The 41,283-nt window shown below is 66.0% G+C and carries 29 protein-coding genes and 1 tRNA gene (1 of these 30 cut by a window edge); 14 read left to right on the forward strand and 16 right to left on the reverse strand.

The features are described from left to right. The 6 genes in view from V9L20_RS09535 to V9L20_RS09560 are tightly spaced (at most 47 nt apart) and all read right to left on the reverse strand, a layout consistent with a single transcriptional unit that may run on beyond the window. Positions 1-83, reverse strand: the 5' end (the start) of a protein-coding gene (locus tag V9L20_RS09535) for a polysaccharide biosynthesis/export family protein (RefSeq protein ID WP_337296405.1). It extends 1,108 nt beyond the left edge of the window; the window shows 83 of its 1,191 coding nt (coding positions 1-83); its start codon is at positions 81-83; its stop codon lies beyond the left edge, outside the window. A 47-nt stretch (positions 84-130) separates the two neighbouring features. Then, a complete protein-coding gene (locus tag V9L20_RS09540) occupies positions 131-1,057 on the reverse strand; it encodes a hypothetical protein (protein WP_337296406.1) in 927 nt (308 codons plus the stop codon). Then, entirely contained in the window at positions 1,050-1,868 is an 819-nt protein-coding gene (locus V9L20_RS09545) for an alpha/beta fold hydrolase (RefSeq protein WP_258507301.1), read from the reverse strand. Before V9L20_RS09545 ends, V9L20_RS09540 begins: the two co-directional genes overlap by 8 nt. Continuing rightward, the gene (locus V9L20_RS09550; RefSeq protein ID WP_258507299.1) at positions 1,865-2,581 is read right to left on the reverse strand and encodes a 4'-phosphopantetheinyl transferase family protein; all 717 of its coding nucleotides are present in this window, start codon (positions 2,579-2,581) and stop codon (positions 1,865-1,867) included. Before V9L20_RS09550 ends, V9L20_RS09545 begins: the two co-directional genes overlap by 4 nt. Positions 2,582-2,586: 5 nt before the next feature. After that, entirely contained in the window at positions 2,587-7,596 is a 5,010-nt protein-coding gene (locus V9L20_RS09555) for an amino acid adenylation domain-containing protein (RefSeq protein ID WP_337296407.1), read from the reverse strand. Next, a complete protein-coding gene (locus V9L20_RS09560) occupies positions 7,593-15,032 on the reverse strand; it encodes an amino acid adenylation domain-containing protein (RefSeq protein WP_443098558.1) in 7,440 nt (2,479 codons plus the stop codon). Before V9L20_RS09560 ends, V9L20_RS09555 begins: the two co-directional genes overlap by 4 nt. Before the next feature lie 711 nt (positions 15,033-15,743). On the opposite strand from V9L20_RS09560, the gene V9L20_RS09565 reads away from it, so the two are divergent. Together V9L20_RS09565 and V9L20_RS09570 are read left to right on the forward strand one after the other, a co-directional pair. Further along, positions 15,744-16,631 (forward strand): class I SAM-dependent methyltransferase, encoded by an 888-nt coding sequence (locus V9L20_RS09565; RefSeq protein ID WP_337296409.1) that lies wholly within the window; start codon positions 15,744-15,746, stop codon positions 16,629-16,631. 35 nt (positions 16,632-16,666) lie between these two features. Then, entirely contained in the window at positions 16,667-17,434 is a 768-nt protein-coding gene (locus tag V9L20_RS09570) for a TIGR04325 family methyltransferase (protein ID WP_337296410.1), read from the forward strand. 39 nt (positions 17,435-17,473) lie between these two features. Here the strand turns inward: V9L20_RS09570 and V9L20_RS09575 are convergent, their stop codons facing one another. From V9L20_RS09575 to V9L20_RS09590, 4 genes are all read right to left on the reverse strand, one after another. After that, positions 17,474-18,706: an acyl-CoA dehydrogenase family protein gene (locus V9L20_RS09575; protein WP_337296411.1), complete on the reverse strand. Its 1,233-nt coding sequence runs from the start codon at positions 18,704-18,706 to the stop codon at positions 17,474-17,476. 289 nt (positions 18,707-18,995) lie between these two features. Beyond that, positions 18,996-19,069, reverse strand: a tRNA-Gly gene (locus tag V9L20_RS09580). 74 nt (positions 19,070-19,143) lie between these two features. Next, positions 19,144-19,392: a hypothetical protein gene (locus V9L20_RS09585; RefSeq protein ID WP_258507139.1), complete on the reverse strand. Its 249-nt coding sequence runs from the start codon at positions 19,390-19,392 to the stop codon at positions 19,144-19,146. Between the two features lie 186 nt (positions 19,393-19,578). Beyond that, on the reverse strand, positions 19,579-20,100 hold the full coding sequence (locus tag V9L20_RS09590) for a DUF1579 family protein (protein WP_337296412.1): 522 nt from the start codon (positions 20,098-20,100) through the stop codon (positions 19,579-19,581). 177 nt (positions 20,101-20,277) lie between these two features. On the opposite strand from V9L20_RS09590, the gene V9L20_RS09595 reads away from it, so the two are divergent. Beyond that, positions 20,278-20,643: a hypothetical protein gene (locus V9L20_RS09595; protein WP_337296413.1), complete on the forward strand. Its 366-nt coding sequence runs from the start codon at positions 20,278-20,280 to the stop codon at positions 20,641-20,643. A 99-nt stretch (positions 20,644-20,742) separates the two neighbouring features. Further along, the gene (locus V9L20_RS09600) at positions 20,743-21,042 is read left to right on the forward strand and encodes a hypothetical protein (protein WP_258507135.1); all 300 of its coding nucleotides are present in this window, start codon (positions 20,743-20,745) and stop codon (positions 21,040-21,042) included. Between the two features lie 21 nt (positions 21,043-21,063). On the opposite strand, the gene V9L20_RS09605 is transcribed toward V9L20_RS09600, so the two are convergent. Beyond that, positions 21,064-21,462, reverse strand: a complete 399-nt coding sequence (locus tag V9L20_RS09605; protein WP_258507134.1) for a hypothetical protein — start codon at positions 21,460-21,462, stop codon at positions 21,064-21,066. A 93-nt stretch (positions 21,463-21,555) separates the two neighbouring features. Further along, positions 21,556-22,377 (reverse strand): ferritin-like domain-containing protein, encoded by an 822-nt coding sequence (locus V9L20_RS09610; protein ID WP_337296414.1) that lies wholly within the window; start codon positions 22,375-22,377, stop codon positions 21,556-21,558. Between the two features lie 257 nt (positions 22,378-22,634). On the opposite strand from V9L20_RS09610, the gene alaS reads away from it, so the two are divergent. From alaS to V9L20_RS09635, 5 genes are all read left to right on the forward strand, one after another. Beyond that, a complete protein-coding gene (gene alaS / locus V9L20_RS09615) occupies positions 22,635-25,259 on the forward strand; it encodes an alanine--tRNA ligase (protein WP_337296415.1) in 2,625 nt (874 codons plus the stop codon). Continuing rightward, the gene (locus V9L20_RS09620; protein ID WP_337296416.1) at positions 25,259-26,290 is read left to right on the forward strand and encodes a 2-dehydropantoate 2-reductase; all 1,032 of its coding nucleotides are present in this window, start codon (positions 25,259-25,261) and stop codon (positions 26,288-26,290) included. The genes alaS and V9L20_RS09620 overlap by 1 nt, the downstream gene beginning before the upstream one ends. Positions 26,291-26,535: 245 nt before the next feature. Then, positions 26,536-26,682, forward strand: a complete 147-nt coding sequence (locus tag V9L20_RS09625; protein WP_337296417.1) for a hypothetical protein — start codon at positions 26,536-26,538, stop codon at positions 26,680-26,682. Between the two features lie 295 nt (positions 26,683-26,977). Further along, a complete protein-coding gene (locus tag V9L20_RS09630; RefSeq protein ID WP_258507125.1) occupies positions 26,978-29,197 on the forward strand; it encodes a M1 family metallopeptidase in 2,220 nt (739 codons plus the stop codon). A gap of 11 nt (positions 29,198-29,208) precedes the next feature. Next, positions 29,209-29,619, forward strand: coding sequence for a hypothetical protein (locus V9L20_RS09635; RefSeq protein WP_337296418.1), 411 nt, complete (start codon positions 29,209-29,211; stop codon positions 29,617-29,619). Positions 29,620-29,941: 322 nt separating this feature from the next. On the opposite strand, the gene V9L20_RS09640 is transcribed toward V9L20_RS09635, so the two are convergent. Together V9L20_RS09640 and V9L20_RS09645 are read right to left on the reverse strand one after the other, a co-directional pair. Beyond that, on the reverse strand, positions 29,942-30,706 hold the full coding sequence (locus V9L20_RS09640) for a transporter substrate-binding domain-containing protein (RefSeq protein WP_258507122.1): 765 nt from the start codon (positions 30,704-30,706) through the stop codon (positions 29,942-29,944). 57 nt (positions 30,707-30,763) lie between these two features. After that, a complete protein-coding gene (locus V9L20_RS09645; protein WP_258507121.1) occupies positions 30,764-31,582 on the reverse strand; it encodes a substrate-binding domain-containing protein in 819 nt (272 codons plus the stop codon). A 203-nt stretch (positions 31,583-31,785) separates the two neighbouring features. On the opposite strand from V9L20_RS09645, the gene V9L20_RS09650 reads away from it, so the two are divergent. Further along, positions 31,786-32,241, forward strand: coding sequence for a hypothetical protein (locus tag V9L20_RS09650; protein WP_258507120.1), 456 nt, complete (start codon positions 31,786-31,788; stop codon positions 32,239-32,241). Positions 32,242-32,288: 47 nt separating this feature from the next. On the opposite strand, the gene V9L20_RS09655 is transcribed toward V9L20_RS09650, so the two are convergent. Together V9L20_RS09655 and V9L20_RS09660 are read right to left on the reverse strand one after the other, a co-directional pair. Next, positions 32,289-33,194: a response regulator transcription factor gene (locus V9L20_RS09655; protein ID WP_337296419.1), complete on the reverse strand. Its 906-nt coding sequence runs from the start codon at positions 33,192-33,194 to the stop codon at positions 32,289-32,291. Next, positions 33,172-36,564, reverse strand: a complete 3,393-nt coding sequence (locus V9L20_RS09660) for a hybrid sensor histidine kinase/response regulator (RefSeq protein ID WP_337296420.1) — start codon at positions 36,562-36,564, stop codon at positions 33,172-33,174. Before V9L20_RS09660 ends, V9L20_RS09655 begins: the two co-directional genes overlap by 23 nt. Before the next feature lie 252 nt (positions 36,565-36,816). Between V9L20_RS09660 and urtA the strand changes: the two genes are divergently transcribed. From urtA to urtD, 4 genes are all read left to right on the forward strand, one after another. Beyond that, positions 36,817-38,082, forward strand: a complete 1,266-nt coding sequence (urtA, locus tag V9L20_RS09665; RefSeq protein WP_337296421.1) for an urea ABC transporter substrate-binding protein — start codon at positions 36,817-36,819, stop codon at positions 38,080-38,082. Positions 38,083-38,222: 140 nt separating this feature from the next. Further along, positions 38,223-39,137: an urea ABC transporter permease subunit UrtB gene (urtB, locus tag V9L20_RS09670; RefSeq protein ID WP_126746926.1), complete on the forward strand. Its 915-nt coding sequence runs from the start codon at positions 38,223-38,225 to the stop codon at positions 39,135-39,137. Between the two features lie 34 nt (positions 39,138-39,171). Continuing rightward, positions 39,172-40,362 (forward strand): urea ABC transporter permease subunit UrtC, encoded by a 1,191-nt coding sequence (gene urtC, locus V9L20_RS09675; RefSeq protein ID WP_337296426.1) that lies wholly within the window; start codon positions 39,172-39,174, stop codon positions 40,360-40,362. 14 nt (positions 40,363-40,376) lie between these two features. Continuing rightward, complete coding sequence (gene urtD, locus V9L20_RS09680) at positions 40,377-41,120, forward strand: urea ABC transporter ATP-binding protein UrtD (RefSeq protein WP_157614443.1); 744 nt, start codon at positions 40,377-40,379, stop codon at positions 41,118-41,120. Positions 41,121-41,283: the final 163 nt, after the last annotated feature.

The following is a 41,283-nucleotide window of genomic DNA, read 5'->3' on the forward strand; positions in this document are numbered from 1 at the left end:
ACGCGCTCGCGGGCGGAAGCTTGGACGGACGCGGGGGCAACGGGTGCGCCGCGCGAAGAACTGGCTGGGTCAAGGTGTGCCATGGGATGGTCCTTTGCTCGTGGGGGATCCTGAAAGTCCTGGAATGGGTTCACTGCGGCGCGTAGGCGCCATGCAGCGGGGGCTCGGCAACGGCCGGCGTGGGGCTCACGGTGCGGCGCTCGGCGCCGGCGCCCGAGGCGCATGCGGTCACCCAGTCGCCGACCGACTGGAGAAAGAGCTGCTGGCCCTTTGCCGTGCAGAAGGTGTGGTCGAGCTCGCGCATGAACTCGTACTGGAGGGCCTGCGCGAAGGGCTCGCGCCGGAAGGGCCCGAGCTGGTCGCGGCCGCGGTCCGACACATGCAGGGAGCCCGAGTACAGCAGTTGCACCGCCACCTTCCGTTCGACCAGGCGCTTCATGGCCGCGCCGAACCACAGGGCGTTGACCTGCGGCGGCTTTCTTTCCGTGAAGAAGCCGGGCAGCGCCTTTGTCGAATGGCTGCGCAGAAAGTGCCGCTGGAGCCAGCGCTTGGCCTTGCCGGCGAACGCCGGGTGCGCGGGGGCTGCAATGGCGCGCCGCACCGTGCGCTCCCAGCGTGAGCGCCATTCCGGAAACGCGAAGCCGTCGAACAGCGAAATTGCGACCACGCGCGGGTCTGCTTCGGCCACCGCCATGGCGTGCTCCACGCCCGAGCACATGGCCACGATCACGAACTGCCGGATGCCCATCGTTTTCTCGAGCAGGTCCATGCCGGCCTGCAGGTCGTGCATGGCGCGGGTCTGCAGGTCGTGCGAAAAGTCGGACGCCTCGCTGTCTCCCACGCCGCCCAGGTCGAAGCGCAGGCTGCTCACGCCGCGCGCGGCCAGCACATGCGCCAGCTTCACGTTGATGCGGCGCGGGCCGATGCGATGGTTGGCGCCCATGTTGAACATCAGGCATGCGGCGGTGGCCGGCACTTGCCGCGCGGGCATCGTGACGGTGCCGACCAGCGAGTTGCCGGCGCCGAACCGCACCGGGGTTTGCGTCATGTCATTCATGAAGGGCCCCCTGCAGGCGGTTGAGCGCGTCGGCCGGAACCATGGCGCTGTTGGGGTAGGGGTCTGAAGTCCAGTCGAGCCGGTGCTGGAAGTACGCAAGGCGTACCGGCATGTAGCGCGACTGCTGCTCGGCCGCCCACTGCGCCGTCTCTTCGTCGTCCGGCCCTGTGAGCACCAGCGTGTCGTGCAGGGCCGTGAGCGGGAGCGATTCAGGCGTGAGCGTGGCCAGCTGCGTGCGCAGCGTGGGCGAAAGCGAGGTGCCCAGTGCCTCCTCGGGCATGGCGCCGGGCTCGCGCGAAAGGCTGCGGCGCCACGCCAGGTCGGGAATGCAGAAGGTCGTGTCGAGGGCCGCCACATGCTCTTCGCGCAGCAGGCGCGCATAGCGGCGCCCGTCGATCACCGGCTCCCACAGCACCAGCCGCGCCGGGTCGCAGCGCCCGTTGCGCGCCGCCAGCACGGCCAGGGTGGCGCCGAGCCGCGCGCCCACCCAGACGATGCGGCTCCCCGGTGCGCGCCGGCGCAGCTCTTCATGCGCAGAGCACAGGTCGCGCCGCCAGCCGTCGAGCTCGCCGTCGTCCTCGTCGCCCGGTGAATCGCCGGTGCCGTAGAAGTCGAAGCGCAAGGTTGCGATGCCGGAGCGCGCCAGGCGTTCGGCCAGCACCTTGAAGAAGCGGTGCGTGCGCATGCCCTCCTGCCCGAAAGGCGGACAGATGAGCACCGCAGTGTTTCCGGGCAGAGCTTCCTCGGCGGCGTGGAACAGGCCGAAGATCTGCCGCGATGCGGGGCCGAAAAGGAATGGATAGGGGGTCATGCAAAGCTCTCCGTTGCCCCGCGCGGCACGCTGGCGCGGGTGTGGGTCTGCCGCCACTCGGCGATCGATCCCACGCTGTCCATGCGCGAAGGCGCGGGCTGCAGCACAAGCCACAGGATTCGGCCGGCGACCGGCACCTCGACGCTGCGGCAGTCCGCGTCCACACCCACTTCAAAGCGCTCCGGAGGCACGATCAGCCCCAGCCCGATGGCCTTGAGGCAGGCCTCCTTGCGCGTCCAGCAGGTGAGAAAGGCCTGGTCGCGCTCGTTGGCGGGCAGGGCGCGCAGCGCTTCGTTCTCCAGCCGCGTGAAATGCGTGGCGGCAAGTGCCAATGCGTCGGGCACCGGGCGAAGCTGCTCCACGTCCACGCCCAGCGGGCCGCGCTCGCCGATGGCGATCAGGCCCAGCCCCTGGCTGTGGCTCAGCGAGAAATGAACACGCGGCCAGCCCAGCAGCGACGGCTTGCCGAAGGCGCTGTGCGTGAAGCGCAGCGCATCGGCGCGTGCGCCGGTCTGCTCGGCCAGCGCGTAGCGCAGCGCGGCGTGCGCCGCCACGTAGCGTTGCCGCTCCTGGGGAAAGCGGAACTGTCCGGCGCGTGTGCGTTCCTCCTTGGAGAGGATCAGCGCGGCGCCGGGACCGGCGCAGTCATCCAGGTCGAAATACCGGCAAAGCGGTGCGTCGACAGAAGAAAGGGCGAAGGCCGCGTGTCCCATGATCGTTACTCCTTGCGCAGCCAGCCGCCGAAGGTGCGGCTCAGCAGGCCCTCGCCGCGCGCACCGGCCTTGAGGTTGCCCATGGCCAGCGGCGCGAGCTCCGAGAGATCGGCGCTGTCATGCGCTTCGCGGGCGGAGGCTGCGATCTGGCCGAGGTTCTCGAACAGGTAGCGGCGCGACTGCACGCGATAGCCCAGCGTCTGCTCGGTCTGCTGCAGCGCCCGCAGCACGAGCAGCGAATCTCCGCCGAGGTCGAAGAAGTTGTCCGTCGGGCGGATGTCGTTCACGTCGATGCCGATCACCGAGGCCCAGATCTGCGCGAGGCGGGCGTGCTCCGGGTTCAGGAGCGTTTCGTCCGCCTTCGGGGCCACGGCCGTGCCGTTGACCGGTGCCGCGGCCGTGGCCTTGAGCGGATCGACCGCCGCGAGCTTGCGCAGGTACACGGCGCTGGCCGAGCCTTCTTCGGTGGACAGTTCGTCCAGCGTGGCTTCGGGATGCTCGGCGGCCCGTTGCAGCAACTCCAGGTAGCGGTCGCGCAGGTGCGCGCCGGTTTCGCGCAGGTAGATGTCGGCGTTGTAGTTCAGCGCGCCCTCCAGCCCGTGCGGCTTGTCCATCAGCCACATGCCGATGTCGTCGGTGGCGCCGTGCTGCATCAGGTGCAGCTGGCGGGTTTGCAGGCTGCCCAGGCGCCGTGCGCGGTCGCGCGCGTCCTGGAACGAGAACATCGTCTGGTAAGGGCCGACCGCGCGGATGCGGGCGCCCAGGGCGGGCTCCGCCATGAGCCGCTCGAACGGCACCTGCTGGTAGTTCATGATCGACAGCAGCTCACGCTTCACGTAGCGCATGAACTCGGCGAGCGGCTGGTCCAGCTTGACCTGCAGCGACACCGGCAGCACGTTGTTGAAGAAGCCCATCACGTCTTCGGTCTCGGGCTGCTGGCGGCCGCGCACCGGGTTGGCGATGACGATCGACTCCGAGCCGATGACCCGGCTCATGGTGAGCGCATAGATGCCGAAGGTCAGCATGCTCAGCGTCACGTCCACGTCGCGGGCCACCTTGCGCAACTGCTGCGTGGTCGCAAGGTCGACGCGGATCCACTGCGCGCCGCCCTGGCCGCTCTTGCCCGAGCGCCGCGGCATGTCGGTGTTGGGCAGGCGCGGCATCGGCGCCTCGGCGAAGCGCTTCAGCCAGAAGTCCAGCTGCTCCTGGAAGCCGGGCTCGTTCATCCAGTTGGCCTGCCATTCGGCATAGTCGCCATGCGTGGTGGCAAGCGCGGGCAGGCCGTGCGGGCGACCGCGTTCCGCCGCGTCGTAGATGGCGGAGAGCTCGCGCTGGAGCAGATCGAATGACCAGCCGTCCCAGATCAGGTGGTGCGGCACGAACACGAACACATGCTCATGCGCATCGAGCTGGAACACCGCCGCATGCATCATGGGCGCGCGGTGAATGTCGATCGGCCGGTCGGCAAGCTCCTGCATGCGATCGGCCAGCTCGGCTTCGCGCTGATCGGCCGGCAGGTTGCGCAGGTCGATGAACGGCAGTTCGAAGTCCACCGCCTCCGACATCGCCTGCACCGGCTGCCCGGTGTGCGGGTCGGTCGCCATGCGGGTGCGCAGGGCGGGCTGGCGGCGAATGATTTCCCTGAACGCGGCCTCGAAGCGCTGCATATCGAAGTTGCCGGTCAGGCGCTGGGCGGCGGGCGCGTTGTAGACCGAGCGGCCGGGATGCAGGTCCTCCATGAACCGGATGCGTTCCTGCGACGGCGTCAGCGGCGCCGTCTTGCGATTGATGCGGCAGGGCAGCGGCGCCTGTGCCCGGGAGCCCGCGCTTTGCAGGCCTTCGACCACGGCGGCCAGCTTTTCGGCCGTGGGCGCTTCGAACAGCGAGCGCAGCGGCAGCGTGATCTTGAACTCGCGGCTCAGCAGCGTGGTCAGGCGCGAAGCCAGCAGCGAATGGCCGCCCATGGCGAAGAAGTCGTCCCGCATGTCGAGGCCGGGCAGGCTCAGCACCTTTTCCATGGTTTCGAGCACCTTGCGTTCGCAATCGGTGCGGGGGGCCGCGCCGCGCCGCGCCTCGTCGCGCGAGACGGCCTGCGGCGGCGGCAGCGAAACCCGGTCGACCTTGCCGTTGGGCAGCGTGGGCAGCGTCTTCAGCGCCACCACGTGCTGCGGCAGCATGAAGGCGGGCAGGTGCTCGCGCAGGTGCGCCATCAGCACGTCCTGGTCGAACTCGACACCGGGCGTGAGCGCAAGGTAGGCCACCAGGCGCACGTCGCCCGGGCTGTCTTCGCGCGCCACGACCACGCAGCGCGAAACGCCGGCCACCTCGCGGCAGCGCGCCTCGATCTCGCCCGGCTCGATGCGGTAGCCGCGCACCTTGAGCTGGAAGTCCAGCCGGCCCAGATGCTGGATCAGCCCGTCGTTGCGCCAGCGGCCGCGGTCGCCGGTGCGGTACAGCCGCTTGGCCGTTCCGAAGATGCGGGCGGTGACGAAGCGCTCGGCCGTGAGCTCGGGCCGGTCGATGTAGCCTTGCGACAGCCCGTCGCCGGCAATGCAGATTTCTCCCGGCACGCCGATGGGGCAGGGCTGCAGGTCGGCGTCGAGAATCCAGATCTCGGTGTTGTCCACCGGGTGGCCGATGGACACGCCGCGCGATGCCACGGCCTTGGGGTCGACCAGCCATGCGGTCGAATACACCGTGGTTTCGGTCGGGCCATAGCCGTTCCAGAGCTCCGAAAGACGCTCGCACAGCGCAAGCGCAAAGCTCGGGCGCAGCGGCTCGCCGCCGATCCAGCCGCGAAAGCCCGGTGCGCCCGGCCATTGGGCGTCGAGCAGCAGCTGCCACATGCCGGGCGTGGCCTGCAGGAAATTGATCTGCTCTTCCTGAAGCAGCGTGCTCAGGCGCACGCCGTCCATGGCCAGTTCGCGCTGCACCATCACGATCTCGGCGCCCACGGCCAGCGGCAGCAGCAGGTCGGGCACCGCCATGTCGAACGACAGCGTGGTCACCGCGGCAATGCGGTCGCTGGCGTTCATGCCGGACTTCCTCTGCATCCACTGCAGCAGGTTGGCCACCGATGCGTGCCGCGCGGAGACGCCCTTGGGCAGGCCGGTGGAGCCGGAGGTGTAGATCACATAGGCAGGGTCGTCCGGGCCGGCGTCGTCTTCGCTCGGGGGCAGGGGATCGCCGGAGGCCTGTTGCCAGGCGCTGTCGCGGTCGATCTCGAACACCTGTTCGCCCGCGCCCTCGCGCCAGCTGCGCGGCGCCGCGGCAATGTCCGACGAGGTCAGCAGCAGGCTGAGGCCGGCATCCTTGGCGTAGTGGTCGAGGCGCGCCTGCGGAAAGGCGGGGTCGAGCGGCACGTAGGCGGCGCCCGCCTTGAGCACGGCGACCATTGCAAGCACCATCTCGAGGCTGCGCTCCAGGCACAGGCCCACATGGTGGCCGCGCCGCACGCCGCGCTCGCGCAATGCACGCGCGAGCCGGTTGGACTGCGCGTCTAGTTCGGCATAGGTGAAGATTCGCGCGCCGTCGCGCACGGCAGGGCGGTCAGGCTGCAGAGGCACGCGGGCCAGGAAACGTGCGAGCGCATGCGGCGCGCCTTCCAGCGGGGTGGGCGGCGGCTGCAACGCGATGAGTTCTTGCGCGCCTTCCGGTGAAAGCACCTCGAGCCGGCCGACGGTTTCGCCCGGATTGCGCGCGGCCGAGCGGAGCACGCACTCGAACATGTCGAGCCAGCGCTGCACGCTGGCCTCGTCGAACAGGTCGGCGTTGTATTGCGCCTCCATCTGCAGCCCGCCGTCGAGCGGGCGCAGGTTCAGGAAGAGCTCGAAGTTCTCGTACTGGCGGGGGATGGTGTCCTGCGTGACATCCAGGCCGGTGAAGGCCTGCGTGCTGCTGGCCACGTCGGGGTCGACGTTGAACACCACGCTCACCAGCGGCAGGCGGCTCGGGTCGCGCTGCAGCGCAAGCTTGCCCAGCAGCGCGCCGTAGGTGAGCGCCTGGTGGTCGAAGGCATCGAGCACGGCGGTGCTGCATTCGCCCAGCAATGCGTCGAAGCGCATCTGGCCGTGCGCGGCAAGGCGCAGCGGCAGCAGGTTGACGCAGTGGCCCACCAGGTCGGGCATGTCGCGCGCGATCTGGCCCGACGCCGGAATGCCGACCACGATGTCGTCCTGCCCGGTAAGGCGGTGCAACGTGGCGACAAAGCCGGTGAGCAGGCCCGCGAACAGGCTGGCGCCGGTCTTAGCGCTCATCGAGCGCAGCGTGGTCACCAGGCGGCGGTCGAGCAGCCGCTCGGCGCGGCGCGAGCTGAAGGTGCGCGTGGCGGGGCGCAGGTGGTCGAGCGGCAGCTCGATCACGGGCAGGGTTCCGCCGGGAAAGCGCTCCAGCCAGTAGTCCACATGCACCTGCATGTCGGGATGCGCGGCTTCGGCGGCTTCTTCCGCGGCAAAGGCCGCATAGGTCGGCGCCGGCTTGAGCCGCAGGCCGTTGCCGGTTTGCTCGGCATACAGATGGCCGAGCTGCTCGGTAATGACCACCCACGACCAGCCGTCGCAGACCACATGGTGCGCCGACATGACGAGTTCATGCTCGGCATCGCCAAGCCGGTACAGCACGGCGCGGAACAGCGGGCCTTGCTCCAGCGAGAAAGGCGTGCACACCGCGGTGTCGTGGGCCGTCTTCAACGCCTGTGCCCGGGCTTCGGGCGAGAGGCCGCTCAGGTCCTTTTGCTCCATCGGGTCTTCGGGCGGCTGGCCGACCAGCATGCAGGTGCCGTCGGGCGAGACCGTGGCGCGCAGCGACTGGTGGCGCGCGACGAGGCGTGCCACGGCACGCGCCATGGCATCGCGGTCGAGCGGCCCGCGAAAGCGCAGCAGCACCGATTCGTTGTACGAGAGCGAGGCTTCGGTGCTCATCGTTGCGCCGAGCCAGACTTCGCGCTGCGATTCAGTCGTCGGAATGACGCATTCGATAAGGCCCGCGGCGGCGGGGGGGCGAAGAACGGCGTTCATGCTGTGGCCTTTCCATTGATCAGATGGCTGGGGGAAGAGGTGGTGTCGGGCACGTACCAGAAGGGCTGGCCATCGATGTCGCGGGCGAGAACGGAGCCGTCTTCTTCCTCGGCCTTGCGGTAGTCGAAGCCGGTGATGACCGTTGCGCGGCGCGGCAGGAATCCGGATTCCTGCATCTCGGCCACGGACTCCTTGAATGCGCGCTGGATGGTCTCGATGTCCTCGGCGCTGTGCGCGCTCGTGAGGAAGCACGGGAAGTTGTCCAGGATGTGCACGCCGCGGCTGCGCATCATTGCGAACAGCAGGTCCTGCAGCGGATGGTCTTCGAGCCAGCTCACGCGCCAGAGCGAAGCGAAGTGCCTGATGGCGATGGGCGCGCCCACCTCGGCGCACCACGCAGTGAGCTCCTCGGCCATCGTGCCCGTGCTGGTGCTGAGGCCGATCTGCAGCGCGGGGCCAGCCTCTTTCAGATAGGTGAGCGATGCCTTGGCCGCGGCCAGCGCGAGCGGGTGCCGCACGAAGGTGCCGGCAAAGTAGGTCACGCCCACGCCGGGAATGGAGTCGTCGCCGTACTGCCAGGCGCCGCCGTCGAGCGCATCCATGAACTCGCGCTTGCCGGCAATCACGCCGACCGGGAAGCCGCCGCCGATCACCTTGCCGTAGGTGGCAAGGTCGGCGCGTATGCCGAACAGTTCTTGCGCGCCACCCAGCCCGACGCGAAAGCCCGTGATGACCTCGTCGAAGATCAGGCAGCTGCCGCTCTGCGCGGTGATGGCACGCACTTCTTCCAGGAACTCGCGCGGCTGGAAGTCGGGGCGGCGGCTTTGCACCGGCTCGGCCAGCACGGCGGCAAGGTCTTCGGCGTTCTCGCGGATGAAGGCCAGCGCCTCGGGCGTGCCGTAGTCCAGCACGCGGATGTCGCCGAACATGCCGCTCATCACGCCGGGCGCGGCCGAGAGGCCCTTGCCGCCCTTGCCGGCGCGAACCAGCACTTCGTCGAAGGTGCCGTGGTAGGAGCCCGTGAACACCACCACGGTGCTGCGCCCGGTGACCGTGCGCGCGATGCGCAGCGCCGCCATGACCGCTTCGGAGCCGGTGTTGCAAAGCGCCGCGCGGTCGCTGCCCGTGAGCTCGCAGATGAGCGCCGTGACTTCGGCGGCCAGCGGATGCTGCGGGCCGATCTCATAGCCCTCGTCGAGTTGGCGGCGCACGGCTTCCTGCACGAAGTCGGGCTGCCAACCGAACATGTTCATGCCGAAGCCGTTGAGCGCATCGACGTATTCGTTGCCGTCCAGGTCCCAGAGCTTCGACCCCTTGGAGCGCTCGATGACGATCTGGTAGGTGATCTCCTTGGTGATCGGGCGAAAGCCGTTGACCACGCGCGGGTCGGCCATGTGGGGGCGGTTGGCTTCGGTGAACTGCTTGCTCTTTTGCGTGCGTGCCACGTAGCGGCGCATGAAGGCCGCAAGCCGCGCCTTTTGCCGGCCGCTCGGCTCGGCGGTGCGCTGCGTGTGGATGCGTGCGATGGCGCCGAAAGCCTTTGTCACGTCGTAGCGCACCGGCTCCTTGGCTGCGGCGGGCTCGTCGGCATTGGGCAGCGCTGGTGAGGCCGGCATCGGCTGCGGCACGGCGGCCTGCATGGCGGGCTGGGTGGCCTGTTGCACCGCCTGTGCAGCCGCGTCATGGGACAGATCCGCCCCGGCGCCCGACAGCAGCGCGAGCTGCTGCCGCATCAATTCCATTTGTTGCGTAACCAGTTGTACAAGCGGTGTGGCGCCGATTCCGCTGGCTTGCAGCGGCGTGAAAAGGGGCGACGGATGCACGGCGGCCGGCACAGTGATTGCCGTTGCCGCAGGGGCAAAAACGGTTGCGCTCACCGGAGCCACTACCGGAGCGATTACCGGAGCAGCCGCGACTGCAGCTACGGATTCGGCCGGCAGGCTTTCCCGCAGGAATGCGCCGAGCGCGTCGAGGCTGCGGTAGTTCTCCATGAGCTGGCGGAAGCTCAGGTTCACCTTGAAGCGCTTCTTGATCTGCGTGGCGACCTGGGTCAGCGTGAGCGAGTCCAGCCCGAGTTCGCTGAAGGCGGCGTTCCCTTCCGCCTGGGCCATGTCGATGCCGGAGATGTCTTCGAACAGAGACCGCAGCCGCGCGTCCAGCGAGGCCTCCGACGAAGCGGATGCGGAAGAAACAGGTAGCGGGGGCGCTGCAGCAACTGTCACGGTCTTCTCCAAAACGGGGGGTGGTACGAAAAGGGCGGGCACGGGCGGCGCGGCTTCCGGCAAGGTGGCCGGCTTTGCCGCGGGGGCCGCGATGTCGACCCAGAAACGCTTGCGCTCGAACGGATAGGTGGGCAGGCGAACCCGCTGGGCGCCGGTGCGCACCGCGAGCCGCGACAACTCGACATCGGCACCGGATGTCCAAAGGCGCGCCAGCGCCAGGCGCAGGGTGCGGGCCTCGTCGGCCGGCTCGCCATGCAGCAGCGGCATCACCTCGCCGGCGCCGTGCTGGCGCACCAGCGTGGTCAGCGCGTTGCGGGGGCCAACCTCGACGAAGAGCGGCCGCGTCGTGTGTTCCATGACGTTGCGCACGGCCGGTGAAAAGTGAACGGTGCCGCGCAGGTGGCGGGCCCAGTAGCTGGCGCTGGTCGCCTCGGCGTCTTCGAGCAGCCGGCCGGTGAGCGTCGAATAGATCGGAATCGTCGGCGGATGCAGTGCCACTTCACTGACCAGCGCTTCGAAGGGCTCGACTGCGCCGTCCATCATTGCGCTGTGGAATGCGTGCGATGTCTGCAGCGGGCGGCTCGGAATGTCTTCTTCCTGCAGCGAGGCCTGCAGCGCCGCAATGGCCTCGAAGGGGCCGGCGGCCACGCAGGCGGTCGGGCCGTTGTCCGCGGCAAGAGATAGCGAATCGCCGAGCCTGGCCGTGAGCTGTTCGGCACCCAGGCGCACCGACAGCATTGCCCCCGCGGGTTGGGCCTGCATGAGCGCGCCGCGGCGGGCGACGAGCCGTGCGGCGTCTTCGAGCCGCATCACACCCGCCAGCACCGCGGCCACGAACTCACCCACGCTGTGGCCGATCAGCGCATGCGGCCGCGCACCCAGCGAGAGCAGCCTGCGTGCCAGCGCGTACTCCAGCGCAAACATGGCGGGCTGCGTCACGGCGGTGGGCGACAGCGCATCGGCTTCGCCTTCGAACATGCGCTCGCGCAAATCGAAGTCCAGCGCGTTGCCGAAGGCTTTCACGCAAGCATCGAAGGCGGCCGCGAAGACGGGATCGTTCGCATGCAGGTTCTTGCCCATGCCGGCGTACTGCGCGCCCTGGCCGGGGAACATCAGCACCAGCTGCGGCGCGCGCGAATCGATGTGGCCGCTGACGCGCCATGCACCGTCGCTGCCACGCAGCGCGGCAACGGCTTCGGCCGCATCGCTGGCCACCACGGCGCGGCGGAAGGCGTGTGCCTTGCGACCGACGCCCAGCGTATAGGCCACATCGGCCAGCGGCAGCCCGGGCGTTGCATCGAGATGCGCCGCCAGCTGCTCCGCGGCCATTGCGAGTGCGGCCTCCGAGCGGGCTGAAAGCGGCAGCACCTGCGGGCCGACCGCGATTGGCGAAGCGGGGCGCGGGGGCGCCTCTTCGACGATGACATGCGCGTTGGTGCCACCCACGCCGAAGGAGCTGACGCCCGCTCGGCGCGGCTCGGCGGCACGCGGCCACGGCTGAAGGCTGGGCGTCACGTAGAAGGGCGTGCGCGAAAAGTCGATGGACGGGTTCGGCGCGGTGAAGTGCGCCGTCGGCGGAATCACTTCGTGGTGCAGCGAAAGCGCTGCCTTGATGAGCCCGGCCGCGCCGGCCGCCGTGACCATGTGGCCCACGTTGCTCTTGAGCGAACCGAGCGTGCAGAAGCCCAGCGCATCGGTGTGTTCGCCATAGGCACAGGTCAGCGCCTCGACTTCGATCGGGTCGCCCATTGGCGTGGCCGTGCCGTGCGCTTCTACATACGAGATGCTGCGCGCCTCCACATTGGCCGCAGCCAATGCGGCGCGAATCACCGCGGCTTGGCCATCCACGCTGGGCGCGGTAAAGCTCGCCTTGGCGCCGCCGTCGTTGTTGACGGCGGCACTGCACAGCACCGCGTAGATGGTGTCGCCGTCGGCCTGTGCGTCGGCCAGGCGCTTCAGCAGCACCACCGCGGCGCCATCGCTGAACACGGTGCCCTGGGCCTGCGCATCGAAGCTGCGCGTGCGGCCGTCGGGCGAGAGCATCGAGCCCTCCTGGTAGAGGTAGCCGCTGCGCGTGGGGCAGGTAACGGACGCGCCGCCCGCCAGCGCCATATAGCACTGGCCCGTGCGCAGCGCATGAAAGGCATGCGCCACGGCCACCAGCGATGTCGAGCAGGCGGTGTGCACGCTCACCGCGGGGCCGGTGAGGTTGAGCCGGTTGGCCACCCGCGTGGTGATGTAGTCCTTCTCGTTGGCCAGCATCACCTGGAACTCGCCCACGGCCTCGATGAGGTCGGGCCGCGTGCTGACGTGGCGCTGGAAGTAGCTGGCGTTGTACATGCCGGCATACACGCCCACGGGGCCGGGGGCGGCGTCGGGCACATAGCCGGCACGCTCCAGGCACTCCCAGCAGATCTCGAGGAACACGCGCTGCTGCGGGTCCATCAGTGCCGCTTCCTTCGGGCCGATGCCGAAGAAGGCGGCGTCGAAGTTCTCGATGCCTTCGATCACGCCGCGGGCGCGCACATAGGCCGGGTCGCTACGCAAGGCCTCGGACACGCCGGCGTCGAGCGTCTCGTCGTCGAAGAAGCTGATGGTGTCGCGGCCGGCAACCAGGTTGTCCCAGAACTGCTCGACATCCGCGGCGCCCGGAAAGCGGCCCGCGGTGGCGACCAGCGCCACGGCGTCTTGCAAGTCTGTGCCTGCCTGAGCGTGGGGTGCGCGTGGGCGATCGATGGCTGTGGGCGCGGCATCACCGGCGGGCGCCAGCTGAGCCGCCATTGCGGCCGGCGTCGGATAGCGGAAGAAGAGATTGGTCGAAAGCGGCTTTGCGCTGTCCCGCTGCAGATCGGCCAGCACCTGCAGCACGCGCATCGAATCGCCGCCGAGGTCAAAGAAGTTGTCGTTGCGGCCGACCTTGGCGATGCGCAGCGCGCGCGCAAAGGCTTCGCACACGCGCTGCTCGGTGGCGTTGCGCGCTTCCTCGAACGGCTGTGCAAGATCCGGCCGCTCGCCGGCCGGTTCAGGCAGGGCCTTGCGGTCGAGCTTGCCGTTGGCGGTAACCGGCAGCTGATCGAGCCAGACCTGTGCGGAGGGCAGCAAGGCCGCGGGCAGGCGGGCCGCGAGGTGCGCGCGCAGCGCCTCCCATGAGAGCTTTTCCTGCGAACGCGCGACAAGGTAGGCGACAAGGCTCAGTTGCCCGTCGGCATCGGGCCGCGCGACGACGGCGCAGCTCTTCACCGCCGGATGGGCGAGGATGGCCGCTTCCACCTCGCCGGTTTCGATGCGGTGGCCGTGGATCTTGACCTGCCCGTCGCGCCGGCCGATGAACTCGAGGGTGCCGTCGGGCAGCCAGCGCGCAAGGTCGCCCGTGCGGTAGAGGCGCTCGCCCGGCGCGCCGAAGGGGTCGGGCACGAAGCGTTCTTCGGTCAGCGCGGGTTGCCCCAGATAGCCGCGCGCCAGTCCGTGTCCGCCGATGCAGAGCTCGCCCACCAGGCCCGTGGGAAGCAGGGCCATCGTGGGGCTCAGCACGCGCAGCACCGTGTCGTTGATGGGCCGCCCGAGCGGCACCGAGCGCAGGTCGGCGGGCAGCGCGGCAGGAATGCGGTAGGTGGCCGCGAAGGTGGTGCATTCGGTGGGGCCGTAGCCGTTGCTCAACGCGAGCTGCGGAAGCGCGGCCAACGCGCGCCGCACATGCGACACCGAAAGAGCTTCGCCGCCGGTAAGCAGGTGCCGCAGGCCGGAGAGGTGCGCCGGGTTGTCGTCGATCACCGCGTTGAACAGCGCCGCCGTCAGCCAGGCGGTGTGCACGTTGTGGCGTGCAATGGTGCGGGCGAGGCCGGCGCCCGTGGGTACGCGCTCGTCGTGAATGACGCAGCAGCCGCCATTGAGCAGCGGGCCCCAGACTTCGAGCGTGGAGGCATCGAAGCCGAGCGGCGCGGCATGCAGCATCGCGCGGCCGGGAGCCAGCTCGACATAGCCCGCATCGATCACCAGGCGAAGGATTGCGCGATGGCAGATCTCGATGCCCTTGGGCGTGCCGGTCGAGCCAGAGGTGTACATCACGTACGCCACCGATTCGCCGTTGGTGGCGGGGGCCTCCCACGAAGCAGGCGCAGCATTGCCTTCGGCGCCGTCGGGCACTTCTGCGGACTCGTCGAGCACCAGCACGGCCATCGACTCGGGCGCGAGATGGCGATGCGCGGGCGCGGCGATTGTGAGCCGCGCGTTCGCCTCGCCGAGCATGTAGGCAATACGCTCGGCTGGAAAGTCCGTCGGCACTGGCACATAGGCGGCGCCCGCCTTGAGAACACCCAGTTGGGCCACCACCGCCGCCATCGAACGATCGAGCAGCAGCCCGACGGTGTCGCCTGCGTGCACACCCGTTTGCTGCAGGCGTTGGGCGAGTCGGCCGGAGCGGCGCTCGAGCTCGCTGTAGCTCATCTGCGCATCGCCTTCGGCAAGGGCCGGCGCATCGGGGGTGACGGCGGCCTGGCGGCTGAACATTTGCGCCACATTGAGTTGGCGGTTCAGCGGGGCAGGCGGCGTGTTCCATGCGATGAGCTGTTGCTCGCGGTCAGCCTCGGGCAGGGTGCGGATGTCGCCCAGCAGTGCGTCGGGGCGGCAGAGCAGGTCGGCGGCCGTGTCGGCGATTGCGGCCAGCAATTGCTCGATGGATGCGGCGTCCAGAAGACCTGCTGCGGCGTCGGCGCGGAGGCGCGGCGCGTCGGATGCGGCGTTCAGCCAGAGGTGAAGGGGTGCCTGGAGCGTGGGGGCGACGGTCTCGGCGCGGAGCCAGAGAAAGCTGGGCGAGGACTCGGGCGTGTCTGTGCCGGGTGCTTCAGCGGCCTGGCGCCGCTTCTGGTCGAGCGTGGCGAGCCATGCGCCCGCCGGCTGCGCGGGATCGAGGGTTTCGGCAAGCGCGGTGTGCCGTGCGGCTGCTTGCGATCCGTGCGCCGAGGCTTCGTGCAGGACCGTTTGTTGCGCGCCGAGCCAGCGGGCCTGCAACAGGAGCCAGGCTGCTGCAAACGGGGTGTCCGGCAATTGACCGGCGACTGCAGTCCATTGGTTCCAATGCCGTACATCTTTCGGTGCAAGTGCCATTGAACTGCCAATTCGTTCTGCCGTTGCCGAGCTGGGCAGCGAAACGAACAGGTCGCCCAGTGAGAGCTGGGGGACTTCGAATTGCGCCGAAAATACCGAATGAAATTTCATGGAAAAGCTCGAATGAGTAATATCTGCTAATACATTGAATACGGAAAAATTGCATTAAGTAAGAATAAAAGGAGGTAGTACGTTTGGTCATATTTCGGAGGCAATCCTAGGGTGTTTGACGCAAACGGTGGGGGCAAATGTTGGTCAAGTTACACTCCGGAATCATTTGTTACATAGACGTACTACCTGATATCGCCCAAACAGGGTAGCTAATCACTCGATTCAAGTAGGTAACTCGCTATCGAGGGTGCGCTCGGGTTTCCCGGTCTGCGTGAAAACAGTGGCCGTGACCTGTTCACGGGGGAACCAATGTAAAAATTCCGTGGGCTTGGCGCATGAGCGATGTGCCCCCTTTCAGGGGAGACAATCGCCCCGTTTCCCTCGGACGGACCCATGACAAAGCGCCTGCATGGCGCGGCGGGCTGCGGTCAAAAGAGGGAGAGGGGATACCGGCGTTGCACCGGGGGCCAGGTGATTACAGTTCGGCCTTGATCGCAGCGGCGCTGCCCCGAATCGGTGCCTGCAAGTGGCGCGAACGCGACGCGAAAATATCGAGAACTAAGGATGTATGGATAAACAGGGTAAACGGCCCCTGTTATTAATCATCCGAGCTTGTAACCAAGTTAAAAAATCCCGTCATGGAACCCGAGTTCATGTAATTCTTGAGCAATAACTTGTCTCAAGATTGTCGCAACTTTTGAAGGATTCCAAATGTTCCGGGACATCTTATTGCCAAATGCAAAATTGAAGCAATCCGGGGTCTACTACGAGTCTGGATTGGAGCGAAAAACCGAAGCCATTACCGCCAACGCCACTTATTTTGGCAATCCGCAGTGGGCCCAGGAGTACCTCGATTTTTGCCATCGAGATGCGCATTTCAGGAGCCGATGGCTCGCGGCGGCTGGCGACTGGACGGACAAGGTCGTCATCGACCTGGGGTGCGGACCCGGGAACATCTTTGCCACCGTGGGCGGAAAGCCGCGGCTTCTCGTGGGCGTCGATGTCGCCCCCGGCTCGCTGGAACTGGCGGCAAAACTGGGCTATACGGCGGTGCTGGCCGATGCGGCCTACACGCCTTTTCGCTCGCACGTGGCGGACATCGTCGCCATCAATGCGTCGCTGCACCATTGCGACGACATGGCTGCGGTGCTGCGCGAGGGCGCCCGGCTCGTCAAGCCGCACGGCCTTTTGGTGACCGACCACGATCCGCAGCTTACCGCGTGGGACTACAAGGGCATCGCCAAGCTCATGTGGGATGCGCGGCTGTGGGTTTACCGGGCCATCCGGCATGGCTTTCACAAGACCGGCAGCCAGCAGTCGTGGGGCCTCAGGACCGAAGTCCATCACCAGCCCGGTGACGGCGTCACGAAGGAGTTCTTCAAGTCGACACTGGAGCCGCTCGGCTTCGATGTGCACGTTTATCCGCACAACCACCAGATCGGCGCCGAAGCGCTGAGCGGCGTTGTGGGGCCCGCGCAATGGAAGTACCGTCTGGGCAATGTGCTGTCCGGCCGGCGCCCGTCCGCACCTACCAGCGCGTTGTCATTGATGTGCGTAGCCAAGCGCCGCGGCGATGCGCCAAACATGACGGCGGAATAAAGCCGTTTTCACAACAACAAAGAGGAGACCGACCCATGCTTTCAACCCTGATGCCGCTGACACCGAGCGACTACGAGCGCAAATTTTTGGCCAACCAGGACGAGAACCTTTTCATGGGTTCGTTCGAGAGTTTTGCCGCCGCCGAAGCAGGCGCACCTCCTTCGAAGGCGGTGGGCTACGACAACGCCGAAGCGGCCTGGGAAATCTACAGCCACCAGATTTATTTCTACGACTATCCGGGTCTTTTCTGGCTCTCCAGGTCCATCGACGCGGGCATGTCGCGCGTGTTCGACCTGGGCGGGCACGTGGGCATCAAGTACTACGCGTTTCGCCGCGTGATGCCTTACCCCGACAACCTGCGCTGGACCGTTTGCGATGTTCCGGGGGTGGTGCAAACCGGGCGCGAGCTGGCCGTGCGGCGCGAGGCGACCGCGCAGTTGAGCTTTACCACCAACTACGAAGATGCGAGCGGCTGCGACGTGCTGTATGCATCGGGCAGCCTGCAGTACTTGCCCGTACAGATCTCCAGGATCATTGCGTCGCTTGCAGTGAAGCCCAAGCGCATCGTGCTGAACACGACCGCCGTTCACCCCGAGCGCACCATCTACACGCTCAACAGCATCGGCTTTGCGGTGTGCCCCTACCGCATCCAGCACGACGAGGAGTTGTGGGCCGAGTTGAGAAACGCCGGATACAAGCGGCGCGATGCCTGGCGCAATGAAGGCAAGCCCATCGAAGTGCCCTTTGTCGAGGGCGGGGACAAACCGTATTACGCGGGGTGCTGCTTCGACCTTGCCGGGTAGGGGGCAGGAGAGGGCTATTCGCTAGCGCTCTCGCCGTTGTCAGCGTGCGTAGCGCGCGAGCTCGTGCTTGGCGATGGCGTTGCGGTGCACTTCGTCCGGGCCATCGGCCATGCGCAGGTGGCGGGCGTAGGCCCAGAAGTTCACCAGCAGCGTGTCCTGGCTCAAGCCCATGGCACCGAAGGCCTGCATGGCGTCGTCGATCACCTGGATGCAGTTGTTCGGCGCAATCACCTTGATCATCGCGATCTCCTGCGCCGCCACCTTGTTGCCCACCGTGTCCATGCGCCAGGCTGCGTGCAGCACCATCCAGCGCGTCTGGTCGATCAGCATGCGGCTCGTGGCAATGCGTTCGCGCCACACACCCTGTTCGGAAAGCGGCTTGCCGAAGGCCACGCGCGACACCACGCGTTCGCACATCATCTCCAGCGCCGACTCGGCCATGCCGATCATGCGCATGCAGTGGTGAATGCGCCCCGGGCCAAGGCGGCCCTGCGCAATTTCGAAGCCGCGGCCCTCGCCCAGCAGAATGTTGTCGACCGGCACGCGCACGTTCTCGAACAGCACCTCCGGATGGCCGAACGGCGCATCGAAGTGATTGACCAGGGCCATGTCGCGCAGCACCGTGATGCCGGGCGTGTCCGCGGGCACGATGATCATCGACTGCTGCCGATGGCGATCGGCGTTGTCGGGGTCGGTCTTGCCCATCAGGATGAACAGCTTGCAGCGCTCGTTCATTGCGCCGGTGATGTACCACTTGCGCCCGTTGATCACGTACTCGTTGCCCTCGCGCCGGATGCTGCACGCGATGTTGGTGGCATCCGAAGAGGCCACTGCCGGTTCGGTCATTGCAAAGGCGGAGCGGATCTGCCCGTCGAGCAGCGGCTGCAGCCAGCGCGCCTTCTGCTCGGCCGAACCATAGCGCTCGATCACCTCGGTATTGCCGGTGTCCGGCGCACTGCAGTTGAACGCTTCCGCGCTCCAGTAGCGGCGCCCCATGATCTCGCACAGCGGCGCGTACTCCAGGTTCGTCAAACCCGCACCGTGCGCCGTCTCGGGCAGGAACAGGTTCCACAAGCCCGCCGCGCGCGCCTTTTCTTTCAGCTCTTCCAAGAGCGGCAGGCCGGTGTAGAAGCCGCCGTTCTTTTGCGCGTTGAGGTACGACTGATGCGCCTCTTCGGCCTGGCGCTTCTCGTTCGGGTAGATGTGCGCATCCATGAAGGCAAGCAGGCGCGTGCGCAGGTCCTGGACCTTGGGCGTGTAGGCGAATTCCATGAGAGACGTCTTTCGAGGGGCGTTGGGAGTGCCTCGATGGTGCCCGGCTGCGGCCTGGGCGGCTGTCTCCTGCATGACGGGGCGTACGGGTCGGAGGAGCAGCGCAGAATGCGCTGCTTTCTCTCGAAGGGCCGCATGTTGCGCATGGCCCGGGCCTAGCGAATGCTTGCGATGCAGGTGGGATGAACTGTAGGGGTCTTGCACAGCACTGCTTGGCATGGGCATGCTGTAGATGCGGCTGCCAAAGCGCTTCTTACTCGTGCGGAGTTTCAGCTGTTTGCGCAGCGCTTGGAGCGGGTGAAGGGAATCGAACCCTCGTATGAAGCTTGGGAAGCTGCCGTTCTACCATTGAACTACACCCGCATCTGGCAACCCGTTGATTTCTACGAGTTATCGAGCTGAGTGCGTGATTCTACAGAGGGAAGTTGGAGACCCGGTCAACCGGTCCCTTCCTCACGAAATCGGGCATCTCCCATCTTTGCGAGTTCGGTGAAGCCGGCCTCCGTGATGCGAAGCACCGTGGCAGCGCGTGATGTGGCATAGCGGACGGTGGACTCCAGGGCCTGGATCTCAGCTTCGATCAGACCGGTAGCCAAAAGGACCGAGACGTGCCTGACGTCCTCCGGATTGGCGACACGAACCGGAAGCCGCGCATGCAGCAGCCGCATCAAGAACGAGAGGGGCATTCGAGTCTCCGAGTGCCGGCGCTTGTTCTTCGGTCTGCCAGGAAATGCCGGCCATTTCTGGTCGGCGGAATGTAGCTACAAGTGCAACTCGGTCGCCACTACTTGCTTATAAGTTAGAACCATTTCTGAGAAATATTTCACACTTATTGCTGGGCTGGCCTTCTTTGCCTTCGGTCTGAGTGCCATTTAACTTGAGTCGGATGACGATGCAGGCACCCGCCTGTAGTTCACCTCAACTGCAAGCGCTTCCTCCCCACCCGGCGTGATGTTGAACATGCGGATGTCCAGGTGTTCCGCGTCAGGCTGCGACACCTCGGTGCGCCAGCTCCAGCGTTCCCCGCCCGCGCCGGTGCCGTAGCTGCCCAGCGCGCCGAAGCGTCCGTCCTCCACTCGGCCGGTGCTGAACATGATCGACGTGCCGGTGCCGAAGCTCTCGCCCCAGGCGCACTCGAAGGCGTCTTCATCGAGGTGGTAGCTCCATAGCGCGACACCTTCGAAAGGCTCGCCGCTGCAACGGCCCTCGTACTCGTGCAGCAGGAACCGGCCGCGGCCGACGAGGCGGATGGTGCCGCGCTGTACCGATTCATCAGCCGGTTTGCCGGGCTCGAACCAGAGCCGGAAGCGGCCTTCCCAGTTGCCGGCCATCGCAGCCAGCCGGTGATGCATGCCGCCAGGCGCGGCGGATCGTTCGAACGCTTCTTTGGTCATGAGGCCTCTCGTGAGCGGGGTGCTGCCGCGGGAGATGTCGGGTTCATGGCTCGGCATGGTGCGCCACCCGCGCAAACCCGACTTTTTTGCCCAACTAATGTAGACACCGTCACATTGCCTCAAAACAATCCGGCACCCTCAGGTTCAACAAAAAGCATTCGTTGAGGGGATCAAGAAATGCACCTGCTCTTCTTGCTGCGGCTCCAGCATGTGGAGTTGCCTGCCGAGATCGTGAGGCCCGAAGAAATCAAGCATGTTTCGGTTCTCAAGGCCACTGGCTTGGTAGAAGCGGAAATTGCACCGGCCATCGACCCATCCGGCAAGTTCAACATGGCGCGGACCGCCATCGTCACGGCAATCACCGAAGACGGCATTGCCGAGATCATGAAGTTGCGCACCGAACGGATGCGGCCCGCAACGACATGGCGGGCAGCCAGGCGGCGCCGAAAGCAATGCATCCGATGCGGCGCTCCCCATCAGCCGAACGCTCCAGTTTGCAGCTGCTGCCCGGCACCTGAATCGGAATCCGGCGCGCCGATCTGACTGACCGGAAGGCCGGAAGAAGGCCTGAAGAATGCCGAAGCAGCGAGAAACCGCGCTCGTCCGACACGGTGCGGCTTGCGCATCGCCGACGATCCGGCGATGTCAACGCTCCGGAGCATTGCCGTCACCGTCATCGAAGTGGAAGAGGGCGCCTATCGCTGGCGCCTGGTCGAGCTTGGCGACGAGGAGCTGGGGCAGGGCTGGAGCGTGCTGCGCCAGCAGCCGAGGGCGATGAAGACCTACAAGGCCGCGATGGCCGCGGGCCTGGTCGAGCTGCAGAAGATGATCGAAGACCTCGACCTGGGGCCTCGGGAGCAAGAAGAGCCCGGCCTGGCGAAACCAGCGAAGAAGAGCGGACCGGTGTTCGGGTTCGGCTTCGGGCTGCCGAAGCTCGGCTGAAGGGCAAAAGAAGCCGAGTCTTCAAACAGGGCCGTACAGCGCCCTGATGTGCCGGCCCGCATTGGCCGAGGCCGAATCGCCGTAGCCGTCCCCCACCGCAGCGCACAGTTCGGCAATGCCGTGGGCGAATTCGATGTGCATCTGGTCGAGCCGTTCGCCCGGCTTGATGATGCCGACCTCGGCCGCCAGCGCGGTGAAATTGGTCTCGGGGTCGCGCACCAGCTGCTCGGGCTCGGGCGTGTTTTCGAAATGCTGGCGCGCCACGTCGGCGGGTTGCCGATCGCCCACCACCCGCACCAGGCTCAGGCCCTGGTCGATCAAAAATTCATGATCGGCCCGCCCACCGGCCAGCCGCGTCCATTCGGCGGCGAACAGCGACGCCCATTCGAGGCGGGCATTTCTTGGGGCAAATTCAGGCATCTCGCTAAATCCAACAAAGTACCTCTAAAGTATACATCTGCGTTCTTGAAATTTGTGAGCGAATTCACCCCTTGCAGCTGGCCGCCAGCCTCATCAACGCAGGAAAACGTGCTCCATGAACTGCCTGATGGGGTACTGGATCATGGTTTGCACCCCGGCCGGCAGTTCCAGCGGGCGCATCAGCATCTTGAGGGTGGCGCCGGCGCTCAGGTTGGTGCGCACGGTGCTGCTCAGGCGGGCGCTCAGCTGCTGGACAAAGGCGGTGTCGCCGGCGCGCTCGGGCGACCGAGTGCGCACCACGTGGCGAATGGCGCAATCGGCGTCTTCGCTTTTCAGCTCCAGCGTGCGCCGGCCGATGGTGCCCAGCACGCGAAAGCGGCTGAGCCGCTCCTCATCGCGGTAGCGGCGAAAAAAGCGGTAGAAATGCTTGTAGTGGCTCACCTCGTCAGCCGCAATGCGGCTGGCCAGGTCGCGCAGCACCGGTTCGTCCGTGCTGCGCGCCATGGCGCGGTAGTAGGTGGCGGTGCCGGTTTCGACCACGCAGCGTGCCGTCATTTCGAGCCCGCGCGTGGGGGCAAGCAGCTCCACTTTGCAGTAGGTGGCGTATTCCTCGAGAAAGCCGCGGTAGGCGGCTTCCCAGTCGAACTCGGGCCACACATGGGCCACGTAGGCGCGCAGGGCCTTGCCGTGCTGCAGTTCCTCGGCCTCCCAGTGGTGGGTGAGCCAGTCGGTCACCTCGTCGTCGCCGCGAAAGAAGTCGACCAGGTTCTGGGTGTAGAGGTCCGAGCCGCTTTCAATGAAGGAGGCGGAAGCAACGAGGTAGAAAAGATTCTCGTCCCGGCGGACTTCGTCGCGCGCAATGCGCGAAAACTCCAGATCCTCGATCTTCCAGTGTGGCGCCTCATGACCTGCCATGCATGCTCCTTGATTCACGTCGGGATGAAAACAGCCATTAGGACGAAGCCGAACGCATTTGGTTCTCCCCGGGCCCGGCCCATCGTAGCGGCGCTCCCCACGGCCAGCTGACTGCGGCCCCGGCAAGGCGCGGGGCGGTAGCCAAACCTATAATCGTTTGTTCAAGCAAATCAAGCAGTTAGGTCGGTTCGACGCAGTGGGTTCGACGAGAGGGTCGCCATCGCCAGGCCGCCCTCGACAGAACACGAAATCCAAAGATGAGCCAGCCCACATTCACGGTCGCGGACATCCGCAAGACCTTTCTCGATTTCTTCGCCTCCAAGGGCCACACGGTGGTGGCCTCGAGTTCGCTGGTGCCGGGCAACGACCCGACGCTGATGTTCACGAACTCGGGCATGGTTCAGTTCAAGGACGTGTTCCTGGGCGAGGACAAGCGCCCCTACGTGCGCGCCGCCTCGGTACAGGCCTGCCTGCGCGCCGGCGGCAAGCACAACGACCTCGAGAACGTGGGCTACACCGCGCGCCATCACACCTTCTTCGAGATGCTGGGCAACTGGAGCTTCGGCGATTACTTCAAGCGTGAATCGCTCAAGTGGGCGTTCGAGCTGCTGACCGAGGTGTACAAGCTGCCGGCCGAAAAGCTCTGGGCCACGGTCTACATCGAAGACGACGAGGCCTACGACATCTGGACGAAAGAAATCGGCCTGCCGCCGGAGCGCGTGGTGCGCATCGGCGACAACAAGGGCGGCCGCTACATGTCCGACAACTTCTGGATGATGGCCGACACGGGCCCCTGCGGCCCGTGCTCCGAGATCTTCTACGACCACGGCCCCGAGATCCCCGGCGGCCCGCCCGGCAGCCCCGATGAAGACGGTGACCGCTACATCGAGATCTGGAACAACGTGTTCATGCAGTTCGACATGCAGCCCGACGGCTCGGTCAAGAAGCTGCCGGCGCCCTGCGTGGACACCGGCATGGGCCTGGAGCGCCTGGCGGCCATCCTGCAGCACGTGCACAGCAATTACGAAATCGACATCTTCGACGCGCTCATCAAGGCCGCTGGCCGCGAGACCGGCACGCAAGACCTGTCGAACAACTCGCTGCGCGTGATTGCCGACCATATACGCGCCACTTCGTTCCTGGTGGCCGACGGCGTCATTCCGTCGAACGAAGGCCGCGGCTATGTGCAGCGCCGCATCGTGCGCCGCGCCATTCGCCATGGCTACAAGCTCGGCCAGAAGAAGCCGTTCTTCCAAAAGCTGGTGCCTGACCTGGTCAAGCTGATGGGCGACGCATACCCCAAGCTGGTGGCCGATGAAAAGCGCATCACCGAGACGCTGAAGGCGGAGGAAGAGCGCTTCTTCGAAACGCTCGCCAACGGCATGGAAATTCTCGACGCGGCGCTTGCCAACGGCGCCAAGACGCTGCCGGGCGACGTGGCCTTCAAGCTGCACGACACCTACGGCTTTCCGCTCGACCTGTCGGCCGACGTGTGCCGCGAGCGCGGCGTGAGCGTGGACGAGGCCGGCTTCAACGCCGCCATGGAAAAGCAGAAGGCCGCGGGCCGTGCGGCCGGCAAGTTCAAGATGGACCGCAACGTCGAATACGGCGGCGCGGGCAACGTCTTCACCGGCTACGAACACCTCGAAGAAACCGCCAAGGTGGTGGCGCTGTACTTCGAAGGCGCGGCCGTGCAAGAGCTGAAAGAAGGCCAGCCGGGCATCGTGGTGCTCGACACCACGCCGTTCTATTCGGAGAGCGGCGGCCAGGTCGGCGACCAGGGCGTGCTGGTGGCCGAAGGCGTGCAGTTCGGCGTCGAAGACACGCAGAAGATCAAGGCCGACGTGTTCGGCCACCATGGCACGCAAACGCAGGGCACGCTGAAAGTGGGCGACACGGTCAAGGCCGCGGTCGACACCGCGCGCCGCGCGGCCACCATGCGCAACCACTCGGTCACCCACCTGATGCACAAGGCCCTGCGCGAAGTGCTGGGCACGCACGTGCAGCAGAAGGGTTCGCTGGTCGATGCCGACAAGACGCGCTTCGACTTTGCGCACAACGCGGCCGTCACGCACGACCAGATCCTGGAGATCGAAAAGCGCGTGAATGCCGAGATTCTGGCCAACACCGAGACGCACGCCCGCGTGATGGACATGGAGTCGGCCCAGAAGACCGGCGCCATGATGCTGTTCGGCGAAAAGTACGGCGAGAGCGTGCGCGTGCTCGACATCGGCACCAGCCGTGAGCTTTGCGGCGGCACGCATGTGGGCCGCACGGGCGACATCGGCATTTTCAAGATCGTGAGCGAAGGTGGCGTGGCTGCCGGCGTGCGCCGTATCGAAGCGGTTACGGGCGCCAATGCACTCAGCTACCTGCAAGACCTCGAATCGACCGTGCAGAGCGTGGCCGCCACGCTCAAGTCGCCCACCGCCGAGCTGCAGGGCCGGCTCACGCAGGTGCTGGAGCAGGTGAGGGCGCTGGAGCGCGAAGTGGGCGCGCTCAAGGGCAAGCTCGCTTCGTCCAAGGGCGACGAACTCGTGTCGCAGGCCATCGACGTGAACGGCATCAAGGTGCTGGCTGCCAAGCTCGATGGCGCCGACGCCAAGACGCTGCGCGACACCATGGACAAGCTCAAGGACAAGCTCAAGACCGCGGTCATTGTGCTGGCCGCGGCCGACGGCGCCAAGGTGCAGGTGGCCGCGGGCGTGACCAACGACACCGTGGGCAAGGTCAAGGCCGGCGAGCTGGTCAACTTTGTTGCGCAGCAAGTGGGCGGCAAGGGCGGCGGCAAGGCCGACATGGCCATGGCCGGCGGCACCGATGCCGCGGGCCTGCCCGCAGCGCTCCAGTCGGTGCAAGCCTGGGTGGCGGAACGCACCTGATGGCCGCCACCGAGGTGCTCGGCTCCCCTCCCGGCGAAGTGCTGGTGATGGGAGCGGGCACCATCGGTTGCTTCATCGGCGGCAGCCTTGCCGCGGCCGGTGTTCCGGTTACTTTTGTCGGCCGCCCGCGCGTGCTGCAAAGCCTTGCGGCGCACGGCCTTGCGCTCAGCGATCTGGAAGGCGGCTCGCACCGCTTGCCTGCTGCCAGCCTGCGCCTGAGTGACCAGGTGCCTGTCGGTGCCACGCCGGCGCTGGTTCTGTTGTGCGTGAAGAGCGGAGCCACGGCCGAGGCGGCCGCCGAGCTTGCCTTTGCGCTGCCCGCGGGCACCACGGTCGTCTCGCTGCAGAACGGCATTTCCAATTGCACAGAGGCATCGAAGGCCGGCCCCACGCTCGGCTTGCTGCCCGGCATGGTGCCCTACAACGTGGCGGAAACGGGGCCGGGCGCCTTCCATCGGGGCACGGCAGGGCGGCTGGCCGCAAAGGACGACGCGGCTCTGCGGCCCTGGCTGCCGGTGTTCGAGCGTGCCGGCATACCCATCGACCTGTACGCCGACCTGCTGCCCGTGCAATGGGGCAAGCTGCTGCTCAATCTCAACAATCCCGTCAACGCGCTCTCGGGCCTGCCGCTGCGCGATGAGCTGCTGCAGCGCGGCTACCGGTGCTGCTTTGCCGCGCTGATCGATGAGGCGCTGGGTGTGCTCGGCAGCGCCGGCATTGCGCCCGCACAGGTGGCCGCGGTACCGGCGCGGCGGCTCTCCACAGTGCTGCGGCTGCCCGACTGGCTGTTTCGCATCGTTGCGGCGCGCATGCTGCGCATCGATGCCAAGGCACGCTCCAGCATGGCGGACGACCTGGCACTCGGGCGGCGCACCGAAATCGATGCGCTCAGCGGAGAGGTCGTGCGGCTTGCGCACGACCAGGACATGGAAGCGCCGCGCAACGCAAGGATGTCGGCGTTGCTCGAAGAGTGGCCGCGGCAGCCCAGGCGCTGGACCGCGCGGCAATTGCAAGACGCACTCTGGCTTTAACGCCGCAATGAATGCATGCATCTGTGGCTGCATGGTCACATGGCATGCGCCGGTTTTCGCCGCCGGCCAAGCGCTTGCAAAAAGAAGAAGGAACCATCTTCGTAGTGCATTGCTTGCATGCGTTCAATGACTCCCTTTGTCGTATGGCGCGCGAACATTTTGAGAGGGAAAAGTTCCGTACTTCGTTGACGCTGTTGCATTCGATCAGCTAAAAATGTTCGCACTTCCAAGGAGGGAGAGCGCACGTGAAGCTATTCATAACAGCCCACAAGAACTTGCCGTCGCAACTCCGATTTCACGCCTTCGCGGCAAGTGAATACGTGGTCGAGCGCGAGATAGAACACACCGCCAGCCACGCCGCTGAAAACGCAGCGTTGACGCGCGCGCGCTAGGCCACCTTCTCGAGCATTCAGGCTCGGCCCGCACAGCCTTCCATCGCCCTCGCGCATCGACGGGAATGGAACCCCTCGTCCCTCGCATCCTGGGACCACCTGCCTGACCGCGGTGTGGCTCGGCGTTGCCCGCGTTTTCCTGCGAACGTTTCGTTCGCCGGGAGGGCGCGGTGCTGCCTGTTCGTTCGATGTTCAGTTCCATTCCATTCCATTCATCACCGCGCGCGCTCGCGCACGGCCGGCTATCCGCCGGTAGGTGCGGGGCGGTGCCTGTCTTTACCAAGAGGCGATCATCATGAAGAAACTTGTCAAGCCAGTCGTCAACAACCTTGCCATTACCGCCGTGACTCTTGCCGCGCTGGCAGCCTGCGGCGGCGGAGGAGGCGGCGGCGAATCCTCCTTGGGAGGCACAGCACTGAGTGCCCCGGGGCCATCGGCAGACAGTGCGGCGTCGCCCAAGGCGCCCGACGACGGACCCGCTCTCGCGCCCGATGCGGCGCTGGCCCAGGTCGACCGCTCCGTGAAGCCGATGGAGTTGCCCGATACCGTCTGGCCCATCAACTACAAGCTCTGGTTCAGGCCCGATGCCGCGCTCAAGACCTTTGTGGGGCGCGGCGACGTGGAGATAGAAGTGCTCAAGCCGGTAGACGCCATCGTGGTGGCCGCGCACAACCTGAAGTTTGCCAACGGCCGCACCACCTTGCGCAAGCTGTCGAATCCCTCCGAGGTGATTGCGCTGGTGCCCACGCCGCAGACGCTGGGCGACTTCGTCCAGCTGCGGCGCAACGACGGGCAGATTGCCAAGGGCAAGTACCTGCTGCACATGGAGTGGGACGGCAAGATCCAGTTCTCCGACGCGGAGTACTGTCCGCCCGACGAGATGGCGCGCAACCCGTTCTGCTCGGCGGCAACCGGCATCTTCAAGGTGGGCCTTTCCACGCCTGAGGGCGTGAGCAGCGACGCCATCGTGACGCAGGGCGAAACCAACTTTGCGCGGCAATGGTTCCCGGGTTGGGACGAGCCGGCGTTTCGCCATACCTTCGAGATTTCGGCCGAGGTGCCCGGCGACTGGCAAACGGTGTCGAATGCCGCGCAGAAGTCGGCCGTCAAGCTGCCCGACGGCTACCAGCAGGTGGCGTTCGAGAAGACGCCTTCCATGCCGATGTATCTGGCCTTCTTCGGCGGCGGCAAGTTCGACATTCTCTCGGACACCTTCAAGAACCCGCTGGACGGCAGCGAGATGCCGCTGCGCTGGTTCACGCCGCCGGGCCGTTCCACCTGGGCCACCTTTGCCATGGAGTGGACCAAGGTGGCCATGGACTACTACTACAACTACACCGGCATTCCGCTGCCGTTCAAGAAGTTCGACACCGTGGCGGCCAACGACAGCTACGACAACAAGCCGAACACCGGCTTCGGCGGCATGGAGAACTGGGGCTCGATCTTCGAGTTTGCCGACCGCGTGCTCACCAAGCCGGGCGACACGCCCACGCTGTATTCGGTGACGGTGGTCACGCACGAAATTGCGCACCAGTGGTTCGGCGACCTGGTCACGCTCGACTGGTGGGACAACGTGTGGCTCAACGAATCGTTCGCGCGCTGGTTCGACCGCCGCACCACGATCAAGTTTCACCCGAACTACTACAGCTTCTCCGACTACGTGCTCGACAAGCACAGCGTGATCGTGGCCGACCTGAAGGACACGGCGGTGCCGGTGCAGCGCAACCTCAACGACGCGGGTTCGTTCGGCTTCATCAGCCCTTCGATCTTCGTCTACAACAAGGGCAGCCACGTGCTGGAGATGGTGCAGAACTACATCGGCGAAGAAGCGATGCAGAAGGGCTTGCAGATCTACTTGAAGGACTACGCATTCGGCAATGCCACGCCCTCGCGGCTGTGGAACTCCATTGAGAAAGCCAGTGGCGGCAAGAGGGTGGCCGACATCGGCGACAGCTTCATCCGGCAGACCGGCGTGCCGCTTTTGACCGTGGACGCGCAATGCGCGGGCGACCGCACCTTCGTGTCGATCGCCCAGGAGCCGTTCCCCAACCAGAACGCCTATCCGGCGTCGTCATGGACCATTCCGGTGACGCTGGCCTATGGCGATGCGATGGAGCAGCGCAAGACCTTTGTCATGGCGACCAGCACCACGCAGCTGGAGCTTCCGGGCTGCACCGCGGTGCTTGCCGGGCCGACCGGGCAGGACTACTACGTGAGCAACTACAGCACGCAGTCGTGGAGCGACTTGCTGGCGAAGGCGCAGAACTTTGCCGACAACAAGCCGCTGCTGCTCAACATCGAGCGGGACGCATTCCGGCTGCTGTCGGTGGGGCGCATCACGCAGGGGCAGTACGACCAGATCAAGGGCGTGATCAACCTGCCGTCGACACTCCTGGCCAAGACGGAGGCAAGCCAGCAGAAGATGATGGCGCAGGATGCCGGCGGCAAGGAAGACTACCCGCATGCGCTGCGCTACCAGGGCAGCCTGAAGCTGCGCGAGAACCAGAAGCGCTGAGGGGCAGCACCATGAAGAAAGCATTGAGCTACCTTGCGGCCGGCGTGTCTGCACTGCTGTTGTTGTCAGGCTGCGGCGCGGGCGGTGGGCCGGAGGCGGAGCTGGTCGGCGTTTATGCCGTGAAGAAGAACGGCGCGCTGAAAGAGCTGGTGAAGATCGAGCGGCAGGGCGGCCGCTACATCATGCGCGACAAGGTTCGAACGCCCGAGTGGAGCGAACCCAAGATGCAGATGCAGCCGGTGACGCGCGAGGCCTGGCGCAGGATCACCACCGACACCGAGAACACCGCCTTCGTCGGCGTATCGAGCGACCAGCTCGCCATCTTCAAGGTGCCGCCGGGGTGGCAGAAGAACAGCTTCAAGACCGAGACAGGCTATTTCCTGTTCTATTCGCAGGGGCCGGTGGAGGCGTACAAGCTGTAATGCGGCGCTTGCGCTTGCGTTGAAGGGAGAGGGCGCGGGTTCGGGTTCATTCAGGGCGGGCACCCGCCGACGGGGTACCTTTCTCCGCGAATGTCCCCCGGCCTGCGGCCTCCTCCTTTATTTCGCTGCGCAAGGCACCCCGCCAGCGGGCGCGTTGCATAGAGCGATCGTTGATCAGCGGTACACCCAGAGCGTGCCCAAGTGCACAGGGCATCGGGTGCTCCCCGCAGCGAAATAAAGGAGGAGGCGAAGCCGGGGGACATTCGCGGAGGGGAGTACCCGGTGGCCCTTGCACAAGCCCTGAACAACAGCGCTAAGAAAACTACAGAGCCGCTCCAGTGGAGGCAGGCGCCACGATCGCACCTTCGATGCGATGGCGCGCCAGTGCATCGGCGACAAAACCGCTGGCCTTCATCTCCTCGACAAAAGCCGCCAGCAGCGCCTGCGCCTCGGCACCGCGGCTCGCGGGCGTGCCCATGGCCTGCTGGATCACCATGAAGCGGCCGGGCAGCACGCGCACGCCTGGTTCGCGCTGTGCCTCGCCTTCGAGCAGCTGGCGAATGCCGGCCGCCACTTCGACCGCACCCGAGCGCAGTGCCGCCAACGCAGCGGCCGCGCCCTGGAGCCGGACGATCTCGGCCTCTTTGATCTCGCGCGTGAGGAACAGGTCATAGGCGCTGCCCGCACCGACTGAAATGCGATGACCCGCGCGATCGACTTGCTCGTTGCCGGTGAGCTCCGACGAGTCACGCACGAGGTAGCTGCCTTCGATCAGCACATAGGGCGCAGTGAAGAGCAACCCTTCGCTGCGCGCGGGGTCGATGGCGAAGAAGCCGATGTCGGCCTTCTCGTTCTTCACCGCATCGACCGACGCCGCCGCCTTTTCGAACACCACGAGCTCCACGCCCACGCCAAGCCGCCGTGCGAACTCGCGTGCGAGATCGATCGAGACGCCCACCGGTTCGCCCGTGGCCGCGTCCTTGTTCGCAAGAATCGGGTTGCCCAGGTTGATTGACGCGCGCAGCGTGCCGCCGGGCGCGAAGGCGGAAACAAGAGCGGGTGCAATGGCGTGTTGCGGCTGGGTCATGGCGTCCATCGTTGCAGGAAGATGATGTACGCCAGTTTACTGACCCGCTTCGATGCGTCAGCGTGCCGTTATCGGCTCCAGTCCGGTCTTTGCGATGGTCGGCGCTGCCGCGGGCGCGTTGAGGTAGCGAATGAGCTGGCGTGCCGCATCGGGCTGCTTCGATGCCGTGGCCACGCCGGCCGAGAACACCGTGACGCGCTGCACTTCCGCGGGCAGCGGGCCGATGTAGTCGATGCCTTCGATGGGGAGCAGCTCGCTCACCTGCTGCAAGCCCAGCGCCGCGTCGCCGCGTGCCACCACGGTGCCCACGCGCTCGCTCAGGATGCGCTTGCTCTTGGGCTTGACCTGGTCTTCGATGCCGAGCTTCTTGAGCAGCTCCGTCTCGTAGTAGGTGCCGCTTGCACTGGCCGAGTAGGCGATGGAAGGCGCCGCCAGCAGCGTGCGCTTGAGCGCGTCCACGGTCGAGATGTCGGGCTTGGGCGCGCCCTTGCGCACCGCAAAGCCGATGGACGAGCGCACCAGGTCGACCTGGCTCCCCGGCACCACCTTGCCTTGCGCCACCAGCGCGTCGAGCGCGGGCCGCGCGAGGATCACCACGTCGGCCGGTTCGTTGCGCGAGAGCCGGCTCGGGATCGAATCTTCCGCGTTGCCCATGGAGGCGCCATACGCGGTCTTGACCGTGCGGCCGCTGCTGCGCTCGAAGCCCGGGCGAAGGTCGTTGTACGCGGCCGTGAAGCCGCCCGAGGTCATCACGTGGATGTCGCCGCCGGCGGGTGCCTGGCCGCCGAGGCTGCCGCATCCGGCAAGAACGGCCGCAGCCGCCAGCAGGGCAGTGCGGCGGGTCAGGCGATTGAACGAGAAAGGCTGGGTCTTCATGGTGTCTCCTGAGTGGTTCAGGTTCATCGTAGGCAGCAAGGCTGTCAATCAGCCTTCAGCACCTTCGGGGTAAGTACCGAGGTGGGCGCCTGGCCGGCGGCTTCGACCGACTGGACCGGCCCACCATGATGACTTTTGACTACATGAGCGGCTTTCTGCCTCGTCTAGCTTGGCTTCGTCGAAACATCAACAAGGAGCACTCGATGAAGCTGAAACAACGTATTACACCGGCCCTCGTGGCAATCGTCATGGGCGCCTGCGTTGCACCGCTTGCCTTGGCTGCGGGCGGCGGGGGTGGTGGCGGTGGCGGTGGCGGTGGCGGAGGTTCGGGTGGCGGTAGCGGAAGCGGTGGCGGCAGTGCCGGCGTAGGCGCGGCCGCAGGTGCGAACGGCAATGGCGCAGGCGCGACCAGCGGCTCCAATGCATCGGCCAATGCCGCAACGCCCGCGACACCCGCAACGCCTGCCACTCCGGGCACCGGCACAACAGCCACCACGCCGGCCACGCCTGCAACACCGGCTACGCCGTCGCCGCAGTCTTCTTCGTCTACGTCATCGACGATGTCCGCGACGCCCGCGACACCGGCCGTGCCGGCTTCCAAGTCGGGCAGCACCACCACGACGCCTGCGGTGCCCGCAACGCCGGCGCCCAAGAGGTAGCCTGCTGCAAACAGGGGCCGGCAATGCGATGGCGCTGCCGGCCTTTTTCAAGCGAGCTGCCCGCTCGCCAACGCCGCAGCGGCGGCGCGCGTCTCGACGCCAAGCTTCTCGAAGATGTGCTCGAGGTGCTTGTTGACCGTGCGCGGGCTGGTGCCGAGGATTTCGCCGATGTCGCGGTTGGTCTTGCCCTTGGCAAGCCACGACAGCACCTCGGTCTCTCGCGGCGTCAGGGCCGCTTCGGCAAGGCGCGCCGAAGGCGCACCGCCGGCACCTTCGCGCTGCACGGCAAAGAGAAGCATCGTTTCGCCGAGCGCCGCGGCGCCCAGGTTGCGCACCGACAGCCGCGTGCCGGCCGCGGTCATGACGGTTATTGCGGCGCTGGGCACGAGAACCGGGTTCAGCGAAGCGGGAAGCAGGCCCGGTGCCGGCGGCGCATCCATCGCGTGCAGCCATAGCGCGGCCTGGGGCGAGCGCCACGCGACGCGACCGTGCGCATCGACAAAGACCACGCCCATGCCGGCCACGTCGACAGCGTCGCGCGCCATGCGCGTGATGCGTGCATTGCGCGTATGCGTGTGCAGCCGCGCGAGCACTTCCTGCGCGCGGATGGGTTTCACCACGTAGTCGACGCCGCCGCACTCGAAGCCCTCGACCACGTGCGCCGTTTCCGAAAGCCCCGTCATGAACAGCACGGGAATGTGCGCGAGCGCCGCATTGGCCTTGATGCGCCGGCAGGTCTCGAAGCCCGAAAGGCCGGGCATCATGCCGTCGAGCAGGATGGCGTCGGGCACCACCAGTTCCAGGCGCTGCAGCGCGGCCTCGCCATCGGCGGCAACCAGCACGGTGTAGCCGCTCGACTCGAGCGTGTCGCACAGCATGCCCAAGCTGCTGGGGGCGTCGTCCACCACCAGCACCACGGGGCGTTCGGCTTCAAGGAGCGAGGGTGTTTGCATCTTCTGCGAGTGCCTTGCGGAGATTGTCGAGATCGAAACGCGTGACCATGCCGCGCAGCCAGGTGCAGGTCACGGCGGCCGGCGGAGACGCCGCGGCGAGCCGGTCGAGCACCTGGTGCAGGCCGCGCACGTGGCCCATCTGCACCAGCCGCATCAGCTCGGCGCGGTCGTCTTCGGAAAGGGCCAACTGATCGGGCCGCACCGAAACATCGACCGTCGGCGGCATGGCGTCGTTGAGCGCCAGCCATTCGAGTCCGAGGTGGCGCTCCAGCGTGGCAATCAGCTCCGATTCGATGACCGGCTTGCCCACGAACGCCTGGCAGCCCGCGGCGCGCAGCAGCTCGCTCTGGTTCTCGAACATGTTGGCCGAGACGATGATGATCGGAATGCGGTCGAAGCCCGAGGCGCGCACCAGCGTCGCGGTCTGCCAGCCGTCCATGTCGTCCATGGTGAGGTCCAGGAGAATCGCGCTGGGCAGGTTTTCGCGCAGGCTGTCGAGGCACTCGGTGCCGCTCGCGGCCTCGCGCACCTCGAAGCCCAGCGGCACCAGCATGCCGGCCAGCATCTGCCGCTGCACCGGCTGGTCGTCGACCACCAGCAGCGTGCGGCGCTCGCCGATGTAGCCCGACACCAGCCGCCGCAATGCGCCGGCCTTTGCTTGCGGGCCGGGGTCGGCCACTTCGCGCAGGTACACCCGCACGCTGAAGGTGCTGCCCGCGGGCGACGTGGCGGCAAGGGCCAGTTCGCCGCCCATCAGCGACGTAAGAAGGCCGGTGATGGTGAGGCCAAGGCCCGTGCCCGGCTCGCCGCGCCGGCGCCCCGCGGCCCCGCGTTCGAACGGCAGGAAGATGCGCTGGTGGTCCTGCGGCGCCACGCCGATGCCGGTGTCGACCACGTCGAAGCGCAGCACTTCGCGCCGTGCATCCACATGCAGCGTGACCGTGCCGCTGTCGGTAAAGCGCACCGCATTGGCCAGCAGGTTGATGAGAATCTGCCGCAGCCGCTTGGCGTCGGCATGCACCCAGGGCGGCAGCCGGCCGCTGTGGGTGTACACGAAGGCAAGGCCCTTGTTCTCCGCCTGCGGCCGCACCATGTGCACCACCTCGTCGAGAAAGGCGGGCAGCGCGAGCGGCGCGGGCTCCAGTTGCAGGCGGCCCGCCTCGATGCGCGCCAGGTCGAGCAGCCCATCGATCAGCCCGAGCATGTGCTCGCCGCTGCGCTGGATGGTTTGCACCGCTTCGCGCGGCGGCGCTACGGCCTCGCCCTTGAGCAGGATCTGCGAGTAGCCCAGGATGCTGTTGAGCGGCGTTCGCAGCTCATGCGTCATGCCGGCCACGTAGCGGGTCTTGGCCTGGTTGGCCGCCTCGGCGGCTTCCTTGGCGGTCTGTAGCGCGGCATCGGTGCGCTGGTGCGCCTCGATCTCGACGGTGAGCAGGTGGTTATGGCGGTTCGATTCCTCTTGCGCCATTTGCCGGCTCTCGCTGCCCAGCACGATCCACCACGCCGCCACGGCCGCCACCAGCGAGAGCAGCGCAAACACCTTGAGAAAAGCGCTGCGCAAGGCGGGGTCCGTGGCATCGGAGCCCGTGATGGTTTCTTGCGCATACACCACGCCCATCACCGTGGCCAGCAGCGCCACCAGCGAGGTTGCCACCATCAGGTAGTGCGCCACGCGAAAGTTGAGCCGGCCCGACAGCGCCGGCGGCAGCAGCGCCTTGAGCCAGCCGCTCATCTGCTCGGCCGCGCGCGAGTCGGTCTTGCAACGGTCGTGGCAGCGCGATTCGAGCGTGCAGCACAGTGAACAGATCGGCGCGCTGTAGGCGGGGCAATGCGCCATGTCTTCGGACTCGAAGCTGTTGTCGCACACCGAGCACTTGACCATCTGCCCCGGTGTCCAGCGTCGGATGTCGGTGCGCGCCAGGTAGTAGCGCCCGCGCGTGCGCCAGGCGAGCAGCGGTGAAACGACCAGCGCCGTTGCCAGCGCGATGAACGGAGAGAACGCGCGGGCCCACTGGCCCAGCACGCCGGAGTAGGCCAGCATGGCGAGCGCGGCAGCCACCAGCATCGCACCCAGGCCGACCGGGTTGATGTCGTACAGGTGCGCGCGCTTGAACTCGATGGTGCGAGGGCTCCAGCCCAGCGGTTTGTTGATGACCAGATCGGCCACCAGTGCACCGACCCATGCGATGGCGATGTTGCTGTAGAAGCCCAGCACGTGCTCCAGCGCCGCGAACACGCCCAGCGTCATCAGCAAGATGGCGATGACGACGTTGAACACCAGCCACACCACGCGCCCCGGGTGGCTGTGCGTGAGCCGCGCAAAGAAGTTGGACCATGCCAGCGAGCCCGCATAGGCGTTGGTGAGGTTGATCTTCATCTGCGACACCACCACGAACAGCGTGGTGATTGCCAGCACCCAGGCCGGGTCGCGCAGCACGTACGAAAAGCCCGTGAGGTACATCAGCGTGGGCTCGATGGCGTGCTTGCCCGGAATCTCGTGCTGAAGCGCAAGAAAGGCCAGGAACGCGCCGCCCATCATCTTGAGCATGCCCGGCACGATCCAGCCCGGCCCCGACACCAGCACCGCGGCCCACCAGCGGCCCCGGTTGGCGGCCGTCTTCTCGGGCAGAAAGCGCAGGTAGTCGACCTGCTCGCCGATCTGCACCACCAGCGAGAACGTCACGGTGGCGGCGGCGCCGAACATCAGCGGGTCGAAGCCGCTGCTGTCGGAGGTGCGGCCCACCAGGCCGGTGAAGTCGGCATACAGCTCGGGCTTCTTGACCAGCACCGCGATGAAGGGGCAGACGAACAGCACGATCCAGATCGGCTGCGTCCACAGCTGCAGGCCCGAGATGAGTGTGATGCCGCGCATGACCAGCGGCACGATCACGATCGATGAGAGCAGGTAGAGCAGCGGCAACGGCCAGTCGAGGTAGAGCTGCAGCGCCAGCGCGAGGATGGCCGCCTCCAGCGCAAAGAAGATGAAAGTGAAGCTCGCGTAGATGAGCGAGGTGAGGGTGGAGCCCAGGTAGCCGAAGCCCGCGCCGCGCGTGAGAAGGTCCATGTCCACGCCGTGCTTGGCCGCGTAGTACGAAATCGGCAGGCCGGTGAGAAAGGTGATGAGCCCCACCACCAGGATGGCCCACAGCGCGTTCGAGAAACCATAGTTCAGTGCAATGGCCCCGCCAATGGCTTCCAGCGCCAGGAACGAGGTGGCGCCGAAGGCCGCATTGGCAACGCGGAACTCCGACCATTTGCGAAAGCTGCGCGGCGTGTAGCGCAGCGCGTAGTCCTCCAGCGTTTCGTTCGCCACCCACGCGTTGTAGTCGCGGCGGATGCGAAAGATCTTCTGGCCGGTGACGGGTTGCATGGTGGGGTCTTGCGGCAAGGGCGAGGGCGGCGGCATGGAAGGCAGCAGAGCAAGAAGCGCTCCCTGCGTGCCTTGCGCCCTTTGCGCGGCTTGCAAGTCTGCAGGCCCGGGGGCGCGTGGCCGCTACGTTGAATGACGTATTCGCGGCGGCGCAAGTGATTTCTAAAGTACCAGCCATGGTGCTCGAGGCACCGTCCGATGCACTGTGATGGTGCGCGGCCAGTTCATTTTTCAACCCGCCTGGAGTTCCTGATGTCGCGTGATTCCGATCCTTCTCTCGATGCCCTGGCATTGCGCCGCCGCCGTTTGCTGCAGGGCGCCGCCGCGCTGCCCGTGATGGGCCTGAGCGGCCTGAGCTTCGGCCAGTCGCAGTTCCCCACGGCCAAGGTCAACACCACCAAGCTCGCGGTGACCGACACCGAAGTGACGGTGGGCCAGCTGCACTCGTCATCCGGCACCATGGCCATTTCGGAGACCGGCTCCATCCAGGCCGAGCAGCTCGCCATCGACCAGATCAACGCGATGGGCGGCATCCTCGGCCGCAAGATCAAGGTCATCAAGGAAGACGGTGCTTCCGACTGGCCGACCTTTGCCGAAAAGTCGAAGAAGCTCTTGGTCAACGACCACTGCGCCGCGGTGTTCGGCTGCTGGACCAGCGCCTCGCGCAAGGCCGTGCTGCCGGTGTTCGAAAAAGAGAACGGCCTGTTGTACTACCCGACCTTCTACGAAGGCCTGGAGCAGAGCAAGAACGTGATCTACACGGGCCAGGAAGCCACGCAGCAGATCATCTGGGGCCTGGACTGGGGCGCGAAGGAGAAGAAGGCCAAGACCTTCTTCCTCGTCGGCTCCGACTACATCTGGCCGCGCACCTCGATGAAGATCGCGCGCAAGCACATCGAGAACTTCCAGAAGGGCTCGGTCAAGGGCGAGGAGTACTACCCGCTGGGCCACACCAACTTCAACTCGCTGATCAACAAGATCAAGGTCGCCAAGCCCGACTGCATCTTCGCGGCGGTGGTGGGCGGCTCGAACGTGGCCTTCTACAAGCAGCTCAAGGCCGCGGGCATCACGGGCGACAAGCAGTTTCTGCTGACGCTGGCCGTCACCGAAGACGAAATGACCGGCGTAGGCGGCGAAAACTTCGCTGGCTTCTATTCGTCGATGAAGTACTTCCAGTCGCTGGACAACCCGAACAACAAGAAGTTCGTGGAGGCCTTCAAGGGCAAGTACGGCAAGGACGCGGTGATCGGCGACGTTACCCAGGCGGGCTACCTGGGGCCGTGGCTCTGGAAAGCGGCTGTGGAAAAGGCCGGCAGCTTCGACGTGGACAAGGTCGTGGCCAGCTCGCCGGGCATCGAACTGAAGACCGCGCCCGAAGGCTATGTGAAACTGGATGCGAACCACCACCTGTGGAGCAAGGCACGCATCGGGCAGGGGCAGCTGGACGGGACGTTCAAGGTGGTGGCGGAGTCGAGCGAGCTGATCAAGCCGGATCCGTTTCCGAAGGGCTATCAGTAAGTCTTTGCCTTTCTCCCTCCCCCGCTGGGGGAGGGCAGGGGTGGGGGCAAGCGGCGTTGCCACTGGGCACGCCCTGCCTGCCCCCATCCCAACCTTCCCCCAGAGGGGGAAGGAGCCAACAGCCAACACAGGAATCCTTCATGACTCTGTCGGACATGATGAACATCGGCCTCATGCAGGGCTTCGCGGGGCTGAGCCTCTTCGCGGTGCTGCTGCTCATGGGCCTGGGGCTCGCGATCATCTTCGGCCAGATGGGTGTCATCAACATGGCGCATGGCGAGTTCATGACCATCGGCGCCTATTCGATCTACCTGGCCGCGCGCGTCACCGAAAGCCTGGCGCCGGCTTTCATGCCGTACTACTTTCCGATCGCGATCGGCCTGGCCTTCGTGTTCGCCTTCATCGTCGGATGGATCGTGGAGTGGGTGCTCATTCGGCACCTCTACAAGCGCCCGCTCGACACGCTGCTCGCCACCTGGGGCGTGAGCCTGGGGCTGCAGCAGCTCTTTCGCACCTTCATCGGCCCGAAGGAAGTGAGCCCCACGCTGCCCGAGTGGCTCATGGGCTCGTGGACGCCGCATGAAGGCCTGGACATTCCGATCAACGGGCTTTTCGTGCTGGCGCTCACCGCGCTGGTCACGGGCGGTGTGCTCGTCGCGCTGCACAAGAGCCGCTGGGGCCTGCGCGTGCGCGCCACCGTGGCCAACCGCACCATGGCCAACGCGACCGGCATCGACACCATGAAGACCGACCGCCTGACCTTCGCCATCGGCTGCGGCATTGCGGGCATGGCGGGCGCGGCCTTCACCACCATCGGCTCGACGGGGCCGACCTCGGGATCGCTCTACATCGTCGATGCCTTCCTGGTCGTTACCTTCGGCGGCGCTGCGAGCTTGCTGGGCACGGTGGTTTCCGCCTTCGGCATTGCGCAGACGCAATCGATCTCGGAATTCTTCATGACCGGCTCGATGGCCAAGGTGCTGACGCTTTCGCTGATCGTGCTGATTCTGATGATGCGTCCGCAAGGGCTGTTCGCCGTGAAAGTCCGCCGCTGATGAACCCGCTTCCTTCCTGGAGAACGTTCCGATGATGAATTTCATCAAGGCCTCGATCCTGCGCTATCAGCTGGGCAGCCTCTTGCTGCTGGTGCTGCTGCTGGCGATGGTGCTGCCGCTGTCGCTCGACATCTTTCGCCTGAACCTCGTGGGCAAGTACCTCACCTACGCCTTCGTCGCCGTGGGGCTTGTGATGGTGTGGGGCTACGGAGGTGTGCTCAGCCTGGGGCAGGGCGTGTTCTTCGGCATCGGCGGCTATGCGATGGCGATGTTTCTCAAGCTCGAAGCCTCGGACCCGATCACGACCAAGATCCAGTCGACACCCGGCATTCCTGACTTCATGGACTGGAACCAGATCACCGAGCTGCCCATGCTGTGGCTGCCGTTCAAGAGCCTGCCCCTGAGCCTGGCGCTGGTGGTGCTGGCGCCGATGGCGCTCGCCTGGCTCGTGAGCTTTGCGATGTTCAAGCGCCGCGTGGGCGGCGTGTACTTTGCCATCATCACGCAGGCGGTGGCGCTGATCTGCACCGTGCTCATCATCGGCCAGCAGGGCTACACGGGCGGCGTCAACGGCATGACCGACCTGAAGACGATGCTGGGCTGGGACACGCGCACCGACGGCGCCAAGTACATCCTCTACTACGTGTGCGTGGGCCTGCTGGTCGCCAGCATCGTGCTGTGCCGCTGGATCCAGACCAGCAAGCTCGGCACGCTGCTGCTGGCCATGCGCGACAAGGAAGACCGGGTGCGCTTCTCGGGCTACGACGTGTCGAACTTCAAGGTTTTCATCTTCTGCCTTGCGGCCGGGCTCTCGGGTATTGGTGGCGCAATGTTCGCGCTGCAGGTGGGCTTCATGTCGCCGAGCTTCGTGGGCATCGTGCCCTCCATCGAGATGGTGATCTTCTGCGCCGTGGGCGGCCGCATGAGCCTGGTGGGTGCCGTGTACGGCGCGCTCCTGGTGAATGCAGGCAAGACGCTGTTCTCCGAAAGCTTTCCGGACCTGTGGCTGTTCCTGATGGCCGGCCTCTTCATCGGCGTGACCATGGCCTTTCCGATGGGCCTGGCGGGCTTGTGGGACGAAAAGATCAGGCCCTGGTGGAAGGGGCGCCGCCAGGCGTTGCGCGAAGCCGCAGTAAAGCCGCCGGCCGCAACCGTAGCTGCGCAATCTCCCGCACCACAGACCGAACCCGCATTGCCAGACGGCATCGGCAGCCAACGCGCCTAACCGGAGCCCATCGCATGAGCAACACCGACTTCGCGCTCGCCGTGGAAGACCTCACCGTCTCCTTCGACGGCTTCAAGGCCATCGACGACCTGACGCTCTACATCGACAAGAACGAACTGCGCGTGATCATCGGCCCCAACGGCGCAGGCAAGACCACGCTGCTCGACCTGATCTGCGGCAAGACGCGGGCAAGCGGCGGCAGCATCAAGTTCAAGAACACCGAGCTCACAAAAATGGCCGAGCACAAGCGCGTGCGGCTGGGCATCGGGCGCAAGTTCCAGACGCCGTCGATCTACGAGAACCTGAGCGTCTTCCAGAACCTGGAGGTGTCTTTTCCGAAGGGCCGATCGGTGCTGGGTGCGCTGGCTTTCAAGTGCGATGACGAGGTCAAGGCCAAGGTGCAGGCGGTGGCCGAAGACATCGGCCTTGCCGACAAGCTGCGCACCGAGGCGGGCCTGCTCAGCCACGGCCAGAAGCAATGGCTGGAGATCGGCATGCTGCTGATGCAGGAACCCGAACTGCTGATGCTCGACGAGCCCATTGCAGGCATGAGCGCGAGAGAGCGCGAACTCACGGCCGACCTGCTCAAGCGCATTTGTCAGAACCGCGCGGTGATCGTCATCGAGCACGACATGGCGTTCGTGAAGCAGATTGCGCACAAGGTCACCGTGATGCACCAGGGAAAGATCCTGGCCGAGGGGCCTATGGAGAAGGTGCAGGCGGACCCGAAGGTCATCGACGTTTATCTGGGGCACTGATGGCTTGCTGTTCTGTTCGCCGCGTCGTGCGTTTGGTGCTTTGTTGGGGGCGCTGCGGTTCAGGGCGCGCACCCGCCGACGGGGTGCCTTTCTCCGCGAATGTCCCCCGGCCTGCGGCCTCCTCCTTTATTTCGCTGCGCAAGGCACCCCGCCAGCGGGTGCG

This window comes from Variovorax sp. CCNWLW225 (assembly GCF_037204045.1).
Taxonomy (GTDB): Bacteria; Pseudomonadota; Gammaproteobacteria; order Burkholderiales; family Burkholderiaceae_C; genus Variovorax.

What these genes read in the sequence shown, in the direction of transcription:
- urtB (WP_126746926.1), top strand. Translation starts at nt 38,223, where the DNA reads ATGACTCTGTCGGACATGATGAACATCGGCCTCATGCAGGGCTTCGCG.
- V9L20_RS09645 (WP_258507121.1), bottom strand. Translation starts at nt 31,582, where the DNA reads ATGAAGACCCAGCCTTTCTCGTTCAATCGCCTGACCCGCCGCACTGCC.
- V9L20_RS09600 (WP_258507135.1), top strand. Translation starts at nt 20,743, where the DNA reads ATGTCAACGCTCCGGAGCATTGCCGTCACCGTCATCGAAGTGGAAGAG.
- V9L20_RS09605 (WP_258507134.1), bottom strand. Translation starts at nt 21,462, where the DNA reads ATGCCTGAATTTGCCCCAAGAAATGCCCGCCTCGAATGGGCGTCGCTG.
- V9L20_RS09575 (WP_337296411.1), bottom strand. Translation starts at nt 18,706, where the DNA reads ATGGAATTCGCCTACACGCCCAAGGTCCAGGACCTGCGCACGCGCCTG.
- V9L20_RS09630 (WP_258507125.1), top strand. Translation starts at nt 26,978, where the DNA reads ATGAAGAAACTTGTCAAGCCAGTCGTCAACAACCTTGCCATTACCGCC.
- V9L20_RS09570 (WP_337296410.1), top strand. Translation starts at nt 16,667, where the DNA reads ATGCTTTCAACCCTGATGCCGCTGACACCGAGCGACTACGAGCGCAAA.
- V9L20_RS09560 (WP_443098558.1), bottom strand. Translation starts at nt 15,032, where the DNA reads ATGAAATTTCATTCGGTATTTTCGGCGCAATTCGAAGTCCCCCAGCTC.
- V9L20_RS09660 (WP_337296420.1), bottom strand. Translation starts at nt 36,564, where the DNA reads ATGCAACCCGTCACCGGCCAGAAGATCTTTCGCATCCGCCGCGACTAC.
- V9L20_RS09590 (WP_337296412.1), bottom strand. Translation starts at nt 20,100, where the DNA reads ATGACCAAAGAAGCGTTCGAACGATCCGCCGCGCCTGGCGGCATGCAT.
- V9L20_RS09650 (WP_258507120.1), top strand. Translation starts at nt 31,786, where the DNA reads ATGAAGCTGAAACAACGTATTACACCGGCCCTCGTGGCAATCGTCATG.
- urtD (WP_157614443.1), top strand. Translation starts at nt 40,377, where the DNA reads ATGAGCAACACCGACTTCGCGCTCGCCGTGGAAGACCTCACCGTCTCC.
- urtC (WP_337296426.1), top strand. Translation starts at nt 39,172, where the DNA reads ATGAATTTCATCAAGGCCTCGATCCTGCGCTATCAGCTGGGCAGCCTC.
- V9L20_RS09620 (WP_337296416.1), top strand. Translation starts at nt 25,259, where the DNA reads ATGGCCGCCACCGAGGTGCTCGGCTCCCCTCCCGGCGAAGTGCTGGTG.
- V9L20_RS09595 (WP_337296413.1), top strand. Translation starts at nt 20,278, where the DNA reads ATGCACCTGCTCTTCTTGCTGCGGCTCCAGCATGTGGAGTTGCCTGCC.
- V9L20_RS09585 (WP_258507139.1), bottom strand. Translation starts at nt 19,392, where the DNA reads ATGCCCCTCTCGTTCTTGATGCGGCTGCTGCATGCGCGGCTTCCGGTT.
- alaS (WP_337296415.1), top strand. Translation starts at nt 22,635, where the DNA reads ATGAGCCAGCCCACATTCACGGTCGCGGACATCCGCAAGACCTTTCTC.
- V9L20_RS09635 (WP_337296418.1), top strand. Translation starts at nt 29,209, where the DNA reads ATGAAGAAAGCATTGAGCTACCTTGCGGCCGGCGTGTCTGCACTGCTG.
- V9L20_RS09640 (WP_258507122.1), bottom strand. Translation starts at nt 30,706, where the DNA reads ATGACCCAGCCGCAACACGCCATTGCACCCGCTCTTGTTTCCGCCTTC.
- V9L20_RS09545 (WP_258507301.1), bottom strand. Translation starts at nt 1,868, where the DNA reads ATGACCCCCTATCCATTCCTTTTCGGCCCCGCATCGCGGCAGATCTTC.
- V9L20_RS09550 (WP_258507299.1), bottom strand. Translation starts at nt 2,581, where the DNA reads ATGGGACACGCGGCCTTCGCCCTTTCTTCTGTCGACGCACCGCTTTGC.
- urtA (WP_337296421.1), top strand. Translation starts at nt 36,817, where the DNA reads ATGTCGCGTGATTCCGATCCTTCTCTCGATGCCCTGGCATTGCGCCGC.
- V9L20_RS09655 (WP_337296419.1), bottom strand. Translation starts at nt 33,194, where the DNA reads ATGCAAACACCCTCGCTCCTTGAAGCCGAACGCCCCGTGGTGCTGGTG.
- V9L20_RS09540 (WP_337296406.1), bottom strand. Translation starts at nt 1,057, where the DNA reads ATGAATGACATGACGCAAACCCCGGTGCGGTTCGGCGCCGGCAACTCG.
- V9L20_RS09565 (WP_337296409.1), top strand. Translation starts at nt 15,744, where the DNA reads ATGTTCCGGGACATCTTATTGCCAAATGCAAAATTGAAGCAATCCGGG.
- V9L20_RS09610 (WP_337296414.1), bottom strand. Translation starts at nt 22,377, where the DNA reads ATGGCAGGTCATGAGGCGCCACACTGGAAGATCGAGGATCTGGAGTTT.
- V9L20_RS09555 (WP_337296407.1), bottom strand. Translation starts at nt 7,596, where the DNA reads ATGAACGCCGTTCTTCGCCCCCCCGCCGCCGCGGGCCTTATCGAATGC.